The 57,671-nt window shown below is 47.9% G+C and carries 55 protein-coding genes (2 of these 55 cut by a window edge); 28 read left to right on the forward strand and 27 right to left on the reverse strand.

The features are described from left to right. From LZD49_RS05915 to hisS, 9 genes are all read right to left on the reverse strand, one after another. Positions 1 to 1,192, reverse strand: the start of a protein-coding gene (locus tag LZD49_RS05915; RefSeq protein ID WP_234666393.1) for a response regulator. The gene continues 2,240 nt to the left of window position 1, outside the view; 1,192 of the gene's 3,432 nt are visible here — the first part of the coding sequence; it begins with the start codon at positions 1,190 to 1,192; the stop codon falls past the left edge of the window. Between the two features lie 135 nt (positions 1,193 to 1,327). Beyond that, positions 1,328 to 4,648, reverse strand: a complete 3,321-nt coding sequence (locus tag LZD49_RS35780; protein ID WP_234666394.1) for a UvrD-helicase domain-containing protein — start codon at positions 4,646 to 4,648, stop codon at positions 1,328 to 1,330. 102 nt (positions 4,649 to 4,750) lie between these two features. Further along, the gene (locus LZD49_RS05925) at positions 4,751 to 5,272 is read right to left on the reverse strand and encodes a hypothetical protein (protein WP_234666395.1); all 522 of its coding nucleotides are present in this window, start codon (positions 5,270 to 5,272) and stop codon (positions 4,751 to 4,753) included. 46 nt (positions 5,273 to 5,318) lie between these two features. After that, the gene (hisC, locus tag LZD49_RS05930; RefSeq protein ID WP_234666396.1) at positions 5,319 to 6,392 is read right to left on the reverse strand and encodes a histidinol-phosphate transaminase; all 1,074 of its coding nucleotides are present in this window, start codon (positions 6,390 to 6,392) and stop codon (positions 5,319 to 5,321) included. Positions 6,393 to 6,428: 36 nt separating this feature from the next. Continuing rightward, positions 6,429 to 6,881 carry an RES family NAD+ phosphorylase gene (locus LZD49_RS05935; RefSeq protein ID WP_234666397.1) on the reverse strand — a complete coding sequence of 151 codons (453 nt, stop codon included), beginning with the start codon at positions 6,879 to 6,881 and terminating at the stop codon, positions 6,429 to 6,431. Then, entirely contained in the window at positions 6,881 to 7,309 is a 429-nt protein-coding gene (locus LZD49_RS05940) for an antitoxin Xre/MbcA/ParS toxin-binding domain-containing protein (protein WP_015810643.1), read from the reverse strand. The genes LZD49_RS05935 and LZD49_RS05940 overlap by 1 nt, the downstream gene beginning before the upstream one ends. Before the next feature lie 69 nt (positions 7,310 to 7,378). After that, complete coding sequence (gene hisD, locus LZD49_RS05945) at positions 7,379 to 8,647, reverse strand: histidinol dehydrogenase (protein ID WP_234666398.1); 1,269 nt, start codon at positions 8,645 to 8,647, stop codon at positions 7,379 to 7,381. 36 nt (positions 8,648 to 8,683) lie between these two features. Next, a complete protein-coding gene (gene hisG / locus LZD49_RS05950; protein WP_234666399.1) occupies positions 8,684 to 9,547 on the reverse strand; it encodes an ATP phosphoribosyltransferase in 864 nt (287 codons plus the stop codon). A gap of 45 nt (positions 9,548 to 9,592) precedes the next feature. Continuing rightward, entirely contained in the window at positions 9,593 to 10,963 is a 1,371-nt protein-coding gene (gene hisS / locus LZD49_RS05955; protein WP_234666400.1) for a histidine--tRNA ligase, read from the reverse strand. 143 nt (positions 10,964 to 11,106) lie between these two features. Here hisS and LZD49_RS05960 point away from each other — a divergent pair, with 143 nt between their 5' ends. After that, entirely contained in the window at positions 11,107 to 11,259 is a 153-nt protein-coding gene (locus tag LZD49_RS05960; protein WP_015810647.1) for a hypothetical protein, read from the forward strand. Between the two features lie 34 nt (positions 11,260 to 11,293). On the opposite strand, the gene LZD49_RS05965 is transcribed toward LZD49_RS05960, so the two are convergent. Further along, positions 11,294 to 11,671 carry a hypothetical protein gene (locus LZD49_RS05965; protein WP_234666401.1) on the reverse strand — a complete coding sequence of 126 codons (378 nt, stop codon included), beginning with the start codon at positions 11,669 to 11,671 and terminating at the stop codon, positions 11,294 to 11,296. Between the two features lie 59 nt (positions 11,672 to 11,730). On the opposite strand from LZD49_RS05965, the gene LZD49_RS05970 reads away from it, so the two are divergent. Next, on the forward strand, positions 11,731 to 12,501 hold the full coding sequence (locus LZD49_RS05970; protein WP_234666402.1) for a class I SAM-dependent methyltransferase: 771 nt from the start codon (positions 11,731 to 11,733) through the stop codon (positions 12,499 to 12,501). Between the two features lie 211 nt (positions 12,502 to 12,712). Here the strand turns inward: LZD49_RS05970 and LZD49_RS05975 are convergent, their stop codons facing one another. From LZD49_RS05975 to LZD49_RS05995, 5 genes are all read right to left on the reverse strand, one after another. Continuing rightward, the gene (locus LZD49_RS05975) at positions 12,713 to 13,723 is read right to left on the reverse strand and encodes a glycosyltransferase family 2 protein (protein ID WP_234666681.1); all 1,011 of its coding nucleotides are present in this window, start codon (positions 13,721 to 13,723) and stop codon (positions 12,713 to 12,715) included. 204 nt (positions 13,724 to 13,927) lie between these two features. Then, positions 13,928 to 15,220 (reverse strand): glutamate-1-semialdehyde 2,1-aminomutase, encoded by a 1,293-nt coding sequence (hemL, locus tag LZD49_RS05980; protein WP_234666403.1) that lies wholly within the window; start codon positions 15,218 to 15,220, stop codon positions 13,928 to 13,930. A gap of 19 nt (positions 15,221 to 15,239) precedes the next feature. Next, complete coding sequence (locus LZD49_RS05985; protein WP_234666404.1) at positions 15,240 to 16,946, reverse strand: ABC transporter substrate-binding protein; 1,707 nt, start codon at positions 16,944 to 16,946, stop codon at positions 15,240 to 15,242. Between the two features lie 120 nt (positions 16,947 to 17,066). Next, positions 17,067 to 18,878 (reverse strand): membrane protein insertase YidC, encoded by a 1,812-nt coding sequence (gene yidC / locus LZD49_RS05990; protein ID WP_234666405.1) that lies wholly within the window; start codon positions 18,876 to 18,878, stop codon positions 17,067 to 17,069. An 85-nt stretch (positions 18,879 to 18,963) separates the two neighbouring features. After that, on the reverse strand, positions 18,964 to 20,628 hold the full coding sequence (locus tag LZD49_RS05995) for a CTP synthase (protein ID WP_234666406.1): 1,665 nt from the start codon (positions 20,626 to 20,628) through the stop codon (positions 18,964 to 18,966). Positions 20,629 to 21,012: 384 nt separating this feature from the next. Between LZD49_RS05995 and LZD49_RS06000 the strand changes: the two genes are divergently transcribed. Next, complete coding sequence (locus LZD49_RS06000) at positions 21,013 to 21,912, forward strand: PIG-L deacetylase family protein (protein WP_234666407.1); 900 nt, start codon at positions 21,013 to 21,015, stop codon at positions 21,910 to 21,912. Positions 21,913 to 22,051: 139 nt separating this feature from the next. On the opposite strand, the gene nspC is transcribed toward LZD49_RS06000, so the two are convergent. After that, complete coding sequence (gene nspC / locus LZD49_RS06005; RefSeq protein ID WP_234666408.1) at positions 22,052 to 23,209, reverse strand: carboxynorspermidine decarboxylase; 1,158 nt, start codon at positions 23,207 to 23,209, stop codon at positions 22,052 to 22,054. A gap of 123 nt (positions 23,210 to 23,332) precedes the next feature. Between nspC and LZD49_RS06010 the strand changes: the two genes are divergently transcribed. From LZD49_RS06010 to LZD49_RS06045, 8 genes are all read left to right on the forward strand, one after another. After that, entirely contained in the window at positions 23,333 to 23,920 is a 588-nt protein-coding gene (locus LZD49_RS06010; protein WP_234666409.1) for a 3'-5' exonuclease, read from the forward strand. Further along, on the forward strand, positions 23,917 to 24,798 hold the full coding sequence (locus tag LZD49_RS06015; protein ID WP_234666410.1) for a bestrophin family protein: 882 nt from the start codon (positions 23,917 to 23,919) through the stop codon (positions 24,796 to 24,798). The genes LZD49_RS06010 and LZD49_RS06015 overlap by 4 nt, the downstream gene beginning before the upstream one ends. Positions 24,799 to 25,116: 318 nt before the next feature. After that, complete coding sequence (locus tag LZD49_RS06020; protein WP_234666411.1) at positions 25,117 to 25,530, forward strand: hypothetical protein; 414 nt, start codon at positions 25,117 to 25,119, stop codon at positions 25,528 to 25,530. A 441-nt stretch (positions 25,531 to 25,971) separates the two neighbouring features. After that, entirely contained in the window at positions 25,972 to 26,373 is a 402-nt protein-coding gene (locus tag LZD49_RS06025) for a hypothetical protein (RefSeq protein WP_234666412.1), read from the forward strand. A 174-nt stretch (positions 26,374 to 26,547) separates the two neighbouring features. Next, positions 26,548 to 27,459 (forward strand): AraC family transcriptional regulator, encoded by a 912-nt coding sequence (locus LZD49_RS06030; protein WP_234666413.1) that lies wholly within the window; start codon positions 26,548 to 26,550, stop codon positions 27,457 to 27,459. A gap of 169 nt (positions 27,460 to 27,628) precedes the next feature. Then, entirely contained in the window at positions 27,629 to 29,020 is a 1,392-nt protein-coding gene (locus LZD49_RS06035; RefSeq protein WP_234666414.1) for a TolC family protein, read from the forward strand. A 45-nt stretch (positions 29,021 to 29,065) separates the two neighbouring features. Then, positions 29,066 to 32,326, forward strand: coding sequence for an efflux RND transporter permease subunit (locus LZD49_RS06040; RefSeq protein ID WP_234666415.1), 3,261 nt, complete (start codon positions 29,066 to 29,068; stop codon positions 32,324 to 32,326). A 24-nt stretch (positions 32,327 to 32,350) separates the two neighbouring features. Next, positions 32,351 to 33,487: an efflux RND transporter periplasmic adaptor subunit gene (locus tag LZD49_RS06045; protein WP_234666416.1), complete on the forward strand. Its 1,137-nt coding sequence runs from the start codon at positions 32,351 to 32,353 to the stop codon at positions 33,485 to 33,487. A 5-nt stretch (positions 33,488 to 33,492) separates the two neighbouring features. Here the strand turns inward: LZD49_RS06045 and LZD49_RS06050 are convergent, their stop codons facing one another. The 3 genes from LZD49_RS06050 to LZD49_RS06060 form a co-directional block, all read right to left on the reverse strand. Beyond that, complete coding sequence (locus LZD49_RS06050; protein WP_234666417.1) at positions 33,493 to 34,116, reverse strand: DUF6134 family protein; 624 nt, start codon at positions 34,114 to 34,116, stop codon at positions 33,493 to 33,495. Between the two features lie 191 nt (positions 34,117 to 34,307). Next, a complete protein-coding gene (locus LZD49_RS06055) occupies positions 34,308 to 34,952 on the reverse strand; it encodes a hypothetical protein (protein ID WP_234666418.1) in 645 nt (214 codons plus the stop codon). Positions 34,953 to 35,024: 72 nt separating this feature from the next. Continuing rightward, on the reverse strand, positions 35,025 to 36,488 hold the full coding sequence (locus LZD49_RS06060) for a serine hydrolase (protein ID WP_234666419.1): 1,464 nt from the start codon (positions 36,486 to 36,488) through the stop codon (positions 35,025 to 35,027). Between the two features lie 372 nt (positions 36,489 to 36,860). On the opposite strand from LZD49_RS06060, the gene LZD49_RS06065 reads away from it, so the two are divergent. Together LZD49_RS06065 and LZD49_RS06070 are read left to right on the forward strand one after the other, a co-directional pair. Then, positions 36,861 to 38,024: an MFS transporter gene (locus LZD49_RS06065; RefSeq protein WP_234666420.1), complete on the forward strand. Its 1,164-nt coding sequence runs from the start codon at positions 36,861 to 36,863 to the stop codon at positions 38,022 to 38,024. Between the two features lie 79 nt (positions 38,025 to 38,103). Beyond that, on the forward strand, positions 38,104 to 39,105 hold the full coding sequence (locus LZD49_RS06070; protein ID WP_234666421.1) for an alpha/beta fold hydrolase: 1,002 nt from the start codon (positions 38,104 to 38,106) through the stop codon (positions 39,103 to 39,105). 71 nt (positions 39,106 to 39,176) lie between these two features. On the opposite strand, the gene LZD49_RS06075 is transcribed toward LZD49_RS06070, so the two are convergent. Next, positions 39,177 to 40,097, reverse strand: a complete 921-nt coding sequence (locus tag LZD49_RS06075; RefSeq protein ID WP_234666422.1) for a sugar phosphate isomerase/epimerase — start codon at positions 40,095 to 40,097, stop codon at positions 39,177 to 39,179. A 191-nt stretch (positions 40,098 to 40,288) separates the two neighbouring features. Between LZD49_RS06075 and LZD49_RS06080 the strand changes: the two genes are divergently transcribed. The 14 genes from LZD49_RS06080 (at position 40,289) to LZD49_RS06145 (ending at position 50,688) form a co-directional block, all read left to right on the forward strand. Then, the gene (locus tag LZD49_RS06080) at positions 40,289 to 40,969 is read left to right on the forward strand and encodes a hypothetical protein (RefSeq protein ID WP_234666423.1); all 681 of its coding nucleotides are present in this window, start codon (positions 40,289 to 40,291) and stop codon (positions 40,967 to 40,969) included. Positions 40,970 to 40,989: 20 nt separating this feature from the next. Continuing rightward, the gene (locus LZD49_RS06085; protein ID WP_234666424.1) at positions 40,990 to 42,003 is read left to right on the forward strand and encodes a hypothetical protein; all 1,014 of its coding nucleotides are present in this window, start codon (positions 40,990 to 40,992) and stop codon (positions 42,001 to 42,003) included. Positions 42,004 to 42,054: 51 nt separating this feature from the next. Further along, positions 42,055 to 43,077 (forward strand): hypothetical protein, encoded by a 1,023-nt coding sequence (locus LZD49_RS06090; protein ID WP_234666425.1) that lies wholly within the window; start codon positions 42,055 to 42,057, stop codon positions 43,075 to 43,077. Positions 43,078 to 43,209: 132 nt separating this feature from the next. After that, positions 43,210 to 43,710, forward strand: a complete 501-nt coding sequence (locus tag LZD49_RS06095) for a hypothetical protein (RefSeq protein ID WP_234666426.1) — start codon at positions 43,210 to 43,212, stop codon at positions 43,708 to 43,710. After that, the gene (locus tag LZD49_RS06100; RefSeq protein ID WP_234666427.1) at positions 43,692 to 44,354 is read left to right on the forward strand and encodes a hypothetical protein; all 663 of its coding nucleotides are present in this window, start codon (positions 43,692 to 43,694) and stop codon (positions 44,352 to 44,354) included. Before LZD49_RS06095 ends, LZD49_RS06100 begins: the two co-directional genes overlap by 19 nt. Before the next feature lie 37 nt (positions 44,355 to 44,391). Beyond that, a complete protein-coding gene (locus LZD49_RS06105; RefSeq protein WP_234666428.1) occupies positions 44,392 to 44,691 on the forward strand; it encodes a hypothetical protein in 300 nt (99 codons plus the stop codon). After that, on the forward strand, positions 44,687 to 45,106 hold the full coding sequence (locus LZD49_RS06110) for a type II toxin-antitoxin system VapC family toxin (RefSeq protein ID WP_409021301.1): 420 nt from the start codon (positions 44,687 to 44,689) through the stop codon (positions 45,104 to 45,106). Before LZD49_RS06105 ends, LZD49_RS06110 begins: the two co-directional genes overlap by 5 nt. A gap of 4 nt (positions 45,107 to 45,110) precedes the next feature. Beyond that, positions 45,111 to 46,592, forward strand: a complete 1,482-nt coding sequence (locus LZD49_RS06115; protein WP_234666430.1) for a class I SAM-dependent DNA methyltransferase — start codon at positions 45,111 to 45,113, stop codon at positions 46,590 to 46,592. 2 nt (positions 46,593 to 46,594) lie between these two features. Next, a complete protein-coding gene (locus LZD49_RS06120; RefSeq protein WP_234666431.1) occupies positions 46,595 to 47,041 on the forward strand; it encodes a DinB family protein in 447 nt (148 codons plus the stop codon). Between the two features lie 88 nt (positions 47,042 to 47,129). Further along, positions 47,130 to 47,717, forward strand: a complete 588-nt coding sequence (locus LZD49_RS06125) for a TetR/AcrR family transcriptional regulator (RefSeq protein WP_234666432.1) — start codon at positions 47,130 to 47,132, stop codon at positions 47,715 to 47,717. A 39-nt stretch (positions 47,718 to 47,756) separates the two neighbouring features. Then, positions 47,757 to 47,996 carry a hypothetical protein gene (locus LZD49_RS06130; protein ID WP_234666433.1) on the forward strand — a complete coding sequence of 80 codons (240 nt, stop codon included), beginning with the start codon at positions 47,757 to 47,759 and terminating at the stop codon, positions 47,994 to 47,996. 19 nt (positions 47,997 to 48,015) lie between these two features. Then, positions 48,016 to 49,275 carry an MFS transporter gene (locus LZD49_RS06135; protein WP_234666434.1) on the forward strand — a complete coding sequence of 420 codons (1,260 nt, stop codon included), beginning with the start codon at positions 48,016 to 48,018 and terminating at the stop codon, positions 49,273 to 49,275. Between the two features lie 334 nt (positions 49,276 to 49,609). Beyond that, positions 49,610 to 50,374, forward strand: coding sequence for a ParA family protein (locus LZD49_RS06140; RefSeq protein ID WP_234666435.1), 765 nt, complete (start codon positions 49,610 to 49,612; stop codon positions 50,372 to 50,374). 5 nt (positions 50,375 to 50,379) lie between these two features. Further along, positions 50,380 to 50,688, forward strand: coding sequence for a hypothetical protein (locus LZD49_RS06145; RefSeq protein ID WP_234666436.1), 309 nt, complete (start codon positions 50,380 to 50,382; stop codon positions 50,686 to 50,688). 163 nt (positions 50,689 to 50,851) lie between these two features. On the opposite strand, the gene LZD49_RS06150 is transcribed toward LZD49_RS06145, so the two are convergent. The 7 genes from LZD49_RS06150 to LZD49_RS06180 are packed head-to-tail and all read right to left on the reverse strand — an operon-like array spanning position 50,852 to position 56,713. Beyond that, the gene (locus LZD49_RS06150) at positions 50,852 to 51,127 is read right to left on the reverse strand and encodes a M64 family metallopeptidase (RefSeq protein ID WP_234666437.1); all 276 of its coding nucleotides are present in this window, start codon (positions 51,125 to 51,127) and stop codon (positions 50,852 to 50,854) included. A 57-nt stretch (positions 51,128 to 51,184) separates the two neighbouring features. Beyond that, complete coding sequence (locus LZD49_RS06155; protein ID WP_234666438.1) at positions 51,185 to 52,996, reverse strand: M64 family metallopeptidase; 1,812 nt, start codon at positions 52,994 to 52,996, stop codon at positions 51,185 to 51,187. A 2-nt stretch (positions 52,997 to 52,998) separates the two neighbouring features. After that, a complete protein-coding gene (locus tag LZD49_RS06160) occupies positions 52,999 to 53,493 on the reverse strand; it encodes a hypothetical protein (protein WP_234666439.1) in 495 nt (164 codons plus the stop codon). 55 nt (positions 53,494 to 53,548) lie between these two features. Further along, positions 53,549 to 54,943: an aminotransferase class I/II-fold pyridoxal phosphate-dependent enzyme gene (locus tag LZD49_RS06165; protein ID WP_234666440.1), complete on the reverse strand. Its 1,395-nt coding sequence runs from the start codon at positions 54,941 to 54,943 to the stop codon at positions 53,549 to 53,551. A gap of 2 nt (positions 54,944 to 54,945) precedes the next feature. Next, a complete protein-coding gene (locus tag LZD49_RS06170) occupies positions 54,946 to 55,308 on the reverse strand; it encodes a nuclear transport factor 2 family protein (RefSeq protein ID WP_234666441.1) in 363 nt (120 codons plus the stop codon). 12 nt (positions 55,309 to 55,320) lie between these two features. After that, positions 55,321 to 55,791: a DUF1572 family protein gene (locus LZD49_RS06175; RefSeq protein WP_234666442.1), complete on the reverse strand. Its 471-nt coding sequence runs from the start codon at positions 55,789 to 55,791 to the stop codon at positions 55,321 to 55,323. Beyond that, the gene (locus LZD49_RS06180; RefSeq protein ID WP_234666443.1) at positions 55,781 to 56,713 is read right to left on the reverse strand and encodes a DMT family transporter; all 933 of its coding nucleotides are present in this window, start codon (positions 56,711 to 56,713) and stop codon (positions 55,781 to 55,783) included. Before LZD49_RS06180 ends, LZD49_RS06175 begins: the two co-directional genes overlap by 11 nt. A 100-nt stretch (positions 56,714 to 56,813) precedes the next feature. On the opposite strand from LZD49_RS06180, the gene LZD49_RS06185 reads away from it, so the two are divergent. Continuing rightward, positions 56,814 to 57,671 carry the 5' portion of a PLP-dependent aminotransferase family protein gene (locus LZD49_RS06185; RefSeq protein WP_234666444.1) on the forward strand. It continues 585 nt past the right edge of the window, so the window shows 858 of its 1,443 coding nt (coding positions 1-858); its start codon is at positions 56,814 to 56,816; its stop codon lies beyond the right edge, outside the window.

Raw genomic sequence — 57,671 nt, forward strand, 5'->3', positions numbered from 1 at the left:
TGGACATTTCGCGCGCTTGGGCAGCCATAATGGACACTGCAACGTTGTCTGAAACAGTTTCCAGGAGTTTGATAACCTTGGAGCCGGGATCCTGCAAATAACCGATCTCGATCACGCCGATAACCGAATCGTCGAATTTGATATTTTTCAATATCACAATACCCGGTGCAGCGTGGCCGGTGGCCGTTCTGATCTGCAAATATCCGGATGCAACATCCAGGCGCAGGACGTCCGATTTGTCGGCTACGAACTGTCCCAGCAAACCCTCTCCCATGGGCATATGTGCAGGTGCATTGTTATCACTTGAACCAGCGTAAACCGCTGCCCGCTCGAGCACATTGCCGGACCGTGCCATCAGGTACATGACGGCAACCTGCGACTTTGTTATCGCTACAAATTTATTTACAAACCGTTCCGACAGTTGCTCCACCGTAGGCTCTCCACGAACCGCACTAGACAGTTCAATGGCGGCGTTCAAAATCCAGTTCTTTTCCTGATCTTCTTTTGCGAGAGCCTCCAACTGACTGTTGCTCAGTTGAATGGCCTGCTCACTGGCTAGTTGGGCAAGATAAGTTTTGCGGATAAAGTAATAAAGTAAAAGGATCACCAGGAAAAACACTGATGAGCCCAGCATAATATATTGCTTGGCCCGGGAAGAGCTGATCGACGCAAGTTGTTCCCGCTCGGTTAAAAGCGCTTCTTCCACATTCTCAATGCGGCGGAAGCTAAATTCAATTTTGGAAGCGACCTCTTTGCCTTGCAGAACGATGGTCTGAATGGAATCGATGCTGTATTTGCCGGCTTTCAGGACTTCATATTGACGGCTCATGAGAGCCACACGCGCTTCCAGCAGCCCCGAAAGAGAATCGACGCGGGCAGTTTGCGCTTTATTGTCCCTCACCAGCTTCCGCATCGCTTCAACGTCGTTCCAGATATCGTTGGAAGCTTGCAGGTAGGTCGTTTCAAACGTACGATTACCCGTGATAGCGAAGCCGCGCACATTGGCTTCGGCCGTCAGCAAACGGTTTTTAACGGCAGTCGATACCCGCATTACCTCTCGTGTATGGTCTACCCAGCCCGCGTTTTCTTGCTGAATATCGATCGCATGATAAGACACATAGCCTACTACGAGCACCAAAAGAATTGAAAATGAGATGCCCAGCAAGACCTGGCGCTGAAATGTAAGTTTCATAACGTTGAATAGCCCGTAGAAGTAGTACTAATGTGTTTTAAGAGGATTATTCGGAAAAATAATGCTTTTTGACCGCATTGCGGCATTTTTGCGTTGATATTTAACCGTACTATAATCCTTGGACTACAAATATTTCTACGAGTCAACCCATTCAGTCAGTTCGTCTTCCAGGGTGATCAGCACTCCGCGAGACTTTTTCCCGCTCTGTGTGAACGTCTTAATGAGCTTCTTCAAATGTCGCCGCGGCTCGTCGGCATTGTTGCCACCTACGAACGACATAAAAATGTATTCGCCATCCGGCCGTTGAACGACCCTGTCTATATGGAGCATTTTCCCTCCGGGAACCAGCAGTTCTTTGTTGATTTGAATATGATTGTCATTTTGATACAATACTTCCAGTGACGGATCCTGCAAAAGGGAGATTGTCAGGTTTTCAATTTCCCGGGTTTCTTTTTTCGTAAAAATCCCTTCACCGACCAGCTTTTCCAATGCTTCCGGTAAACCCGCAGCCGTTTTAAGGCGCGTCAGCAAATAGCGCATCTTTTGCAGCCTGTCGTGCCGTGGCTCGAAGGTTTGCACATCGAAGATACGATCGGCCATCCGGCGCAGTCGCAGTGATTCGGTGCGATCGTTGCTTAATATGTCTTTCAACACAAATGGGGCCGCGCCTGAGCTCATATGCGCATGCCTGGGTGCACCCGATGCCCCTGAAATCACATAGCTGGAAATCGTTTCATCCCAGGCGGGTACAAAACCTTCCTGCCCCAGATAATCGCGCAGCCAATGGTTCACCTGCTGCCCCGATTCCCAGCGGCGTTCCCGTTTAGCGAGTATGTACAACCTTTGTACCGGTCTTGTGAATGCGACATAGAGCAAGTTGAGGTTTTCAAGCAGCGTCCGCATGCGTTCGTCGCGGTACTGCCCTCCTACCACCGTGTTTTCAAGCTCCTTCACGACTGAAACCATAGAGCTCCGCAGTTTCGTGTCCGCATAATTGGGCCTCTCCCTTAATTTTATTTCCTCAAAATCAACCTCATCGAGATCGACCCAGAGACGGTCGAGTCGTGCATTGGGCGTGACTTTCCAATGGGTATACGGGATGATCACCACCGGGTATTCCAATCCTTTCGATCTGTGGATGGTGGTAATGCGAATGGCGTCCGTCCCTGCGGGTACGGTAATGGAAAACTTATATTTGGCTGATTCCCAGTAGCTCAGAAAGTCGCCGAGGTGATTGCTCTTGCGATTACCAAATTCCAGCACCACATCCAGGAACCGGAAAAGATATTCGATTTCAAGCTGTTTTTCAAAAAGACCGAATTGCTGCATCAGGAGTTCGGTCAATTCAAAAACTGAAACCTGCCGCATTTTGAACGAGGTAATGGTAATATCCCATTTCCTGAAATATCCAAGAAAGCTGTCAAGCCCGCGTTCCTCACAAAGCAACCTGATCTCCTCGTATTCATGCGGAGCGGGGTTTTGTCGGCGGATCACCTGATGGAACAAATATGCCGCCTCGTAACGCGCCAGGCGGTGGTCGGAGCTGTGTAGCACCTTCATGAACGAAATAATAAAATGCACCGAACGCGAATAGGCCAACGACAATGCGTCATCGGAAATGAGCGGGTAACCAGCTTCTTTCATGGCGTTGGCCAGTGCCGTTGCCTCCTTTTTTTTTCTGCATAAAACCGCAATATCACGCCAGTGATAGCCGTCGGTGCGGAGTTCGTTTACCAGTTCGAGCGAACGGCGGGTGATCGGGTCGGCAGAAGACTCTAATTCCTCGCCGTTTTCTTCGTTCATTTCCAGAAACTCGATCTCCACATGACCACCCTCGCTTACGCCTTCCGGTATTTCCTGACTGAAATGCTCGTCATACACCTCGCGGATCATCGGATAGTCATCTCCTAGTGATTCAGCGATAAAGCCGAAGAACTTGTTATTGAATTCCGTCACCTCCCGATAACTGCGCCGGTTGGTTTTCAGGTGGTTGATATGCAAATAGTTATCCAATGCAAACAGCCGCTCTTCGTTGAACGGACTGCTCCCCAGAATGCTACCCAGCCGCATGACCTGGTTCTGGGCCAGATGCAGGATCAAATCCATATCCCCGCCCCGAAACCGGTAAATCGACTGTTTAGCGTCGCCTACAATGAGATTGAAAAACCCGCTCGAAAGCGCATTCTCGATTAGCGGCAACAGGTTGGCAAATTGCAGTTTGGAAGTGTCCTGGAACTCGTCAACAAGGATGTGGTTATATTTTTCGCCTAATCTTTCAAAAATAAACGGCACCGGTTCCCGCGCTACGATATCGACGATCTTCCGGTTAAAATCCGAAATATGGACCTGGTTGTTCTGTTTAAGCAATGCATCGAACTCTTTCCGGATCTCACCCAACAGCGACAGATTGTAGATATGCCTGTCGAGCTGATTGTAAAGCATAACCTTCCCGGTTTCAGCCGAACGGATATTTTCAATCTGGTGAAAATAGTTTTCCAGATCCGTGCGGAGGCGTTCTATTTCATCGCGGATCGGGGCAGGTGTTTTTGCACCATACCAAACCCCCTCGCCAATGGTTTTGTAAACGTAGGAATTGGGCTCCATCCAAAGCTTCTTACCCTCAGCACGATCACGGTAATAACCGTAAATGCCCCTGCCGCTCTGGTGGAAGTCTTTTTCACTTAAATAGGTAGATTGAACCAATTCAAATGCATTCTTCGCGTCCCTGGTCATCATTTCCTCGCGCCCGCGTACAAAGTCGCGCATCTGCTTGCGCACGGCGATCCAGTCCTCCATTTTGAGGTCTTCGACCCGCTTCATCTGCATGTAGCTCTGCTCGCTGAGCAAAGTGCCCGCCGTGTCGCGGATCTGCATCGGCAATGCCCCCCAGTTTTTGCCTTCTTCGGCGTTCTCCCGGTAATATTTTTCGACAATGTCTGTTAATACCTCTTCGCCCTCCTGCCCGATCCGCGCCAGAAGACGGTCCACGGCGTCGTCGAGCAAATCGGCGTCCAGTTGTGTTTCAAATACAAATGGAATCCCCAGCTCGTCGGTGAAGCTGCTGATGAGCCGCTGCGTGAACTTGTCGATCGTCATCACCGAAAAATCGGAATAACGGTGCAGGATCTGTCCGAAAACCATTTGCGCTCGGGCCGCGATCAGTTGGCATGCCCCTGCGAAAAGCTCGGCATTATGCTCTGTATCGGGGTACATCTCAATCACCACATCGCGCATCATCGGGTGCGGCTTCGCTTCGGTTTCGGTGTAAGCCGCGAATGTCCGCAGCATCAGCAGAATGCGGTCCTTCATTTCGTTGGCAGCCGCATTGGTAAATGTCACAGCCAGAATATGCCTGAAATACAGCTCCGTATTGGAATGCAAGGCTAGTTTAAGATATTCTTTGGTAAGGGTATAAGTCTTCCCTGAACCTGCCGATGAACTGTAAACTTTGAACACTTTGCGCTGATAAAAAGGTGAAGCGAGCCGAAACCGCGGGTCAAAATAAATAAAAAAAGCAGGCGTAAACCTGCTTTCTTATGCTTTCGATGGAAGTATTTCTCAGAGATTAAAACGGATGCCCGCTGAAATATTGGGGCTCAGGTAAAACGGCCTTCTCAATAACTCAACGTACGTGCCGGCTTCCAGGAACACGGAAATACGGTTGTCGGGAATGTAGTATTCAAACCCGCCCAGTACCGAGCCGCCGAGGGTGAGGTTCTTTTCATACTGGCCATTCAGGCGCTTCGGATAAGAGCGACGGTTGTTGATCTGCCCGCCTAAGCCGTAATACACATGCACAGCCTCAGAATTAAACAACGGCGTGTGCCACAGGTAATGCGCTTGCAGGGAAATACCCGTGTTTTTGTAAATGCCATCGTCACCCCGGTACTTGCGGTCATTGGACAATATTCCACCATAAGTACCGATGGTCACGTCAATGGCGTGGATATTGTTGAAGTATTTCCGGATGTTGACACCGGTGGGTTCGCCGAGTTTGAAACCTACTGCCCAGTTGTCATATTGGGCATGTGCCATTCCGAAACAGAGTGCGCAAATAATAGTTAAGGCTAATTTCTTCATAATTAAGTAAATCGGGGAAAATGTTCCTGGAACGCTGAAGTGACAGCTACACAATAACGCTCTGAGGCTGGAATTTCTTTAATGATTCGATCAAAACTTCATTTTCTTCTTTTGTTCCTACCGTAATCCGCAGGCATCCTTCACACAGATGTACGCGCGAGCGGTCGCGCACGATGATCGTTTCGCGGATCAGATAATCCATCACGCCCTTCGCATCTTCAAACTGCACGAGCAGGAAGTTGGCGTCCGTCGGATGGATTTTGACCACGATCGGCAGGCTTTGCAGCATTTCGGTCAACGCATCACGCTGTTCGAGAATGTCGGCCACCATTTGGTCTTTCTTTTCAATGCCGTTCAAACCTTCCAGCAACGCCTGTTGCGCGGGCAAGCTGATATTGTAAGGTGGTTTGATCTTATTCAGAATGCGGATCAGTTCAGGTGAAGCAAAACACATGCCTACACGAATTCCGGCAAGGCCCCATGCTTTGGAGAATGTTTGCAAAACGACCAGATTAGGGTATTTATCCAGATGCTGGATCCACGAAGGTTCGTTGGTAAAATCAATGTAAGCTTCATCCACCACTACCAATCCGCTGAAATTTTCGAGAATGGTTTGGATCGCGTTGTACTGCATGACATTGCCTGTCGGATTGTTCGGCGAACAGATCCAGATGATCTTGGTTAAAGGCGTCACGGCATCCAGGACGGCTTGGGTATCGATATGATAATCAGTCGTCAACGACACTTTATCGAGTTTCACGTCGTGGATCGACGCGCTTACTTCATACATACCGTAAGTTGGCGGCATGATTATGACATGGTCCTGACCCGGTGTGCAGGTAGCACGCGTGAGCAGGTCGATCGGCTCGTCACTCCCATTACCGAGGAAAATACGGTCGGCGTTTACATACTTGATCGGACTTAGTTTCTGCTTGATCTCTGCCTGGTAAGGATCAGGGTAACGGTTGTAGTTCTCGCCCGTCACCGAACCGTACGGGTTTTCGTTCGCATCCAGGAACACGCCCACATGGCCGGTATATTCGTCTCTTGCGGATGAATACGGCGCCAGCGTAAGGATGTGCGGGCGAAGGATTTTGTTTAAATCGAAGGTATTACTCATACTCTGAAAAGTTACGGCGGCTGCCGTGTGTGGATTCTAGATCTTTTTGAAGAGCCTGCTGTCAAAGTTCAGCGGCGCTATGTCGGTGATTTTGATAGCAAGCATGCCGGGATGCATCGGATTGACGAGGTAGTTCTGCTCGGCCTGCACAACCACCGAAGGCACCCGTAGCAGAAGGCTGTTGCCCTCTTTCAGCCACGCATCTCCTATTTCCTTGCTCCATTGCTGGTCTTCGTACCATGCGGGCACCAGATTGGGGGCTGTTATGCTTGCGGCATCATCGGGAAGTTCCAGGGAAACGATCACGTAATTGGGAGGTGTCACTGTTTTATGCCAGTGAACGAGTACTTCCAGCATGGCCAACGAGCGATGCGAAGATGTATAAAGCATGGCATTTCTCGGAGTATTCCATCTTCCTCCGTTGTAGAAAGCCCCTATTCCACTCAAATCCTCCTGATATTCCGATCGTGTTATCCTGAATAGCTCCATTAAGCGAAAATACCGTGTTCCATGCGCCCTAATTCGGTTTTCACCAGCTCTATACCCGCATGGGTCCGTAAAAAGCTGATGGGTTTCTCACTTCCCAGCGCAGGCACCTCGTTGTTCAGCCAATCGAGGAAATATTCTTTTCCCAAAGCCCTGTTCCCTACGGAAAACAGATCGGCCAGGGCGATCAGATGATCAGAAACTACATTGCTGAGCAGATCAATATCATTGTACCGCTGCAAATTCCTTGAAGTCACCGGCAACAGTGCGATCACATCTTTAATGTCCATCCCAATAGAATCAGCGAGATGCTGAATAGAAGCTTTCGGAACACCATTTTCGGCCAGGTAAGCCAGGTCGAAGTCATCTTTTACAGCATGTTTGAGGATTCCGTAACCTCCCAAACGTTCGTTAACCATGTATGCTGTCATATCCATTAATTTTAAGGCCGTTGAAATTTGTCCTCTAATTTAGGACAAATTTCCCGGATCTAAAATTTTTTACAAAAGACTTTGCAATCGGATGGTCACGGCTTTCTTATGGGCGTCAAGTGATTCGGCTGCGGCCATGGCTTCCACCACGGGACCAATGTTGCGAATGCCGTCCTGTGTAATATGCTGAACGGTGATTTTCTTGACAAAACTATCCACAGAAACGCCGCTGTAAGCCCTGGCATAGCCATTGGTCGGCAAGGTATGGTTGGTTCCCGAAGCATAATCGCCGCAGGATTCCGGCGTGTAGTTACCCAGGAAAATAGATCCCGCATTATAAATTTTCTCCGTCACTTCTTCCGCATTGGCTACACTGAGGATAAGGTGCTCCGCCGCGTATTGGTTGAGCATTTCAATGGCTTCCTCTTCGGTTTCGACCAGGATCGCTTTGCTGTTAGACATAGCCTGGGCCGCCAGCTCTTTGCGCGGCAGCTCTTCCAGTTGCTCCGACAATGCGATATTGACAGCGCTAAGTAGCTTTTTACTGGTTGAAACGAGTAAAACCTGACTGTCGGCACCATGTTCGGCCTGGGAAAGCAGGTCGGCGGCTACAAAACATGGAAAGGCAGTATCATCGGCATAAACAGCCACTTCCGAAGGGCCCGCGGGCATATCAATCGCCACGCCTTCCTTGCTAATCAGCATTTTAGCAGTAGTAACATATTGGTTTCCAGGGCCAAATATCTTGTAAACCTTTGGCACACTTTCTGTTCCATAAGCCATTGCGGCAATAGCCTGCGCACCGCCAATGCGGAATGCTTTGGTAACCCCCACGAGTTTGGCCGCATATAAAATCGCCGGATGATCGGAAGGCGTGCAAAGCACAATCTCCTTACAACCCGCAATCCGCGCCGGGATGCCCAGCATTAATACGGTACTAAACAAAGGAGCAGAACCACCGGGAATGTAGATTCCCACCTTCTCGATCCCCACACTTTTGCGCCAACAGGTAACACCAGGCATAGTTTCCACCTTCTCGGGCGCTTGAAGTTGGCCTTTGTGGAATTTGTAAATATTCTCATACGCCTGCCCGATCGCCGCTTTCAGCGTATCATCCAGCAACTCACCTGCTTTGGCAAAATCAGCCTCGGCAAATGCCAGCTCGGTCAGTTCTGTTTTATCAAATTTCAATGCTAATGCCTTTATGCCGGCATCACCTTCACTTTTAACCTGTTCCAGAATGGGCACCACCCTGGCTTCTATATCCTTGGCTTCCAAAACGGGACGTGCCAGTAATGCAGGCCATTGCCCCCTTTCCGGAAATGGAATGATATTCATAATGTCAGAATCAAAACCCGGTTTAAGGGGAGCATTTTAAACAATCATTTTCTCGATTGGGATAACCAGAATCCCTTCCGCACCAGCCTGGCGAATTTTCTCTATATTCTCCCAGAACTCATTTTCATTGATCACCGAATGCAGCGAGCACCAGCCCTCTGTCGCCAAAGGCAGGATCGTCGGGGAACGCATACCAGGCAGGAACCTGGTGATATTCTCCACCGCGCTTACAGGGCAATTGAGCAAAATGTATTTATTGTTCTTCGCCATCTGTACCGATTTGATACGGAACAAAAGTTGGTCCAGCAGGTCTTTCTGTACATCCGAAAGGTTTTTGCTCGCGATCATGACCGCCTCCGAACGGAAAATCGTTTCCACTTCCTTCAAACCGTTGCTCAGCAAAGTGCTGCCCGAGCTCACGATATCGCACACCGCATCGGCCAATCCAATGCTAGGTGCTATTTCCACCGACCCGCTGATCTCGTGGATATCGGCGGTAACCTGATGAGATTTAAGATATTGTTCCAGCAAACGCGGATAAGTAGTCGCAATGCTTTTGCCTTGCAGGTCCTGCACACCGTTGTACTCCTGCTCGCGCAAAACGCCGATCGACAGGCGGCATTTAGAAAAGCCCAGCTTGTGAACCGTGTCCACATTCTTGCAGGATTCTTCCGAAACGTTTTCGCCTACAATTCCCAGATGTGCCACGCCGTCTTCCACATAACCGGGAATATCGTCGTCTCGAAGGAAAAGGATTTCGGCAGGAAAGTTGGTCGCGTCGGTTTTCAGTTTACCCGCGCCGTTGTCGAAACGGATGCCGCATTCCTTGATCAGTTTTAAAGAGTCTTCACTGAGCCTGCCCGATTTCTGGATGGCAATTCTTAAAATATTGTTATTCATAAAGTTATAGGTTGCTCGTGCAGCCGTTTGTCGGTATTTAAAAGGTTATTGGTCTTCCCGGGTCAGCAAAGTTAGGATATCTTCCGTTTTCAGTTTCTGCTGCTCGCCGGTTTTCATGTTTTTCAATGTCAGCAAGCCCGACTGGATCTCCTCCGAACCGATCAAAACCACGAACGGGATACTCTTGCGGTCGGCATAATCGAGCTGTTTTTTCAGCTTCACCGAATCGGGGTAAATTTCTGAGTTAATGCCTGCATTTCTGAATTTGGGAAGGATCGACAAGCCATAGGCAAATGCATCTTTGTCAAAATTGGAGATCATCACTTTCGTGCTCGTCTTCTGGCTTTCTGGAAAGAGGTTCAGTTCTTCCAAAACATCATAAATACGGTCGACACCCAGCGAAATGCCCACACCCGAAATCCCGGGAACGCCGAATGTGCCGGTAAGGTTGTCGTAGCGCCCACCGCCTGAAATGCTGCCGATCTGTACATTATTGGCCTTTACTTCGAAAATTGCGCCTGTATAATAGGAAAGCCCGCGTGCAAGCGTGACGTCAAACTCAATCTTCGCATTCTCCAATCCCAGGATCTTCACCATCGTCCACACTTCTTCGAGTTCCTGGATTCCCTTCAATGCAACCTCAGACTCCGCCAGCCAGCTTTTCAGTTTCATAAACGGATCGTTATCGCTCGAAAGGCTGAAAATCGGTTCCAGTTTATTGATACTATCAGAAGCAAAACCGCGTTCGAGGAGTTCCTCCACCACTTTATCTTTCCCTATTTTATCCAATTTATCAATCGCCACACAAAGCGGCCCCTCCATACCATGCGCCCCGATCATGTCCGCGATCCCGGTCAGGATTTTACGGTTGTTGATCTTAACAGTAAAATCGGTAATGCCCAATGCAGGCAGAATATCATGCAAAAGTGTCACAATCTCAGCTTCGCAAAGAAGCGAATCGGTGCCTACCACATCGGCGTCGCATTGATAAAACTCACGGTACCGCCCTTTCTGCGGACGATCGGCACGCCAAACCGGCTGGATCTGGTAACGTTTGAAAGGCATTGCCAATGTGCCGCGGTTCATCACCACATAACGCGCGAAAGGCACGGTAAGGTCGTAACGCAGGCCTTTTTCGGAAATTTTGGTGGTCAATGGCTTCGAGCCCGCATGCCAGTCGGCGTCGGTGAGGTTCCCGCTGAAATCGCCTGAGTTTAGAATTTTAAATAAAAGCTGATCACCTTCCTCTCCATATTTACCCATCAAAACAGAAAGGTTTTCAAAAGCGGGGGTTTCAAGGGGCAGGAAGCCGTATCGTTGGAAAGAGCGACGAATGGTGTCAAAAATGAAAGTACGCTTTGCCATTTGCTCCGGACCAAAGTCGCGGGTTCCGCGGGCAAGAGATGGTTTACTCATTATTATAATGCTGTCAAATGGGCCGTAAATGGCCTATGAAATCGTAAAGTTAGGGCAGGTTATGCAATATTTATGACTATTGCATGCATTATTTACGTTTAAATGCTTAATTTTGCGGCTCTTTCACAAAACAAACTTTTACAATGGGAGTTACGGAATTAAAACGTAAAGGTCGCAGAAACAAAGCAGTAGCAAACAACCGCACTGCGAAAATCAAAAACCTTCTACGCAAACCAGAAGTGCGCAATGTTGACGTTGAGGCTATCAAGGCTCAATTCGAAGCAAATAAAAAATAATAAGCCTCTTCGGAATGCTATTCAACTAGTCCTGTCAATCTGTTTTGGTAGGGCTTTTTGCTTTTTTACCCGATTTGTTTTTCGCGTGAGAAGCTTTCAAATTGACCTTCCGCAGCAACTGGCGCATGCTACGGCGTGTTTCGCGACGGACATCCAGTAAAATACGGAAACGCAGGGCTTCACCGAACATGATCAGGCCACCGTTAATGAGTGCCAGGCTGTAAAGGCCCAGCACGACCCAAACCTGCGTAGGTTCCCCGATTCGACGCTGATGCGCCGCTTCGCTGAGCACGGTAAGGCCGAAACTGAACAGCAACAGGCCTAATGGAGCTAAAATCATCCATTTAGTCCGTGTCGACATTTGCTTTATCAGTCGCTTGCCGGGTGGTTTCGGGTCAATCGAGGGGATCATTTATACAAGTTATTCGGTGTTGTGATCCTAAAATTATTAATTTTTAGTCAATTGGTTTAATGAAATCCATCATTAGTTTAGTTCTGCGCTACATCCCGCGACCGTATCTCCAACTCGTCGGACACTGGGCAGCGCGGTTACTCAGCATTTTCTATATCGGCAGCAACGTTGAATGCCCGGTGTGCAACAGCAGATACCGCAAGTTCCTCCCCTACGGACGCAACACATCAAGCCGCGAGAATGCGCTGTGCCCCAGCTGCCTATCCCTCGAACGCCACCGGCTGATGGCACTGTATATGAAGCGCAAAACCAATTTCTACACCGCCAACCTGAAAGTCCTGCACGTAGCGCCCGAATATTGCTTCATCGACCGTTTCGAGCAGATGAAAAACCTGGATTACATTACCGGAGACATCGAATCACCGCTCGCGAAGGTAAAAATGGACATACACCAGATCCCTTTCCCCGAGAATACATTCGACGTAGCCATCTGCAACCACGTAATGGAGCACGTAGACGACTATATTCTCGCCATGAGCGAGCTTCACCGCGTCCTGAAACCAGGAGGCTGGGCTTTGATCCAATCGCCTCAGGACATGAAATACGAAGTAACCTACGAAGACCCGACGATCACCGATCCAAAGGAACGTGAAATACATTTCCTTCAGAACGACCACTTACGCCTATTCGGCCGGAACTATGGCCGGGAGCTCGAAAAAGGGGGATTTAAAGTAACTGAGGATCGTTTTGTGATGGATGAATTGAGTAAAGCTGAGGTTCTACGCTATTCGTTGCCCGGCGAGGAGATTGTCTATTTTTGTCAGAAATAGTTAGAGTTTAAAAGTTTGGAGTTTAGAGTTTAGAGTTTAGAGTTTAAAAGTTTAGAGTTTAGAGTCTAAGGTTTAAAAGTCTAGAGTTTAAGGTTTAAACTCTAGACCACTTTAAACTCTGAACTCTTAACTTTAAACTTTAAACTCTGAACTTTAAACTCTGAACTTTAAACTCTTAACTTTAAACTCTAAACTCTGAACTCTTAACTCCTCACGAAGGATACTCAATCGCTGCGCCGGTTTCGCGGTGTGATTTGTTTTCCCAAAGCCTTTTCCACCCTTCCTGCACAAAGCCAATTCCATAGCCAAATAGCTGCACAAATGCAGCCCCAACGCTCAGAAAAGCTACTTCTGCGCTTTTCGTCTTTTTTAACGCATCAATGAAAAGTAGAGCCACGTAGGTAGCCAGAAACCATAATCCAAGGAAAAAAAATGGTTTAAAAATAAAAAACCACAACGGAATGCTACAAACGCCGAACGTAAATAGCAACGGAAACGTGTGCACGAGTTTCAGCTCCTCAGGATAATAGCGGGCGATATTGATACGGGCACGACCGAAAAACTTCAATTGCCGGAAAAACGCCCCGAATTGCGTCCTGCGTTTGTGGTAAATAAATGCCTCCGGAATCAATGCCGATTTAAAACCCAGCCGCAATGCCCCAATGCTAAACAGGATATCCTCCCCCATCCGGCTCGTCAGAAATCCGCCGGTCTGCTCCCAAACCTTCCGCGAAAGGCCCATATTGAAACTACGCGGATGAAATGTCCCGCCCATATTGTTCTTCCTTCCGCGAATACCGCCCGTGGTGAATACTGAAGTCATGGAATAGCTAATGGCTTTCTGAATGGGTGAAAATGAAGGGTGGTCCGTATCCGGCCCCCCATAGAGATCGACATAATCAGTATTCAGCCGGTTTTCAACAATCGAAAGATAGTTGGGCTCAATGAGCGCGTCCGAATCCAGCAGGATAAAATACTCGCCCGAAGCATGTTCAAAACCGTGATTACGCGCAAAACCCTGACCGCCGTTTTCCTTGTAGTAGTAATGAATGTCGAGTTTGTCCGCAAAGGATTTCACCACATCATCAGCTTTTATTTTCGATCCATCCTCTACAATCACAACTTCAAAATTTTGGTAAGTCTGTCGCGTCAAGCACACAAGCAATTCCTCCAACTCGTCGGGACGGTTGTAGACTGGGATGATGATCGAGTAGCGACGCATTTTTAATTTTGAATGACTGAATGACTGAATGAGTGAATGACTGAATGGGTGAATGGGTGGTTGGGTGAGCGACCGATTTGTCACCCTGAGCGCAGTCGAAGGGTAATGCAAGATGCTCATTGATTTGTCCGTTGAGCAACATCGTACAAGCCCTTCGACTCCGCTCAGGGTAACATTCAGCAAGACATGTTGACGACCTCCAAATTAACGAGTTATCTCAGCAAGCGCCTCTTCATTTGCTGCAATGATTCTATCCAGATGCACATCCGTGAGCGCGGTTGACAGGAACATTGCTTCGAATTGGCTTGGCCCCATATAAATGCCGCGGTTGAGCATCGCGTGGAAATACTTACCAAACAAAGGCAGATCCGAAGATTTGGCCGAAGGAAAGTCAGACACGGCATTCGGCGTAAAGAACAGCGTATACATGGAACCGATCTGGTTTAATGTGTATTTCAAACCTAACTTCTCCATGGAAGCCCTGAAACCCGCTGCCAGCTTGCCACCTGAATTTTCCAGCTGGGTATAAACTTCGGGGTGTTCGTTCAGATATGTTAGCATGGTGTAGCCGGCGGCCATCGCAATAGGATTCCCCGAAAGCGTTCCTGCCTGGTATACCGGGCCTGCTGGCGAGACATAATTCATGATCCCAGCCTTGCCTCCATAAGCGCCTACCGGCATTCCTCCGCCTATTATTTTTCCTAACGTTGTTAAATCCGGTGTAATTCCGAATCTTTCCTGCGCGCCGCCTTTCGAAAGTCGGAAACCGGTCATTACCTCGTCGAGAATCAGGACAATGCCTTCTTCATCGCAAATGCGGCGTAATCCTTCTAAAAATCCGTCTTTCGGCAACACACACCCCATATTACCTACAACCGGTTCAAGGATCAATGCGGCAATCTGGTGTTTGTTGGCGTCCACGAGTTGCTGAACCGCTTCAAGGTCGTTATAAGGCGCAGTAAGTGTATCATTTGCCACCCCTTTTGTAACGCCGGGGCTGTCAGGTGTGCCAAATGTGATGGCCCCACTGCCCGCGGCGATCAGGAAGCTGTCGCCATGACCATGGTAGCAACCTTCAAACTTAATGATCTTGTCCCTCCCCGTGTACCCGCGCGCAACGCGTATTGCCGACATCGTGGCTTCGGTACCGGAGTTTACCATTCTTACTTTTTCAATTGACGGCACCATCGAAACGATCAGCTCCGCCATTTCCACCTCCCTGCGCGTGGGAGCGCCGAAGGAGAATGAATGCTGAATGGCGTCGGAAACGGCCTTTTGAATCAGTTCATGCGCGTGCCCCAGGATCATTGGGCCCCAGGAGTTGATGAGCTCGATGTACTCGTTGCCGTCCTCGTCGTAAATGTATGGCCCCTTTGCCGACTTGATAAAAAGCGGAGAGCCACCCACCGCACGAAATGCGCGTACCGGCGAGTTAACGCCACCCGGAATATAATTTTGTGCTTTTTCGAAAAGTTGCTGACTCGTTGAAATATTCATTTTTGTTAATCGGTTGGTATTATCTGTCCACCGGCACCCATTTGGAGCCGCTGTATTTCAGGACAGGGGTAATCTGGTTTTCATTCGCCTTGGTAAAGTCAAAACCGGAGAGCAAGTACTCTTCGCTGCCGAATTTCCGCGATTGCAAGCCCGAAGGCAGCTTGTCCTTATACTTGGAAAGCATCCGGCCAAAGAAGAGCAACTGATCATAGCCCTGATAGGAATATACCGAAGGAAATGTGCTGGTTTTATTATAGTAATTTTTCTGGAATTGACGGATCGTTTCTTTCTCGCGATCCACGTAGTCGGCATCTACAAGCGACAAACGCGTGCCGTAGCGCGAGAGACGAGCCTGCTGGCTATTGAAGCTTGTAGAAGTCGCTATTACCGGCAGCGTGTTTAATTTCCGGCTATTCAGCACTTCGATCAGGTTTCCCCCCGATTCGCCGTCCGTCGAGAATAATGCCACATGCGCAGGTTTATTGATTTCAAAAGATGGAACATTGCTCTCCAACCATTCCTTGTCGGGCTGGATTTTCGCCATAACGGCCACCTTCCCTCCTTTGGCTTTCCATTCGCTTGCATAGGAAGCCGCCATAGCGGAATCCTTCGGCGTATTTCCGTAGTATATCACGGTACTCAGCCCTGGCGAAAGCGTCCGCATCCATTGTGCCGCTTTCTGGGTCTGGAAAGCAATAGATGGGTGACCGAGGTAAATGTTGGAACTTGATTTAAGCAAGTTAGCGTCTGTCGAAAGCGGGTTTAGCATAATCGCATTGCTACCTGCAACGAAATCCGCGGCCAGCTCGAAAGTACCCGAATATAATGGGCCAATCACCATGTCGGATAGCTGGAAGTTCTTATTACCGGCGATTGTTTGCATGCTTTTCGCGTCATTGCTAACGTCGTAAGCCCACAGGTTAACAGTGATTCCTTCCGTTTGGAGCTGCTCTTTTGCGATTGTCAGGCCGAGGTAATAATCATAGGCAAACTGGTTCGAACGGCGTTTCGAGCTCGCGAATTCATCCAGACGGAACGGCAGCAGCACGGCCACATCCAGGTAACCTTTCGTCCATTGCATATCGGACTTCGGTGTGCTGCGCTTAGGCGCTTCTTCTACCTTTTCACTCTTTTTGAATTTGAACTGCTTGTCGAGCTGCTCGGCATATGCAAGATCGCCCTGCGCAGGTGTACGCGATGACTGTATAGATTGATACACCATCAGCGCAATGTCGCGATCGGAAGAATATTGCTTTTGAAGTTCTTTGAGCTTCAGGAAATCATTGATCGCCCCTAAATGATGCTGCTTCAAAGCCTGAATGTCCTTGTTAAAGGAAGAGTCTTTGATCTTCGCCAACTGATCGAGGCCATCGTTGATCTGCCCGTTCGCCAGACTAATGGAGCCCAGCAGGTAGTAAACGTCATTGATCTTATTCCAGCCAGGATAGCGGCTTTGCAGTTGGAGCAGCATCGGCCGGGCATCCTTATAGCGCTTCAGCTGGTACGCACTCAATGCATAATAATAATGCGCATAAGGCGAATAGGCCGTCTTCGCATTCACGCTCGTCATAGGATAGAACTTATCCATCGCAACGGCGTATTTACCTGTTTTATAATCTGCCAGAGCCGACCGGTACCGGCTTTCCATCTGCACATCACCCTGCGCGAAGGAAGTTTGGTACAAACCGATCTGGACTGTCAAAATCAAAAAAAAGATAACTTTCATCAGGATTCCGGGGTCAAGATTTGGCTGATCTTTGGACTACAAAAATCAGCCCAAAATGGAAAAAAACGGGCAATATCCCAACTGGAACATTGCCCTTTATATTACGATCTAAAAACGCTTTTATTTCTTTTTAGACTTTTTCTCTAATTCAGCCTGTTTCTTTTTCGCCTCGTCCGCAGCCTGTAACGACTTTTCTAGATACTTCTGGAATTTGTTCTGCTTCTTCTCGCCGGTGGCGTTTTTCTTGCGGTTTTCTTCAAGGATATTTTTGATTTTATCCTCATTGACAAATCGTTTGATCAGAAGCTGCTGCGCGATGGTTACGATGTTCGAAACAAAGTAGTAGAACGTCAGACCTGCTGGGAACGAGTTCAGGATAAACATGAACATCAGCGGCATTACGTAACCCAGCGCCTTCATATTCACCGGTCCTGGCTGCGTTGGCGTGTTCTGATTGTTGTAATAAGCATAACCAATGCTGGACACCGTCATCAGGATCGTGAACAAGCTAATGTGGTTACCAATGCCGAAAGGCACAACGAAAGGCAGCTTAAAGAACGAGTCGTAAGTCGAAAGATCGCTTGCCCAAAGGAATGATTGCTGGCGCAGCTCAATCAGGTTCGGGAAGAGGAAAAAGAGTGAAAACAGGATAGGCATTGTAGCAAGTACAGGCACACATCCGCTCAACGGGCTCACGCCTACCTGCTGATAAAGCTTCATTTGCTCCTGCTGCTGCTTCGCTACATCGTCCTTGTTCTGTTCGCGGATCTGTTCCAGTTCCGGTCCAAGGATCCGCATTTTCGCCATGCTGATGTACGATTTGTAGGTCAGCGGCGTCAGCAATGTTTTTACAAATAATACCAATAGAATAATCAGCAAGCCATAATTGCTTACAAATCCTTCCAACAGGTTGAAAAGCGGAACAAGGACAAACTTGTTGATCGGTTTCAGGAATGCGTAACCCAGGTAAACGTTCTGGTCAAAATTCTCTGCTTTTACCTTATCTACAATGTGATATTCGTTCGGGCCGAGGTAGTACTGGAAATTCGCCTCGCCTTTCTGAACAGCGGCTACCGGGATACCGGCCGAAACATTCATATTCTTAACGATCACTGAATCATCCGGATTCACATTCGCACGTAATACGACGTTGCTGAACGGGTGTTTTTCGGAGATCAGACCCGCTAAAAAGTATTTGTGCTTAATAGTGAACCATTTAACCGGATCAGCAGTCTTTTCCTCCTCATTGGCTGTGGGGCTGGTAGCAAGGCTTTTCAGCTCGTCCGTGTAGTAGTTAACAGTAACCACCTCACGGTTTTTCTTCATATCGTTTTCAAGTTGCAGCAGGTCGTTGTCCCAGTGGAAGTTCAGCGATTTGTTCGCAGGTAACACGCCATTTGCTTTGATACCGTAATCAATCACATAACCCGTACCGCGCACCACGTAAGTTTGTTCAACTACCTGGTTGTTTTTCAGTGTCGTACGATAGGTAATTACAGCTGAATCCTTCTCCGCGAGCTTTTTGTCCTGTGCATCGGTGGTGAAAAACTGGTCTGTAAGCCTTACATCGCCGGTTTGCGTAGGCAGGTCGATCTGGAAACTGTTGTGATTTTCAGCAATCAGGTAAAGCGGCTTCTGATCGTAGGTTTTATATTTTTTCAACATTACCTCCTTCATCACCCCACCCTTGTTGGTGAATACCACGCGGGTATCCTGGGTTTCGATCACCAGGTCCTTTTGCGGAATGATGGAAGTTGAATCAACTGATTGTGAGGATTTTGGGGTTGAGTCGGAAGCAACCGAAGCGGCTTTGGGGGCTGCCTTCTTTACTTCTGCTACCGGTGTTGGTTCCACAGGTTTCGGGACCAGTATCTGGTAGCCTATGAGCATCAGCATGATCAATACCAGGCCGATTACAAAATTTTTATCCATTATTTACTTTAATTGTTGGAAATAGTATACCGCAAAGGGTCGGCAAAGGTAACAAGAAATTTTTCTTGTCACCTTTAAATTGTGATTAGTGGGAAACCGGGTTCAATGTTTCAACCGACCTTTTTTGCAATGAGTAAGTCAGCGCAGCAGCTACAAAATGAACGAAGATCGGGTGCGGGTTCATTACTGTGCTTTTCAGCTCCGGGTGGAACTGTACACCTATGTAGAACGGATGCGAAGGCAGCTCGACCATTTCAACCAGGTTGTTGTCCGGATTGATACCCGTCGCAATAAGACCTTTTTCATCGAATTCTTTCAGGTATTTATTATTGAACTCGTAGCGGTGACGGTGACGCTCGCTAATATTGGTTTTACCATAAATTTTGTGAGCCAATGAATCCTTTTTGATCCGGCAAGGGTAAGCGCCTAGACGCATCGTTCCGCCTTTATTGGAAACATCTTTTTGGTCTTTCATCAAGTGGATCACCGGATGGTCGGTAGCGGTATCCATTTCAACTGAATGCGCATTTTCCCAGCCTACGACGTTACGTGCGTATTCGATTACGGCCATTTGCATACCCAGACAAATCCCAAAGAAAGGAATGTTGTTCTCACGCACATATTGGATCGCCGCGATCTTGCCCTCGATACCACGCTCGCCGAAACCCGGTGCTACGAGCACACCATCGAGGTTTTCCAGTTTTTCTACCGTATTCTCGGCAGTAAGGCTTTCCGAATGGATCCATTCGATATTCACCTTGCATTCGTTGGCAGCGCCGGCGTGAATAAACGACTCGACGATTGATTTATAAGCATCGTGCAGCTCTACGTATTTACCTACCAGACCAATGCGGACGGAGTCGACCGGGTTTTTCAGTCTCGAAAGGAATGTCTTCCACGAATCGAGGTCCACATCCTTGTCATTGTAAATGTCGAGCATGTATAATGCACGCTGATCAAGTCTTTCTTTCAGCATGAGCAGAGGCACTGCGTAAATCGTATCGGCGTCCATGGCTTCAATCACCGAGTTGACCTGTACGTTACAGAACAACGCAATTTTCTTGCGGATGTCATAAGGCAATGGATGCTCCGTGCGGCACACGAGGATGTCGGGCTGGATGCCCGATTCCTGCAACATTCTCACCGAGTGCTGCGTTGGCTTCGTTTTCAGCTCTCCTGCCGAGTTCAGGTAAGGGATCAATGTCAAATGGATAACCAGTGTATCCTGATGGTCCATTTCGAATTTCACCTGACGAACCGCTTCCAGGAACGGCAGTGACTCGATATCCCCTACGCAACCTCCAATTTCCGTAATCACAATGTCGTAATCGCCGGATTGACCCAGCAACAGCATGTTTCTTTTCAGTTCGTCCGTAATATGTGGAACAACCTGTACAGTCTTTCCAAGAAAGTCGCCGCGACGCTCGGCCGTGATAACGTTGTGGTAGATACGCCCGGTGGTAACATTATTGGCCTGCGAGGTCCGAACGTTCAAAAAACGCTCGTAATGCCCCAAATCCAGGTCAGTTTCAGCCCCGTCATCCGTTACGTAGCATTCCCCATGCTCGTAAGGATTCATGGTACCCGGATCGATGTTCAGGTACGGATCGAATTTCTGGATAGTTACTGAGAGCCCTCTGGCTTGTAGTAGTTTAGCTAGTGATGAGGCAATGATTCCCTTGCCAAGTGAAGATGTAACACCGCCCGTAACGAAAATGTACTTAGCGGTCTTTCGTGCTTTGGAAGCCATAAGACTTTGCTTTTTTTCTATGATTACGGGATACAAAGATACAGGATTATTAGAAGAATCTAAGCAGGCCCTGTTTAAATATTTGACTGGGAAACAGTAAGCGCCTGGAAGTCTGGGAAGTAATAAAATATAATTTTTTCCTGCCCGACGTGCTGCAAATGCACTTTTATGTAGTAAAGTATAGGGTTAACCGGCTTGATAAAATGGGGATTTTTTTCTGTAAAAAAATATGGCCGGGTAATTTATATTTTCAAACAAAACTTCACCTTCGGCTGCATATCGTCAAATGCATTGAACAACATATAAAATAAGGTAACCAAAGACTTTTGCAGAACTTAAATTTCTATTTTGCAAAAATTCCAAACCTACATAACCTCTTAAAAAATGATCAGAAAATTTCTGCTCCTGCCTGCATTGCTTTGGTGCGGCGTTGCCTCATTTGCCCAGAACACGGGCGACGCAAAGAAACCGCTCAATATTATCGTCTTTGGCGCCCACCCCGATGACTGTGATCTCGGTGCCGGCGGCATCGCTTCTATTTATTCCTCCATGGGCCACAAAGTAAAGTTCGTTTCGCTTACCAACGGCGACAAAGGACACCAGGACATTGGCGGCGGAGAATTGGCTAATCGCCGCTATAAAGAAGCACAGGAAGCTGCACGCCGCTGGGGTATCCAATACGACATTCTCGACAACCACGACGGCGAGCTCTTTCCTACGCTCGAAAACCGCCTGGCCGTGATCCGCAAAATCCGCGAATGGAATGCGGACGTGGTCATTGCACCCCGCACAAACGACTACCACCCCGATCACCGCAATACAGGCATTGTCGTTCAGGATGCTGCATATATGGTAATCGTCCCCAACATGCTCAGCAGTGTCCCGCCATTGACAAAGAATCCCGTGTTTCTCTATTTCCGCGACCGTTTCCAACGACCAAACCCATTTCGTCCTGATATCGCAATTGACATCACCGAAAATCTTGCTAAAAAAGTGGAAGGACTGGATGCACACGTTTCCCAATTTTATGAGTGGCTCCCCTGGACAAGCGGAGATCTTGCTAACGTTCCCAAAGACGTCACCGAGCGTAGAAAATGGCTGCTGACATCCATGGAAAAACGCTCGTCTGTGAACCCGGAAATCAAGCAATCGCTTGACAAATGGTACGGCACAGAGAAGGCCGCACAGGTGAAATATGTCGAAGTTTTTGAGATTACAGAGTATGGAAAACAACCGAATGCAGAGGAAGTAAGGAGGTTGTTTCCAATGCTCCCGAAACTTTAATTTTGAATGACCGAATGACCGAATGATTGGATGAAATTACTCAGTCATTCAATCATTCGGTCATTCAAAATTATTAGGACATTTCCACGAATCACTTCAAGCAAAAAAGTAACCGTTATTGCAAATTCGTTTACTCTTACTACGATAACCGATCTTTGAAGCTTTCATATCCGTACGATCGGATGAGTTGAAAATCCTGCTCACTTTTCCACATCCCAATGGAAGGTAAATTAACGCCGTTAAATGTTGTGGTCTTTACCATGGTGTAGTGGATCATATCCTCAAATATGATTTTATCACCAATTTCCAGCGGCTTGTCAAAGGAGTAATCTCCCATGTAGTCGCCTGCCAGACAGGTCATTCCTCCCATTCTGTAAGTCGGTTTGCCGGGCTCCGGTTCCTGGTAAGCGCCGCGAATGACGGGCTTGTAGGGCATCTCCAGCGTGTCTGGCATGTGGGCTGCAAAAGAGGTGTCCAGAATGGCTACATCTATGCCTTGGCTGTCGAGCACGTCGAGTACTGTGGCGTACAATACTCCGGTGCGCCAGGCGATAGCCGAACCGGGTTCCAGGATCACTTCCAGATTGTACTTCTCCTTGATAGTACTAACTAATTTAATTAGCTTGCTAATGTCGTATCCTTCCCTTGTCATCAGGTGGCCGCCGCCCATGTTGAGCCACTTGGCCTGATGCAGCAGATCGCTGAACCTGGCTTCCAATGCTTCGAGTGTGCGCTCCAGCGTGTCGGAGCCATTTTCGCAGAGCGTATGAAAGTGAATGCCGTCGATCCCTGAGGGAAGCTCGTCGGGTAGTTTGTCGCGTGTTACGCCAAGGCGTGATCCTGGTACGCATGGGTTATACATGTCGGTCTCCACCTCGGAGTACTGCGGATTTACCCGAATGCCGCACGACAAGGTCTTGTCAGGATTGGCTGCCTTGTATGCCTCTACCCTACTTTGAAATCGCTCCCACTGGCTCAGCGAATTGAATGTAATGTGGCTGCTGCGTTGCATAATCTCTTCAAACTCGCTATCGAGGTATGCAGGCATGTATGTATGCGACTGGTAGCCCATGAAATCATTGATGAGTTTTACTTCATTCAGTGAACTGGCCGTCGCCCCCGAGAGGTATTCCTTCACGATCGGGAATGCGCTGTACATGGAAAACCCTTTAAGCGCGAGGATGATCTTACATCCCGCCGCCTTCTGCACCGAGTCGATGAGTTCGAGGTTTTTTCGGAGCAATTCCTCTTCCAGAATGAAACACGGGGACGGTATTTCTTTAAAATCGATGGGCATTTGTTATAAATCAGTGTTTGTGGGATCTTCTTGCATGCAATGATTGCATAATTTTGTACACAAAACTATAAGTTTGAGTTTCCAAATCATGACCATTTTTCTAACATCCCCGCCAACCTGCCTATGTCCTTCCTTGTTTTAGATATCGAAATGACCGGACCAGAGCCGGGCTGGAACGAGATTATCCAGATCGGTGCGGAGTTTTTCGACGACAACTGGCGGTCTCTGGGGACATATCTGCAAAACGTCTATCCCGAAAACGAGGAGGCATTTTCCGTGAAATCTGAGGAAGTACACGGTCTGTCGCTCGGCGACCTGGAAGACGCGCCGATGATCTACGATGTGCTTCCGGAGTTCGAAAAGTGGATCAAAAAGCTCAATATGGGCAAACCTAGCCTCGCAAATGTTATTATTTGCGGGCAGAGCGTAATCAACGATATCAACTTCCTCCGTTTCGCCTATCGGAACGAGAAAATGAAATGGGGCTTCTCCAACAAGCAGCTCGACCTGCATACCGTCTCCTATTTATTCTTCCAAATCCTCGAAAAAAACGGCAAACAGGTCCCACGTTCATTGAGCCTCGGGTCGGTGGCGAGCTACTTCGGTTTCGAGCGTGAGGAGGAAACGCACAATGCATTGGAAGACGCGCGCCTTACTGCCAAATGTTTTAAAGAATTCTTCAAGCTCATCGACCAGGTCAAACTAGCATGATCGACTATAATCCCAAAGATTGGTTCCGTTACATATTCTATTTCCAAAAGGCAGACACGGTACGCAAACTGGCGCCGATGATCTTTACGATGGCCGTCTATTCAACCGTTGTCGCCTACTTTATTATTGTACATTTCAAAATCAGCGAAAACAACGACCTCAAAAACATCTCGCTGATGCACTCGCTGCTGGGCTTTGTGATATCGATGTTGCTTGTATTCCGGACAAACACCGCTTACGATCGCTGGTGGGAAGGCCGGAAGCAATGGGGCTCGCTCATGAATGGCAGCCGCAACCTGGCCCTGAAGATAGCTGGGTTACTTGGCCCGGAGCACGTCGCTGAGCGTGAGTTTTTCATGAAAATGATCCCCAATTACGCACTCTCCCTCAAAAACCATTTACGCAATCGCTACGTCGCCGAGGATTTTGAGGATACGACATTATATAAGAAGTCATCACTCATCACCGCCGACCATATCCCTAACCAGATTGCCGCGGCGCTGTTTGCCAAAGTGATCGAATTACAGCGGAAAGGTGTGTTGCTACCCGAGCATACGATATTGCTGAACCATGAGCTGGAAGGGTTTACGAATATCTGCGGTGCTTGCGAACGGATTAAGAATACACCCATACCACTGTCTTACAGTTCTTTTATCAAGAAGTTCATCTTTATTTATTGCCTCACGCTGCCGATCGGATACGTGTTCAGCCTGCATTTCCTCGTCGTGCCGTTCGTGATGTTCGTGTTTTATATTCTTGCGAGCCTGGAAGTGATCGCGGAGGAAATCGAGGATCCTTTCGGCGAGGACAGCAACGATTTGCCGGTCGACCGAATTTGCAAGGGCATCCACACATCTGCTTACGCACTGCTTAAATAGGGACAAACACCGCAAAAAATTAGAAAGTGGTTAGAAACTTATTAAAATCAAAATTTTTTACGGGATTTTCATAAGTGCATTTTTTACAGTGTTCTGAGCAATTTTTAAAACTTTTTACAAAAAGGCCTTGCTAACAAACCTAATTTGGTAAAAGATCCCATTTTTCCTTAAAATTTACGCTTAAACCAAACCTAATTTGGCTAAATGGGCTGAAAGCGCTAAAATTAGAGCATTTGATTATGGTTTTTTCTGTTATTAATTTTCATACAACCCCTCCCCAAGGTGGGGTGGCAAAGTGAAGATTAAACGATTACCAACATGAAAAAAGCCACTTTTTTAACTACCATATTAGTCGCCGGACTCTTTACAGTTGCCGCCAGCGCGCAATCGATCGTAGATCCCGGTATTTCAGTTTATAATTACAAACATCCCAACAAAGCTGCACAGGCAAAGGCAGCCGGTAAGGATCAAAATACGATCCGCGTTGCCAACATTCGCACGGTCGAGCGTTTTGGCAAATACCAAAAAGGCTATGTAAGCACTACTCCTAAGTACGCGCCAAGGCCCGCAACATTGGTCGTGATCCGCGAATACAAGCCGGAAGGTGTTGAAATCAGCCCACTGACTTCACCGCGCAATTATAAGACTCCGACGTTGAGCCCGACCAAGGACACAGCGCAAATGGCCGATTACTATACCACGCCAGACAAAGTTTATCCTACACGGGATTAACCGTAGGCAACCGATAATAAACGCCGGTCTTTCGAGGTCGGCGTTTTTATTTTGTACCTGCGGCATTGTACAACCCCAATAGTTATTTGAATTCTATATTTATTTGAGAAATCACAAAACCGGTCTGGAATGGATAAACAAAAGCTACAAACAGATCTTTTCGTGTATAGATGCCATCAAAAATATATCCTACTATTTACCAAAAAGTTAAAATTAAGCCAATTAGGAGTTTTTTAGGCTTTTTTTGTCTGTTTTAAACTACAAATTTTCGACCCTTCAAAAAACTAAATTCTTTCCATTCAGAGTGCTAATGCGTTGAAAATTAATTTGATGAATGATTGAATTTTATAGTTCAATGTTTGAAAAGGATATGAATGGTACGAAAACCGGCAGGTAATTTTGAACACAATCCTGATAACCTGTTTCTTTTAATAACCAGACATGAATCCTAAACCACTCATTTTCGCAGCATTTCTCGCATTCACCGCTACGGTCGGCCATGCAACGCAGGCGCAAGCCATTCGCATCTCCGATCCGGGCATATCTGCCCACAATTATAAACATCCAAACAAAGCGGCAGCGGGGCCGAAGGCCGGGCTGGTTGTCGAATCCTCAAATCCGGTGCTCGCTGCCCGCTTTGCTACATTGAACCTCGGGCGGCCAAATCTAGACCCCACGCCCAAATATGCCCCGCGCGAAGTAAGGTTCGTCGTATTCACACGCCAGCACAAGCAACGGAATGTCATTAACCCACTCATCTCAGTCCGCAATTATAAAACGGGTAATGGTGTACACGCGATCAAGGCCGTTCAGGAGGTCGAATGGATTTGTGGTACGATGTAATTATAACAAATGCTACCATTACCAGCCGGTGTTACCCACACCGGCTTTTCCTGTTGTAAGTCCCCAAATGATTTAACCGGGAAAAACTTGGACGATAGAAAGGCTTACTCCTATTTAATTAATTTTTAACCCCCTGGCTTTGTAGCCATTATTTGAATTTCATAATTTCAGCTCATGATACCGAATGAGACCGTAGCGCATTTTTACCAGACGCACCCAGCTGCGAAAGGGCTAAAAGGTCCGGACAAAACGACCGGGGATGAAGGGCACTTTAATGTCTTCTCCCGCGTATTCTGCAGCAAATACACTTCTTACGCCCGGCGCGACTTTTATAAGATCTCGCTGATCCTCGGAAAAGGAAAGATTACCTACGGCAACCAGGAAATAGAGATCAACCGCAATGCCCTCGTTTTCTTCAATAGAAACGTCCCTTATTCGTGGCAGGCACTCTCGGATGAGCAGTCGGGTTACTTCTGCCTCTTTACCGACCAGTTCCTGAGCACGATCAATCGCTCGGCGACGGTAAGCGACTGCCCTATCCTGCGCAGCGACGCTATTCCGGTGTATTTTATTAATGAGGAACAACAAGAATACCTGCTCAGTATTTTCGGTAAAATGCAGGCAGATATCGAATCGAGCTACGTGCACAAGTACGATCTCATGCGCAATTACGTAAACGTGCTCTCACACGAGGCCATGAAAATGCAGCCTTCGGGTACCAGTGATGTACATGTCAACGGTTCGGCAAAACTTTCGTCCCTCTTTTATGAGTTGCTCGAAAGGCAGTTTCCGATCGAATCCCCTGAGCATAAGCTCAAACTGAAAACCGCCAAAGATTACGCGATACGCCTTGGCGTGCACGTAAATCATCTGAACCGGGCTTTGAAAGAAATCACCGGAAAGACTACCACCGAACACATCATCGACCGCGTGCTCGCCCAGTCGAAAGTAATGCTCCGGCACTCCAACTGGAGTGTGGCCGAGATCGCATTCTGCCTGGGATTCGAGTACCCCGCCTATTTTAATAACCTCTTTAAAAAGCAAATTGGCATCACCCCCAAGTCGTATCGCGTTCACGAACGCTAGGCATGTTTGAATTTTATAAGATATTGTTTGAAAGTAATAAACACGCTCACTAAGCCCGGAATTACCTTTGCGAAGCAATTCGAAGGGCCTGGCTGCCCACCGCTGTGGTAGCCAATCATGATGTCCACACACTCGCCCCGGTTCAGTTGCCATATAATTCTGAATGCAAATGACATCAAAGAAGTACTTCCCCTCCCTGCTGCTGACCCTCTCGCTGGTCGGTGCCGGTGAACAACTGAGTGCCCAAACGCTCACATTACAACAGGCCGTTGAAACGGCGGTCGCCAACTACGGAAGCATCAAAGCCAAGAACAACTACCTCAGCGCTTCCAAAGCCACTGTTCTTCAGAGCAAAAAAGAGTATTTGCCCAATCTCAACCTCTCTGCCCAGCAGGACTATGGTACGGTGAACGGACAGAACGGTCCGCTTTACGGTCTCGGCCTCTCGGTGGCGTCTTCGGGGCTTCCCTTGCCGCAGCAGAATTGGAATTCCGCATTCGGGGCATTGTACCTGACGAATATCAACTGGGATTTCTTCGCTTTCGGCCGGGCACGCGAACGTATCAACGTTGCCCAGTCCGTCGTAAACCGCGACCAGACTGATCTGGAACAGGAGCGATTCCAGCATAGCGTTCGCGTGGCAGCCGCTTACCTGAACCTGCTGGCCGCTCAGCGCCTGATGCGTTCGTGGCAAAACAACCTGGAACGTGCCAATGCATTGAAAACTGTGGTGGTTACCCGCGCCAAAAACGGGCTCATACCGGGTGTCGATTCGTCCCTGGCTAATGCGGAAGTTTCAAATGCCAAGATCAGCATTACGCAAGCGCGCGACTTTGAACAGGAACAGGCCAATACCCTGGCCAGATTAATGGGCATAACCGATCAGCATTTCCAGCTCGACAGCCTGTTGCTCGCCCGCGTTCCCAACATCGCCGCCGATTCGACTACCCGCATTGAAAACCATCCATTGCTGAGGTTCTATTCCAACCGCATTGCCGTCAGCGAGCAGCAAGCCAAGTACTTTCATACGCTCGGAATGCCGACATTCTCATTGTTTGGGGTATTTCAAGGTCGCGGTGCCGGATTTTCTTCGAACTACGCAAGTGATCAGACAGCCTACACACATAACTATTTTGAAGGTATCAAACCGGTGCGGGCCAATTATCTGCTCGGTATTGGCGCCACCTGGAATATGACGAGCATTCTGCGAACGCGTCAGCAAGTGATGTCGCAAAAGTTTGTTTCCAATGCACTGAAAGAAGAATACGACCTGGCCGATCAGCAACTGAAAAACCAGCTCATTCTTTCCGAAAACAAGATTAGTAACGCCATTACCAATTACCGTGAGGCGCCTGTTCAGGTACAATCTGCTTCCGATGCCTACTTGCAGAAGAGTGTTTTGTATAAAAACGGCCTCAGCAATATCGTGGACATGACGCAGGCACTCTACGTCCTGAACCGCGCCGAAACCAGTCGCGACATTGCCGCCACCAATATCTGGCAGGCGGTATTGCTCAAAGCCGCGGCGGCGGGGGACATTGGCATGTTCCTGAACCAATAGCGCTCGCCCGCTAACCGAATTTAATATTACAATTCCTCTTGTACCATGGATTTAATACGTTTTGCATTACGTAAACCCATAACCATCATGGTGATGGTGGCCGGTTTATTCTTTTTCGGTATCAATGCCGTGCGGAACATTAAGGTCGATATTTTCCCCAAACTGGATTTGCCGGTGATGTACATTGCCCACCCGTTTGGGGGATACACGCCCGACCAGATGGAGACTTTCTTTGCGAAGCAGTACATCAATATCCTCCTCTACGTCAACGGTATCAAAAGTATCGAAACGAAGAACATCCAGGGCCTTACCCTGATGAAGGTGAACTTCTACCCCGGTACCAATATGGCCCAGGCGTCGGCGGAACTCAGCGCATTCACCAACCGGGCGCAGGCTATTTTCCCGCCGGGCTCCAACCCACCATTCATTATCCGGTTCGACGCCTCGACTCTGCCCGTTGGACAACTGGTTCTGAGCAGCGAAAAACGCAGCAATAACGAGCTTCTGGATCTCGCGAACGTGTACGTGCGCTCTACATTTACCTCTATTCCCGGTCTGGTTTCGGCCCCTCCGTTTGGTGGAAACATCCGTACAGTTGTGATCAAGGCCGATCCGGAACTGCTTCGGGCACATAACCTCACGCCCGACCAGCTTGTGGAAGCTCTGCGTGTGAATAACCAGACGGCTCCGTCCGGCAACGTGCGTATCGGTGATAAAAATTACATTACGCCTACTAACACGACTATTCACACGGTAAAGGAGTTTGAAAATATTCCGCTTTTTAAAGGCGGTGTGCAAAACCTTTACCTGCGCGATGTCGCAACCGTGGAAGACGGTGCCGATGTGGCTTCCGGCTACGGTCTTGTGAATGGCAAGCGTTCGGTATATCTGAGTATTGCCAAAAGTGCCGATGCTTCGACATGGGAAGTGGTACAGAACCTCAAAAAAGCCATTCCGCGCATTCAGAGTACATTGCCGGAAGATGTGAAAATCAGCTACGAGTTCGACCAATCCACTTATGTGATGAACTCGGTGATGAGCTTGCTCACGGAAGGTGCTATCGGTGCAATCCTGACCGGCTTAATGGTACTTCTCTTCCTCGGCGACGCCCGTGGTGCATTGATCGTGATCCTGACCATCCCCACGTCGATCATTTCAGGCGTCTTGTTCCTGAACCTTTTTGGTCAGACTATTAATATCATGACATTGAGCGGATTAGCATTAGCAATCGGTATCCTTGTCGATGAAAGCACGGTGACGATCGAGAACATTCACCAGCATTTTGATATGGGTAAACCAAAGGCGCTGGCTATCTGGGACGCTTGTAAGGAAATAGCATTTCCAAAACTACTGATCCTTTTCTGTATCCTCGCCGTGTTCGCCCCTGCCTTCACCATGGGTGGAATTCCGGGTTCATTGTTCCTGCCGCTGGCGTTGGCGATTGGTTTTAGTATGATCGTTTCTTACTTCCTGGCCCAGACATTCGTGCCGGTTATGGCCAACTGGATCATGAAAGTGAAACATCACCACAAACCTGACGGCTCGACCATGACTGATGCCGAAGAATTTGCCGCATCCGGCCTCAGCAAGGATCCCGACGCGCAGAAAGAAGCATTTATCCACCGCGCCGATGCCGACCGCAATGGAAAGGTGAGCACCTTTGAGCGGATCAGAGCACGTTTCATGCGCTTCATTAACCGGGTAATGCCTTTCCGTAAACCCATTGTAGCCACCTACCTGATCGTGACAACCGCATTAGCCGCTCTCTTGTTGGCCAATATTGGCAAGGATGTTTTACCAAAAGTAAATGGTAGCCAGTTCCAGGTGCGCCTGCGTGCTCCCGAGGGCACACGCATGGAACGTACGGAGGAGAAAACGCTGAAAACGATCGATATTATTGAAAAGATTGTGGGACCTGAAAACGTGTCGGTAACCTCCGCCTATGTCGGCCAGCACCCTTCACTGTTTTCTGTAAACCCGATCTACCTGTTCATGGCAGGCCCTCAGGAAGCAGTTTTGCAGGTGGGCTTGCATGAAGGTTTTCATATCAATCTGGATGAACTGAAAGAAAAAATCCGGAAGGATGTGAAGCAGGCGATCCCTGATCTGGCCATGTCGTTCGAGCCGATCGAATTGACTGATAAGATCTTAAGCCAGGGCTCACCTACCCCGATCGAGGTAAGGATGTCGGGCCGCGACAAGAAGCTCAATGAGCTATATGCGCAGAAGGTAATCGCGAAATTGAAGGAAATCAGCTACCTGCGTGATATTCAGTTGGGCCAATCGAATAAATACCCGGCAATCAAAATCGAGGTTGACCGTATGCGAGCTGCGCAGCTGGGCGTGGATATGAATGATGTTTCCAAATCGCTCATCGCGTCGACGTCCTCATCACGCTATACCGACAAAAATATCTGGGTTGATGAAAAAGGCGGTTATAGCTACGCCGTGCAGGTGCAGGTTCCCGAAAGCAAAATGAACAGCGTCCAGGAAATTGGCGAGATACCATTGCTGAGGAATGCCAACCGCCCGGTGCTAGGTGACATCGCGACCATTACACCCGACACAACTTACGGTGAGAATGACAACCTCGGTGCAATGCCCGTCCTTTCGGTAACAGCCAACTTGAACAACAAAGACCTCGGCGTTGCACAAGCCGATGTAAGGGACGCACTTGCCTCGCTTGGCGAACTGCCCCGCGGACTGACCGTCGAGCTGGTAGGTTTGAGCCAAACATTGACCGATACCCTCGACAGCCTTCAAAATGGTCTGGTAGTTGCCATAATAGTGATCTTCCTGATGTTGGCGGCCAACTTCCAGTCATTTAAAGTGTCTGCCGTGGTACTTGCAACCGTACCAGCGGTAATCCTAGGATCACTCGCCTTGTTAATGGTAACGGGCTCCACATTGAACCTTCAATCGTACATGGGCATTATTATGTCGGTGGGGGTATCGATCTCCAATGCAGTGCTTTTGATTACCAATGCCGAACAGCTCCGCAAACACAGTGGCAATGCCATCGAAGCTGCAAAGGAATCGGCGGCACTTCGCCTCCGCCCTATCGTAATGACCGCCGTAGCGATGGTGGTGGGTATGATCCCGATGGCGAGCGGGCTTGGTGAAGCGGGTGACCAGTCGTCGCCACTGGGCCGGGCGGTAATCGGCGGGCTTATCGCCTCGACGTTCGCGGCACTGTTCATTCTCCCGCTTGTTTTCGCTTGGGGGCAGGAAAAAACATCGACGCAAAGCGTTTCGCTAGATCCGGAGGATGAAGAAAGCAAGTACTATGTTCCTATGACCCGTTAATTTAAACATCGAACCTATCCGACCATGAGACATATTCATCAAATCGCCATGACCGTTCTCGTTGCAGGTGCAGCGACGGTCCTTCAAAGCTGCGGTTCATCGAGAGCCGAAGAAGAAGAGCACAAAAAAGCCGCAGCCGAGGCAAGCGCAGGAGCTGCGGTGGTGGACGCTTTCCCGCTTAAAAAAGAACAGCTCGCATCGAATATTCAGATCCCGGGCGAACTGATTGCATTCCAGCAAGTGGATATTTATGCCAAAGTGAGCAGCTTTGTCAAAAAACTGCATGTGGACGTGGGCAGCGAAGTCCGTGAAGGTCAACTCCTGGCGACTATGGAAGCTCCTGAGCTCACTTCGCAGTTGGTGACCAGCGAATCCCGCCTGAAATCATTCGAAGCCATTTACCAGGCCAGCAAAGCGAATTACGATCGTTTGCTGGAAACCAGCAAAACACCGGGGACGGTTTCCCAGAATGACCTGGATGTGGCATTGGCCAAACAACGTTCCGATCTCGCCCAGCTCGACGCCGCACGCTCGGCCAGCCGCGAGATTACCGATACGCGCAACTACCTCGAAATTCGGGCACCATTCAGCGGCATTATTTCCGCACGTAATGTAAGCACGGGCGCCTACGTGGGACCATCGGGCAAAGGCTCTGAATTCCCGCTTTTTACGCTCGTAGAGCAGCGCAAACTTCGTCTGGTAGTGAGTGTACCGGAACAATACACCAGCTATCTCAAAAATCAGAGCCAGGTAACGTTCAAAGTGAAGTCGCTGCCCAATCAGAGTTTTCCAGCCAAGGTTACCCGTCTTGCAGGTGCATTGGACGCGCGTTTACGCTCCCAACGGACGGAAATGGATGTAGCTAACGGTGATAGAAAACTTTTGCCCGGTATGATCGCCGAGGTTTCGATACCATTATCCGGTGATGCCGGTACATTTGCGGTTCCAAAAACGGCGGTACTGAATTCCACAACAGGAACTTTTGTCATCAAAGTCGCAGATAACAAGGCGGTATGGGTGCCGGTCAAAACGGGAAGCAGCAGTGCAGACAAGACCGAGATTTTCGGTGATGTAAAAGAAGGTGATGTGCTTGTGAGAGTCGCTAATGAAGAGATCCGCGACAATTCAGACCTAAAAAACGTAAAGCAAACGGAAATCTAGTTACATCACCTTAGGGCTGTTTTTCCATCGTTCTTCAATACGATTCTTAGTTTAAAACCTGCAAGATCGGTCTTTACCTCACGGCAAAGGCCGTTTTTGTAGAAATACACCCCTTCCTTTCCGTCCGGCAATGTAACGCCGTACTTCCCTTCGGAGAGCTTGCGAACGTTGCACATCTTTCCATAACGTTCGGAATAAACTTCTGTAATATTGACTGGTTCCTTATAATAGAGGCTTGTAATCGTCGTGCTGATCGGCTTGTTGACGACCACGCTGGGTTTGTCTTCCCCATCTTCACCGGAGAACAGTACCTCGTACAATGTTCTCGTGCTGCTTTTGGTAAGTGTCTTCTCTTTGAGGTCGCCGTTCACATGGTGTGCACAGGTAGCAGACACGAGTTTACCTTGAATATAATTGGTCTGGGTCGAGTATGTTCCTTTGTAAAACATCACCTTGAAATTCGACTCAATGCGGTGCGTCTCTGCATTACTGTCTACCCCTTTCTCATCGAATACTCTCAACGACCCGATGGTCCGACCCGCGATCATCACATCATAGACATTCTGGCCTCTGGCAACCGAAAAAACAAGCATTATCAACCCGATAGCGACAAATCTTGATACACGCATTTTCATGTTGTTTTAAGTTCTTAAGCAGTGTGCGACTATTTTATAACTACATTATTTTCATTCCTATTGCCTTTGAAGGAAGATTATCAAGCTGTTAACTTAAAACAATGCGCGGGGAAAGTGGCGACCGTTCAGGAAAAAGGGGGATTAATTGCCACATCATTTCTGAATGGTGATTAATCCCCTGTTTATTAAAAACGTCCGAATTTAAATGTCACATTGTATGAAATATTACTCAGATCGCTATCTGTAAGTCCATTACCTTTTGCGTTAAAAGCCTTACGGTAAGAAACACCCGGGCTGAACCGCATCCATTTCAGCAAATTGAACTCGACTTGCACGCCAGGCTCCATCACGAAGAAACATTTGGCGTCGTCATCGTCGTGGCGGTCATCCCAATCGTCCCAATCCCAATCATCGACTTCGCGGCGGTCATATTGCAGCGTGAAACCGGCACCAGTCAGCAGATTGGCGGTGAAATGCACTTTGCGCGTAGATGCGATTACGTACTCGGTCATTAAGCCGAACTGGCCGTACATATAAGTCATTTTCCGTGCGGGAAAATTCTGCTCCAGTTCCGGCACCCGAATGAAATTGGTAGTCGCTGCGCCGGAGACACCGATCAGGAAGCGTTGATTGATAAACCAGCCACCGTACAATTCCGGCATATTGGCAAAACGCCCGTCGATCTTCGTAAACTTATTGGAAAGCGCGGCATAGCCCCCCGACCGGTAAATGCCTTTGTTCTTGAAAATGGTCTGGTTATCCTGTGCAAAAACGCTGGTCCAGCCACACAGAGCGAAAATAATAGTAAATGATAGAATCGTCTTTTTCATAGTCGTCTTGTTTTTCTACCGAGACAACTGGCCTCCTGAATCCCCCTATTCCATCCTTATATTTCTGAAAAACTATTTCGCCACCGAAAAATCGAGTTGTTGTATCAATGCGGGGTTCTCAGGTGACAGCGTAAAAAATACCCTAATGTTTCCCGATGTACATTTCAATGTAAATGCCCCTCTAAGTTGATTTTCAGCAATCATTTCCGTTGACCCCGTAATCGTGCCGACCTTGGCAAGTATGACATCCAGCTCCTTTTTCCGGTGCGATACAGAACGGTCGGGGTAAAAGTTTTCAGCGAAAATGCCGCTCTGTTCCGCATTTTGCCAGGTGGGCAAGAGTTTTACGAGCTGCTCTTTGCGCTGTTTTAAAACGTTCGAAACCGCAACCGGCAATGGCTTCAATCCCGCTAATGCGATTACCGTATCGAGCACGGCCGTATTGATCGTCGCCATGCCCGCATACGTGCGGTTCGCGTGGGAAATGATTCCGATGCCGTATTCGGGCAAAATCTGCCATTGGCTACCAAAACCCGGTAAGCCGCCGGTATGTCCGATACCCGTTCGGCCTTCGCAGTCTTTGCTCCACCGCAATCCGTATCCATACGCCGAAACCATAGCGCAGGGACGTCCGCTCGGGTATTTATTGGAAGCATTGAGATTACTGAAATTCCAGGGCATTTGCATTTCTCGGACATCGCTGCGCATTACCGGGCCTGTTTCCGCACCTGAAGAAGGCGGCCAGGCAGACAAATGAAACGCCACATACTTGCTAAAATCATCAATAGAAGTAATCAGCCCACCCATAGCGCCATACGTCCCGTCGTGCTCCAAGGCTTCTTCCTTCCAAATATCGTCCTCGTAGCGGTAACCATGAGCTAGCAGACTTTTAGGCGCTTCGGTGTATTCCCAAATGGTGCTGTTCATGCCCAGTGGTTTGAAAATAACGTCATTAATGTACTGCTGATAGGGCTTACCCGACACATTGGTAATGATCTTGCCGAGCATCGCGAAACCCAGGTTGCTGTATTCATAAGTCACACCGGGCACATTCGAGAAGGAAATGCCCTTGGAAATCAATGCGATCAGCTCTTCGTCTTTGGTATCGAGCTGGCGGTCGCCCCACGGATTATCTTCCGGGAAACCGGCCATATGCGTCATCAAATGCCGGATCGTGATCGAAGGTGCGTCTTTGGTAAGCGACGGCATATTTTTAAGCTCCGGGATATACAGGTAAGCCGGATCGTCGAGTTTCAGTTTGCCTTCTTTCCGGAGTGCCAAAATGCCCATTGCAGTTACGCTCTTGGACATTGAAGCAATTCGGAAAAGAGATTTCGGGGTTGCTTTCGTCGAAGTAGCGATCTCCGAAAAGCCCTGCCCGCCTGATAGCAGCAACTTTCCATCTACCACCAGCCCGAATGCGAGTCCGGGGAAATGGTTTTTCTCTGCATAATCGCGATAGAGCTTTTCAATGACAGGTAATGCTGCCTGAATCTTGTCAAGCCGTTCCGGCGAGGCCGTTTGTGACCGAGCCATAACTGTCAGTAAACTTAGGAGTGAGGTAAGAATGATGCGCATCGTATCGTGAAAAGGTTGGTTTGATGATCGGTGAAGTTAAAAAAGAGTAACCGTTTTGCCTACTTTTTCGCCTCCCACGACCCTAACCCGAGCCGTTAAATCAATAATATCCAGCGTTTCTTAGTTTAGTACAATACATACTTTTTAATATTATTTAAAAAGTACAATTTAATTGAATCAAATACTGCCTTTGTTCGTTAATTTTGCATCAGTAAGTGTTTACGACTGCTCATAATGCAATTTTAACAACACTTAGCCAGACTAGAAAAAATTATATAAAGAAATACGAATCACACACCGGGCACGCTGGCCGGCTAAATTTTCGCTCCTATGAATTATTCAATTTTCGCCCCTTCCGATTCCAGACGATATTTAAGATGGGCCGTTGCTGCCTTCTTCTTCGTACAGGGTCTCAGCTTTGCTGCCTGGGCGAGTCGCATTCCGGATATTAAAAACATGCTGCATCTGACAGAAGGCGGTTTGGGTACGGTACTTCTGGCCCTCCCACTCGGACTGATGGCCAGTTTGCCAATCTCGGGCTGGATGGTAACGCACTATGGCAGCAAGAAAATGGTGCTGATAGGCGCCGTCTTATATGCCATTACACTAACGTTCATCGGTTTCGTAACCCGCACCGAGCAGCTGGTTATTGCATTGTTCGCATTCGGCTTATGGGGTAATCTTACTAACATAGCGGTCAACACCCAGGCCGTGGCGGTGGAGCAGGTTTATGGCAAATCCATCATGGCGTCGTTTCACGGCTTGTGGAGTCTTGCGGGTTTCGTAAGCGCGATGATCGGTTCGCTCTTCATTTCGGTTCACGTCCCTCCTCATGTCCATTTCCTTGTCATCGCATTGTTCGCCTTCGCAATCATTTTCACAGCATACAAACACACAATGCCCGACACTGAAAAAGAAGCGGGTGAAGAACAGCCAATGTTCGTTAAACCCGACCGTGATCTTTTGATTCTTGGTCTGATCGGCTTCTGTGCGATGGTGTGTGAAGGAGCGATGTTCGATTGGAGCGGTGTTTACTTCCAGGAGGCAGTTCACGTTCCTGCTTCGATGACCACACTTGGTTATGTTGCATTTATGGGTACGATGACCGGCGGACGTTTCGCTGGTGACTGGCTTGCTAACCGTCTTGGACGTCGTAAAATGCTGCAAATGAGCGGTGTACTAATGGGAACTGGCCTGGCGATCGCTGTTACATTCCCGCATTTGGTTACTGCGACGGTCGGTTTTCTGCTGGTTGGTTTCGGTGTGTCATCGGTTGTTCCGCTGGTTTACAGCGCAACCGGACGTTCGAAAACCATGTCAGCCGGTATGGCATTGGCAGCGGTATCTTCCATCAGCTTCATTGGCTTCCTGATCGGTCCACCACTAATCGGTATCGTAGCGCAGTTTGCTAACCTGCGGTGGTCGTTCGCGATCGTGGGTGTTCTGGCAACGCTGACAGCCTACTTATCAACCAAGGCCCGTCTGATCGACTAAATCATTCTGGTACATATTTTTCAAGTCGAAAGAGGATAGCGAACGCGTTATCCTCTTTTCTTTTTTTAGCTCAAAAACTATGAAAAAACTCACACTCAGTCTGGGTCTCCTCTTCCTCTCTTTCACCGCTGCCAACGCGCAAAATGACTCTTTACGGCCGTTGGACATGAACCTGGAAGCTTACACTTATCCTTTCCCTGTCGATTACCTCGAATTTGAATCCCAGGGCGAAAAGCTTCGCATGGCTTTTATGGACGTCCAGCCGGCGCGTGCGAGCGGGAAGACGGTGATGTTACTGCACGGGAAAAACTTCAATGGTGCCTACTGGGAAGAGACGGCGAAAATGCTCGCGGATAAAGGTTTCCGGGTGGTTATTCCCGATCAGATCGGTTTCGGAAAATCGACCAAACCTTTGCATTTTCAATATTCATTTCATGAATTGGCGGCTAATACCAAGAAGATCCTGGACAAGCTGGGTATTACTAAAGTGGCCGTACTGGGGCATTCCATGGGCGGCATGGTGGCCGCCCGCTTTGCGCTGATGTACCCGGAAACAGTGGATAAATTAATCCTTGAAAACCCGATCGGCCTGGAAGACTACAAAGTGAAAGTACCATTCCAGTCGGTGGACAAATGGTATATGAGCGAGTTAAAAAGCGATTTCACCTCCATTAAGAACTACCAGCTAAACAGCTATTATGATGGCAAGTGGAAGGATTCTTATACTAAATGGGTGAACCTGCTGGCGGGCTGGACGCTTGGCAAAGACTATCCGCGCGTTGCCTGGAATAGTGCATTAACCTACGATATGATCTACACACAGCCGGTGTGCTACGAATTCGGGCAAATTAAAGCCGCCACGCTCCTTATCATCGGCCAGCGCGACCGGAGTGCCGTCGGAAAGAATCTTGCGCCTGAGAATGCGAGAAAAACACTTGGAAATTACCCCGAACTCGGCAGACAAACCAAAGCTAAAATCGCAGGTAGCGAGCTTGTAGAGCTGGACAATATCGGGCATTTACCGCATCTCGAAGATTTCAGCAAATTCATTCAGCCGTTAATGCGGTTCCTTGAAAAATAACAGATCGCAATTTACAATAATATCATCTAATTTATAATTATAAATAACAATAAAAGACTACCCCCATTTCCTTACCCAAAAAACTGGCTCACATAGTTCCTGCTTGTTAGAATCGCGCTTTTCACATCGGTGATATTACCCTCGTAGGCTTTGTCTTCCACCTCAATTACAACAGGTCCGCGGTAACGCACGTCCGTTAGTGCAGCGAAAAATCCCCGCCAATTTACGTCACCGAGGCCGGGAAGCTTAGGAGAATGGTATTCCAAGGGGTTAGCCAGAATGCCTACGCTATTCAATTTACTTTTATAAATTTTCGCATCCTTTAAATGTATATGATGTAATCTTGATTTATAATTATAAATCGGTAGTATCTCGTCCATCATCTGCCATATCATATGCGAAGGGTCATAGTTCAAACCGAACAGCGGGTCAGGGATGATCTCGAACATCCTGTCCCACACCGCCGGGCTGATCGCCAGGTTTTTACCTCCCGGCCATTCGTCGTCGGTAAAAAACATCGGGCAATTTTCGATGCCTATTTTCACATTGTTTTCCTCGGCGACTTTCACAATAGAGGGCCACACGTCGGCAAAACGGGCCAAATTATCTTTAATGCTTTTGGACGGATCGCGACCGATAAATGTGGTAACAACCGGAATGTCGAGCTTCGCTGCGCCACGGATCACTTGTTTGATGTGTTCTATATAATATTCCGAACGATTCGGATCGGGGTCGAGTGGGTTGGGGTAATAGCCCAGCGCCGATATGAAAATTCCGGACTCTTTGAGATGATGCTTGATGAAGGAAACCTTTTGGTCGGTGAGATCATTGACGTCGATGTGACTCACACCAGCATACCGGCGACTATCGGTGTTATCGGATGGCCAGCACATCATTTCAACGCATGAAAAACCGTTATTCCCAGCAAACTGAACAACATGTTCAAAGCCAAAATCGGCCAGAATAGCACTATTAATACCTAATTTGAGCATAAGGACTTAGTTTTTTGGCAAACATCCATAAAAAACGAGCGGCTTTCAAGGATAAGCGGAAATTCCATCCAAATTTTCGGCGGCTTCATCCGCGCAGGGCACCATTGGTAAATATCGTCCCCTATGAAATCATTCGAATTTTAGTAATATTGATCCGACAAAAACAATGAACCTTAACGCCTTATATACTTATGGCAGACTCTGAACCGGGTATCGGTAAAAAGATACTCAGCTTCTTCATCAAGGACGCCGACGAAATGGCCGCTAGGCCTGTCGTCGCGAGCTCCGCTCCCGAACTCTCTAAGCCAGCTTCTCCGCCAGCGACCGTGACTAATGCGGCAGGAACAGGCCAGGTTGACCGGAAATTTGTAGAGCATTTTGTCACGCTACTGGAAAAAGCCAATTTGCCTGGCCCCGATTATTTCGAATACAAACAGGCACTCCAAAGTATGGAAGGCCTTGGATTGGGCGAAGAAAAGCAGTTCCAGGCTGCCTGGGCGAGCTTTAAGGCAATGGGTGGCGCAAAGGATACTACTGTTCTGAAAACTTCCGCCGATCAGTATCTTGGAATCCTGAGCAAGGACCGGGATGCGTTTTTGAAAGACGTCGAAAAGGCGATCAAAGATCGTGTGGGCACATTGCAGGACGAGCATAAAAAGCTGGAAGAAACGAATGCGGCTTATGCCCAGCAAATCATTGATCTGCAAAAGAAAATCGATGACAATAAGAACCGGCTGGGGCAGATTTCCGGGGAAGTTTCAGAGCAGACGGCGAAAATCAATACGAATAAAGACAGTTTTGAGGTTACTTACCTTAGTTTCGTAGACCAACTTAAAGCCGATCTTGCAAAAATTAATCAATATCTTCAATAAACCTGACAACTAAATCACAAATGGCAACACCAGATTTCACCCAGATCGGCGGTTCGCAGGAGGACAACTCCAAAAGGTCCTATTGGAGCCGACCGGAAGGCATTACCTCTCTCCTATTTATGGGGGCTGCGGGGGCCGTGGTCCTTTATTTCTGGAATAAAATAGCGGCCTTTCTCATCGAAGTGACGCAGAATACATTATATCTCGGATTTCTGATGGCCGTACTTGCGTTGGTGGTCTTCCTGCTAACAAGCAAAGATGTCCGCACAGCAGCCTTCTTTTTATTCAAAACCCTGATGCGCAACATTACCGGCCTCATTATCAAGCTCGACCCCATTGCGATCATGAAGATCTACGTCGATGATCTCAAAGAGAAGCGTGAGAAGATGCAGGGCCAGATTAATACGCTTGCCGGGCAATTGGTGAAGCTTAACAAAAATATTAACGAGAACAACGAGCGTATTAAGCAGAAGTTCGCCGAAGCCAACAAGGCCAGCACGATGCTGGACCGTCCGGGAATGAAAGAAACCGCATCGCTTGCAACCATTGAAGGGGCCGGTTTACAGGAAATGAACGAAAAGCTCCTTCCCTTGCAGCGGAATATGAAGACGGTTCTGGAATTTATGGAAAAAGTAAACAAGAGCGCGGATTACATTATTAAAGAGACTGAGATAAAAGTTAAACTTAAAGAGGCGGAATACAGAATTGTAAAGGAAAGCTCAACCGCATTGCGCACAGCGATCAGCATTTTCAAGGGTAATCCCGACAAAAAGTTCTATTTCGACGAATCGATGGAATATATACAGGACGATATGAGCCAGAAATTGGGTGAAATGAAACGAGCCATGGATTTGTCGCTGGACTTTATCAATGGTGTCGATGTGCAGAATGGACTGCTGTCGGACAAGGGACAAGCCATGTTGGAAGCCTACAATTCGGGACAATTCAAACTGATCCAACTCGATTCGCCTCAGCCCTCCACCCGTTCGATAGATACGCCGAAAGATTCGAGCTATAAAGGCTTACTGGATTGATAATTCTTCATTTATTCGCTTCATATTTCTCATTTTACACAATATAACTACATGAAAAGACTAACAGTTGCGGGGCGGTTGATCATCACCGTTCTGATTTTGGGAGCCATATTCGTAGGGTACAAATACCTGGGCGGGCAGAAAGCCCTAAACCAGATGGCAGAAGACCAGGCGCAAAGTCCTCAGACCGAGGCTACAACGGGCGAATCTGAAAGCACGGCATCCGATCCGGCGCCGTCGTCCAACAGCGAAGCCACCACCTCGGATGCCAGTTCATTTACCTACACACCGCCAACGCCTGTGGACGGTAAATTGAAAGGCGTAGTGGAGCTTGGCGCGAGCGGTTTCAACTCGTTCATCATTACAGTTGATAAAGAAAAGCGGTGGAAACTTGAAAAATCCGAGTTCGGAAACAGCCTGGTAACAGAAAATATGGCTACCGACGAAGACGTGCGCATTGGTCTGAAAAAGTATATCGGCACCATGCTTGACTATGGCGTGGGTAGCAAAGACATCCATTTTGTGGTGAGCTCAGGCGCGGCAAAAGCGGAGGTTACGACCAAAATTACCCGTGTTTTGAAGTCGCTTGGCTACGTTGTAAACCAGGTAACTGCCGAGCAGGAAGGCCAACTGGCATTGAAATCAGTGTTGCCAGCTGATTACTCCGATAAAGCTTTCGTAGTCGATATTGGCTCAGGTAACACTAAAATTTCCTGGATCAGCGGCGGAAAAGTATCTGCCATCGAATCATACGGAGCCAAATACTTCCAGGACGGAACCGACGATTCGAAAGTGTATCAGGAAGTTAGTTCCAAATCCAAGCAAGTGCCGGCCGAACTGCGCAACACCTGCTTCATCATCGGCGGCGTTCCTTTCGAAATGGCCAAAGAAGTGCGAAAAGGCAAAGAACGCTACACGACATTGAGTGCTCCCCTGGCCTATTCGAAACTCACAAATGCCAAATCCAAAGCCGGAGTTAACATTTATAAAGCCGTAACAGACGCCACCGGCTGCCAGCAATTCGTATTCGACTGGGACGCTAATTTTACGATTGGTTTTTTGTTGGGGCTTTAAAAAAGGGAGAATGGAGGATGGAGGAAAGGGAGGAAATAAAACTATTCCTATTCTTTCCTCCTTTTTCCTTTCTTAATCCTTCGTTCTTCCTTCCTCCCTTTCCCAATCTTCCCTTTCCTCCCTTTTTTAAACATGACGCTATCACAATTCTTTGCCTCCGTTTCCGCAAATCCATGGCCTGCGGTAGTTTACTTTTTGATATTGCCATTTGCTGCCTGGGTTGTCGGGATGGCCGCCCAGGGGAGTCGGGATGTTAAGTTCTGGAGTATCATTTATGCAATTCTAGTTTATGCGGTTTGCATTCCGGGCATCTTTGCCGTAACCCTTAATATTTATCTTTTCCTGTTCGAACGCCAGAGCATCTGGCAAGCCAACCTCTTTTTGCAATATTTGCCCGTCATTTCGATGGTCATTACGCTCATGTTGATCAAGAGCAAGATTCCATTCTCGCTTATACCCGGTTTTGGGAAAATCTCCGGATTTCTTACCTTAATTGCCGCACTCATCGGCACAATGTGGTTCTTTGACAGAATACACTTAGTAGCATTCACTTACGTTCCTTTTTCGATCATTTTAATCGGTTTTGTACTCACCCTGCTAGCCATCAGGTTTGCATGGAGCAAATTGTTCTGAACAACGGCACGTATATTCAAATCTCTGTCAGCGACGAGCAGAAGCTTTCTGCGCGTCGATTGGTCGATCACTCTATTTGCCATCATCAGATTTCTAATATTTGGGACAAAAACGAAGATCGACTTGCGCAGACACGCATGATGCGCTTCACAGGAACGCTTGGCGAGATTGTCTTCGCTGATTGCTACCACCTGCCGCGACCAACCCGTTCTTTCGGTGCCACCGAAGGCCAGGACTGGGGTCAGGATTTTCTCGTCAAATCAGAAACAGAGGATTTCGCCGTGGACATTAAATCCATGAAACGGAAATCGGGCATTCTTCATCGCGGGTACGTTTTAAATATCCCCTCTTCTCAGTTGCACAAGCCCGGCTCCAAAACCTCACTTTACTTCTGCATATCCTTTCACCAATCCGAAACAGACGGTACTATTGCCTCACTGCTCGGTTTTATTGATAGGCAGGCATTGCAGAACGGCGTACTGGGTACGCTGTTCCCTGCGGGAACGAGTCGCAAACGGGCTGACGGCAGTACATTTAGATTCAACGAGTCCACGTATGAAGTGTTATTTTCAGATATTATTCCGCCTGTGATAACCAAATCCCTCCGTAGGATAAAAGGATTCCGAGTATGCAAATTGAAATGAATAGTTTGGTTTATTAAACCAATTACGCTCGTCAACAATGAAAAAACGCAAAAATTTTACCCAAGCAACCGTCGCCTCTGTTAGCAAAGGTGATGTACACCTAGCAAAACAATATCCTGAATCAGAAGAGAGGCAACCCATTGGCTTTGAGGACTTCAAGGCAACCTATTATAAGACTGAGCTTACCGAAAAGGAAGAATTTCGGAATTCCCTCCCATTTCTCCTTATGGGATGCGCCTCAGGGCCGATGAGTAATCTAACTGATCACGAAATCAAACAAATGATGGCCGCCGACATGTCTGGCTCACGAGGATTTTTCTTGATACCAATGGATTAATCGATCACGCCCTGGAACGTCACACCGGTCAACCGGTCGAAGTCGCTACATTCTCTATAAAGCTCGAAAAGATCAGATTCCGGTTTTCATTTCACCCGGTTCATTATATACTTTTGTATATATTATGAATAAAAATGGAATTCGGGGAAAAGCACTTTGTGCCAAATTGGAGGCCTATCTTTCGTTTTTAAATGTTTCCATGTCGGACAAAGTGGTGTTTACAAAGGGCTTAGCTGCCGGCTTTAGGGATATGGAGGATGCTTTTCAATATGCAAGCGCAGTTGAGGAGCATTGTGATTATCTTATCACTTCCAACGTGGCAGATTTTGCACCGTTTTCCAAAGACATCCGGATTTTAACGCCGGCACAATTCGTGATTAAAACACTACACAAAAAACCCGGCATCGATTTCTGACCTAATGGCTTCACAAACACGCACGTATGCGCGCAAAAAATTACTGGGCCAGGTTTATACTCCCGTTCATATTGTTGATAAAATACTGACTCATTGCGGGTTTTATGAGGCCGATCTGCTAGGCAAAAAGATCCTCGACCCTGCCTGCGGCGATGGCCGTTTTCTGATTCCAATGGCTGAATTTATGATCCGGAATACGCCTGCGGACCAACTGGTCGACAAACTGCAGCAATTGCAAGGCTGGGATATTGATCAGGCAGCACTGCTCCAATGCCGCGAAAACCTGGATGCGCTCGTAACTCCTTTAGGCATTTCAGTAAACTGGAATTTACGAAGATGTGATGCGCTGAAACAATGGCGTTCAAGGGAAAAATTCGACATGATCGTCGGAAACCCGCCTTACATCCGCATTCAGCACTTGCCGGAAGCGCAACGAAAATATGTGCAGAATCACTACTCTTTTTGCAGCACGGGATCTACCGATGCATTTATCGCATTTTTCCAGTTAGCAACTAAGCTATTAGCAAGTGATGGAATATGTGGAATGATAACACCCAACTCCTATCTGGTGTCCGAATCGGCTGCGCCTTTGCGAAAGTATTTTAGTAAAAACCGATATTTGAAACAGATCACCAATTACCGTAACATCCCGGTTTTTGGAGCTACCTCGACCTATCCGGCTATTACAATTTTCGGTGGCAAACCGCGCGATAGCTTCCGCTTCGAGCATTGTATCAACAACCGTTTTGAGTATGAGGGACGCGACATTCCACAATTTGAATTAAAAGATGATGTGCCATGGCAGCTTTCCGTCCAGGCTCAGGTAGCGCAGAATGGCCGACGGCTGGGTGACATTTGCAAAATATCAGTCGGACTTACTACGCTGGCTGACGGCTGTTACCTGTTTAACATTATCAGCGAAAAGAATGGCGTAGTTTATGCGAAAAGCAAGAACGGTTTTTTTGCCCACCTCGAAAAATCCCTTTTAAAGCCCATCATCAAAGGCTCAAAACTTAAAAGCGCCAACGATGCAGTAACGGAGTATATATTGTTTCCTTACCAAAAGGATGAGTCTGACAAACAGAGGATTATCCCGGAGGAAACGTTGAAAACCGAATTTCCGCAAACATATTCCTATTTTCTTAAAGTAAAATCAGAGCTGGATCGTCGTGATAATGGGAAACCCAACGCCGTGGCATGGTATGCATTCGGGCGGGCGCAGGGGCTGGACAATGCATTTGGTAAAAAGATTATCTTTTCCCCAATGAACCGTAAGCCCAATTTCATTTTGTACGAAAACCTGGATGTGACGGTTTATTCAGGTTATTTTATTAAATATGATGGTGATTATCAAACGCTTCTGGAACAGCTCAATTCGCAGCGTATGGCCGACTTTGTGGCTATTGCGGGCAGGGACTTCCAGGGCGGGTACAAAGGCTACAACAAAAAGGTAATCGAGAATTTTATTGTCACCAATCACTCCTGAATATGAATATCACTGCCGCCGCCGACCGCCTGACCTGGCTTTGCCAGCACATGCCCGCCCTCATAGAAGCAATTCCTGAACAAGAACTCGAAGGCAAGCCAGCACCCGAAAAATGGAGCAAGAAAGAAATTCTAGGGCATTTAATCGACAGTGCGGCGAATAACCATCAGCGGTTTATCAGGATCCAGGCCGAACATGAGCCTGTGATTTTTTATAACCAGAACGATTGGGTCGCAATGAGCCGGCATAATGATATGGAAGCCGCACAAATGATCGCGACGTGGAAGCACTATAACCTGCATCTGGTAGCCGTTGCCAGGGCAATCCCGGCAGAAAACCTGTACCGCAATGGCCTCGGAAGAGATGGCCAACCGCATACGTTGAAATGGTATTTTGACGACTACATCGACCATATGGAGCATCATCTTCAGCAAATAGTCGCATATTAATGAGCCTGATTGCAAATATTTATATTAGCAAGCGCATAAATAAACGAACGTTCATTTATATTCGCGCTATGAAAACAGGCGTGATACATTGAGAACCAGGGACGCCAACAAGGAGGCGCTAATACGCGAAAAGGCTATTGAACTGATCGTAAACCACGGTTTCGATGGATTGAGCATGCACAAACTGGCAAAGGCAGCCGGTGTTTCGGTGGCAACGATTTACATTTATTTCAAGGATCGCGAAGACCTGATCCAACAAGTTTACACCGACGAATCGCGCAAAATGACAGAAGCTACATTATTAAATTTCGACCCGGATGCGCATTTTGACGACGGTTTGAAACAGCAATGGATCAATCGAATGACGTATTGCCTCGAAAACCCGTACAGCATGACGTTTATGGAGCAGGTAAAGCACTCGCCACTCGTCGAGCGCGCGACCGTGGATACGCGGTTTTTACAGGCAATGCAACGATTTGTTCACAATGCGATCGATCGGAAGGAAATCGTTCCTCTACCCGTCGAAATCTATTGGTCAATCGCCTTTGCGCCGCTTTATCAGCTCGTCAAATTCCATATCGCGGGCAAAAGTATGCCGGGGCGCCCTCCATTCATTTTTGATGAAGAGAAAATCAATCTTACACTCGGATTGGTCCTCAAAGCATTAAAACCTTGACAAAAAGCTGAAACTGGTCCACATCCTAATTTGTTTGCAATGAACGACGATAAAATCACCGACGCGTTTGTAATGGTTTTTAAGACTACTATAAACAGCCCAAGACATGTCAAATCGATCGCCGCAACGCTGGATGGTTGTCCTGAAATCCTCAAATGGAATGTCGACCTGGGTGATATCGATAAAGTGCTGCGGATCGAAGCCACACACGCGCAATGCGAACCTGTGATCGAGATGGTCACGCGCGCAGGTTACGCATGCGAAGAGTTAACCGACTAAACTTTCAAAATCAAACTCTATGTCCGAAACCAAACCCACATTTACCGGCTATGAAAAATTCATCATAGCACTTTTAGCCACTTTGCAGTTTACCGTAGTGCTCGATTTCATGGTCCTTTCACCATTGGGTTACATCCTGCTCGATAAACTTTCGATTACCACCAGCCAGTTCGGCCTGGTCGTATCAGCGTATGCATTCAGCGCAGGTGCCTCAGGGCTGCTCACTGCCGGCTTTGCCGACAAATTCGACCGTAAGAAGTTGCTGCTTTTCTTTTACGTCGGATTCCTTCTCGGCACCCTTTTCTGCGGTATCGCTCCTACTTATCACCTGCTACTTGCGGCCCGCGTGTTCACAGGCATTTTCGGCGGCGTGATCGGCTCCATCAGCTTTGCCATTATTACCGATCTGTTCGCGATCGATGTTCGTGGCCGTGTAATGGGTTTTGTACAAATGGCATTTGCCAGTAGCCAGGTATTAGGAATCCCTATCGGGTTATTTCTGGCAAACAAATTCAACTGGCATGCGCCGTTTCTGATGATCGTCGGGTTGGGACTGATCGTCGGAGTTTTGATTGCGACCAAGTTGAAACCGATCAATGCGCATTTGAAAATGCAGCAACAAGGCAATGCATTTCAGCACCTGGGCAAAACGCTTTCCCGGCCGGATTACCTGCAGGGCTTCGCGGCCACGGCGCTGCTTGCGACGGGTGGTTTTATGCTCATGCCATTCGGTACCGCTTTTGGTGTTCACAACCTTGGCATTGCCGAAGCGTCACTGCCGACCTTATACATGGTGACGGGCATTTCGATGCTCGTCTTTAGCCCGATGATCGGAAAACTCAGTGACAAAACCGGCAAGTACAAAGTGTTTTTGATGGGCTCCGCGATTACCTGCGTGATGACGCTCATTTATTGCAACCTCAGCGTGACGCCGCTTTGGATTATCATCTGCCTGAACGTCCTGCTGTTTGTTGGGATCACCGGCCGTATGATCTCCGCTTCGGCATTAATGACCGCCGTTCCCGACCCTCAGGACCGTGGCGCCTACATGGGCATTAATTCGTCTATCCAGCAGTTCGCCGGCGGACTTGCGTCACTTTTAGCAGGATTTATTGTGTCGGAAACGAGCACAGGATTCATTGAAAACTATCCCCTGCTTGGCGACGTGGTGGTGTTTGCGGTGATCATCACTGCGCTGCTGATGTACCGCATTCATAAATATGTTTCCATTAAATTGGCGGCGGTAGCGCCGGCCAATGCGCCAAATCCTGCGGTGTAGCGCTTTCTCCCATTCACTAATGTTACCCTGAGCGAAGCGAAGTGCATCGTGCGTGATGCACTTCGACCGCCGGGCGGCCCTGTGCGCTCAGGGCGACAAGCATTTGACAGCAGGTTAGCGACCTTTTCAGTATACTCATTATCAATTTATTACAAAATAATTGAAAAAAATTCTTTTAATACTTTCTATTCATTTAAAATGATCGATACATTTACATCGACAAAAACTTTTATCGCTTTTTATTTGGAAGGATTAGGGTTAAAAATATTTTACGTTTATTTACATGACTGACATGGAATAAACTATTAACTTTTTATACTTATAATACTTTTAAATGAAAATCATCAGTATTGTCAACAACAAAGGTGGTGTGGGAAAGACTACATCTGCCCAGAGTATTGCTGCCGGTCTCAGCAAATTTGCCAATGCACGTGTGTTGGTAATCGATCTGGATGCGCAGGCAAGTCTTACCAAAAGTTTCGGCATTCACCATGCCGGGCTTAAAAAAGACAGCGGCTCGTTCATCACCGGCGAATACGAATTTGATGAGATCGTCAAGCGTGTTGGAGACATTGATGTTTTGCCCGGATCGGCCGAAATGATTCACCGGGAAGACACGATTAAGTCGGCGCCCGTGTTTCCTTTCAACCTGAAAATTGCATTGGAAAAAGTAAGGGACCGTTACGATTTCGTGATCATCGACTGCCCTCCTGCCCTATATGGGAATACGAGGCTGGCGCTCGTTTCGTGCCATCAGTATTACGTTCCTTTGCAGGCAGAGTTTTTAAGCTACGAGGGTCTTCGAAACTTTCTGGTGTATTCGGCCGAGATCAAAAAGATCAGCCCTAGTACCAACCTCGGCGGGGTGTTCGCAACGCGTTATAACCCGAAGATCCGGAAGAAGATCAGCCACGAACTGATCATGGCAACACGGGAGCAGCTCGGTGAGGTTTTTATGGAATCTTACATTCGCGACAACATCGCATTGTCGGAAGCACAGGCCAACGGGACTACGATTTTTGATTATGCACCGAACAGTAATGGAGCAGAAGATTATTATAAGTTGACAAAAGAAATACTGGAACGAATAAATAACTGACACTTATGGCAAAGGAAAGGAAGTTTGATTTTGCACCCCTACCCCTTCCCGAGGTTCAACAGGAAGATGAGCCCGTAGTAGCCCAGACAACTGCCGAAGTCGTGGACGGTGCTCCCACCAAAGTCACCTTCGATTGTGATTTCGTGCTAATGGAGAACATGAAGGATTACGGCTACTGGGAAGGTCTGACACAGAAGGACATCATCATCGAATCCTTAAAGCTGTATTTCCAGGACAAAGAAATCCGTCCCCGCCCCGATAAGATTCGCAACCGCACGAAAGTGGGCCGAAAACCCAAATCGGCATTGGTTTAACGAAAAAAGGTCTCCGGGCAGGAGACCTTTTTTCGTTAAACACGTACATAAAGCTGGGAGTATTGTCGCCACACTATCAACGAACAACCACTTGCACCAAAAAAGGTATCCTTCGTTCCGACGGGCCGATCAGGCTAGGCATCAGGAGCGGTGCCGGGGTTTGTCAAGCCGCTTTCTTTCGAAGGACTGTGAATCGCGAAGAAATTGAAATAGTCCCGATAATGGTCGTAGGGCTCAAAGGATCGAAAAAATCCGTGAACTTCTTTGCCTCTTCCACAAATTTCGGCATCTCCTCTTTCGTAAATCCATCTCCCAGGATCACGACATTGATACGATTGTTCAATGAGCCGGTTTTGTAAAGTGTGTCAATCTGGCAATGCTGGGCGAATGCGTGGGTAAAACGGCCTAGCAGACAAAGTGTGAAGATGAGTTTCTTCATAATACATTTTGATATAGTGTGTAAAACTGATAACTGCTTTTTCGATCTGTCGCCCGATCATTGGACCGCGACCTTTCCCGTGCTCTCGCGCGAACCATTGCTGACCCGATAGAGATATATTCCCGACGGCAAGTTCAAGGGAAGCCTTGTCTTCTTCTCAAAAGAGTCCGAAATCAACTCCCGGCCAGCCTGATCGTATAGTTTAACGTTTGATTTACCTCCCAGCTTTGTCTCGATAGAAATATAGTCCCGTGCCGGATTTGGTGACACGCTAACCAGCACGTCCTGGTCGTTCGGCACGGAAAGGATCGGATCGACTTTTACTTCTGTTTGAGCGGTTTTAGAGCAGCCGTTTACATCTTTGACAACAACTTCGTAAAGCCCGGCCTGATTGAGCGTTGCGTTTGGAATGGAAACCTGTGGGGAAATTGATGCAAAAAATAACGGCCCTCTCCACATGTAAGTCTTACCACCGGCAGCAGCGAGCTTGATCGTGTCGCCTGCGAGATACGGTCCGCCATTTGTCGCGGTAGCATTGGGTAATGGCATGATGTGGATGGAAATTTCCGCGGTCTTGACCGATTGCCCCTGAACCTGGCAGGAACATGAATAGACTGTCGTTTGATCTGGTGTTACATGAATGGATTTGCTGGTTTCTCCTGTGGACCATTTCAACGCGCCCGCGCAGCCATGTGCCGTAAGCGCAACTTCATTGCGAAGGCATACCGAATCCGAACTTGCCACTATTTTGAACACCGCCGGAACAGACGATTTCAAAGACCATGACACTGCACGCGAACGGAACGCGCGGGAGTCATCGCGACGGCTCAGTGTTGTGGTGTCGAAGACGGTCGCTGTTAATGCGGACGAATCCGGTATTTCGCCGCCTTTCAGGGATATTTCATCGCCGGAGAAAGGAAGTAACATTCCATTTAAATGCCACTGCACCTGCAGGGTATTCCGGCTTGGTTTCAAAAGCCCGAGTTTAAATGCCTGCCCGGCAGTCACATCGATACTCGCTGCGGTATCCGGCTCGATCTTTTCGACGGGATTAATGTTCTCTAAAAGCCGCTCTACGGTCGCTTCACGGCAAACTGCGCAAAGTTGCTGGTCGAGATATTCCATCAGACAGGTACCATTGGTAGGCTTGTGCCATTTTGCCGCGTCACCCTCCAAACCATGTTTGTAAATACCAACAGGCGGGCTGTTAAGCCAATTCTTCCAACGGATCGAACCAGGATCGCTAATGGCTGTCATGTTTGCAGCTTCCGTACCATATATCGAACCGGCCCAATATTCATCACTCAAGCGCCCGAAAGCATGCCCGATCTCATGAACACCGATGGTATTGGCGGCATCGTTCAATGTATGAACGGCAATTTGCCCACCCGATCCGCCGTAGTATTCCGTATTAACAAGGACGACAATGAGATCGTAAGCAGGCAAATGCGTCGACATCAGATTAAAAAGCACATCAAACTTAGTGACCTCGACCAGCCGGTGTATCGAATGTCCGAACGAAGCGCCGAAAAATGTATCCTTGTTTCCGACAGGCTGGTCCTTATATGCATCGGGAGCGGTCCCGGGATTAGATACGCCGCTTTCTTTTGACGGTGTACGGATGGCAAAAAAGTTGAAATAGTCCCGATAGACCGTGTAAGGATCATAAGCCAGGAAAAAATCGGCAAACTTCCTGGCCTCGGCCGCGAATTTTGGCATTTGCTCCTGCGTGAAGCCATCGCCAAGTATTACAATATTGATCCGGTTTTCGAGCGGGCCTTTCTTGTACAGTGTGTCCACCTGATAATGTTGTGAAAACGCTGTTGATGCAATGCAAATGATGATTAAAGTGGTAAAAATGCTTTTCATGGTTAATTGAAGTCAAGCGTGTAAATTTTTACAGTTCCTTTTTCAGGACTGACACTGAATAGCTCCAATTGGTTGAGTCCAGAATGCTGCTGCAAGCGGATAAGCACATTACCCTCTGTAGCCTTGACCTCTACCTGACGCATATGTCCGGACGGGTCACTTACTTCCCTACCTTTGAATAAGGGATGCTCAAACACCATTTCGCGTTCGACGGCACTGGCTGAGTAGCGAGCGATAGCTTTGATTTGGTAAGGGAAGTGGACTGAACGTGCAATGTCCTTCATTTTGCCATCGCCTGCACTCGCGCTTAAAAGCTCCACTTTTTCTCTACCACCTACCCCACCGCTAATCCGGAAGTTCAGAAAGAGAATGTGGTCAGGGGAATTTGCATTGTAGTTAGAAATCTGGCCAACCGTTAAAGTGGATTGCGCCGGCTTGCAATGAATCATCAGCAAGCCGGCGAGCGTAATGGCGACCGTAGAGGACAAACGAAGCATGGGTAATTCCGAAAAAGCTGTTACAGAAGTCAATGTACAGCTTTATTGACGTATTTCACAGCGAGTGAAATACTTCCTCCATCTCGCGAACCGCTATCGCAATGTCCTCTTTTCCCGTTCGGTAATTAACAAACGCAGCACGCACAGCCGACTGCCCCGATAGTAAAGTGGGCGTCATAAAAACTTTTCCGCGGCGGTTGAGCTCTTTCAGAAAAGCCGGCATCTTTTCAATGTCTTTTTTCAAACGAAAACAGACGACATTAAGCCGAACAGGTGCCACCAGCGCAAAATTTTCGCTGGATTCGATATAACTTCCGAATTCCTGTGCGCGCTCGATGCTATTGCGAACGATCCATTCGAAACCGTTGCGTCCATAGGCCGTAAGACTGAACCATGCCGGCAATGCGCGAAAGCGGCGGGAGTTTTCGGGCAGAAAGTTGAGATAGGAAAAGTTGTCCGACGTATCCCCCAAGTAAGGCGCATTGGAATTTTGAAAAGTACTGATCTGCAATTTGTTATGCTCCTTCCGAACCAGCGAAACGGCGCTGTCGTACGGCACATTCATCCATTTGTGGCAGTCGATAGTTATGCTGTCGGCGTGTTCCCAGCCTTCGAGCAAATGCCGGTGCGACGGCAGACAGGCCACAAACCCTCCGAATGCCGCATCAATATGCAACCAAAAATGATATTTGTTCTTTAATGCAATGATTGCCTTAATGTCATCAAAATCGACGGTATTTACTGTTCCCGCACTGCAATTGACAATAACGGGCCGCCCCTTGTGTGCTTCGAGTTGCTGCTCAAAGTCTGCCAGGTCGATCGCCTCACGCCCTTCGGGCGTTTGAATTCGCACGATGTTGGCACTGCCCAGTCCAAGCATAGAAAGCGATTTGATTACCGACGAATGCGGCGTGGCAGCCATTATTACGATGTCGCCAGCAACGCCTTCACGCGATATGTCTCGACCGGCACGCGCACCAGCCCATTGCCTGGCGACGCCTAGACCAGTGAAATTCGACATCGTAGCACCCGTTACAAAACCACCATCAAAATCTTCCGGCAAATGCAGCAATTGGCAAAGCAGTCGGATTGCCTCCTTTTCAATGATCGCCGAAACGTCACCATCACCTTGTGTGCTTTGTGTATTCTGATCGTAAACGGCCGTCAGCCAATCCCCGGCGATCGCAGCTGGCGTGGCACCGCCTGTGACAAAACCCCAATACCGCGGTCCCGGACTGGCGACCATCAATTTCTCGTAATGTCTTTTAAACAGATCCAAACCGCCCAATGCGCCCGGCCCTTCATTAGCCAATTCCGTCGCTGGAATGCTAAGATCTGTGATTGAAGTTGGCCGGTCTGCAAGGTTTTCCAGAAAATCCAGGCTGTTAGCTTTTACCTGATCAAAAATTGTTTCCAGGTTATTTAACTCATTATCAAATATTTCAAACATGACTAATGATTATAATGCGCATTAACTAAAATGATTTTACCAGCTTCATCGAGTTCCATTAGTTCTGCCGCCATTCGATTGCTGACACTTTTATAATACAAGATCAAAGAATTGGCTCCAACCAAAACTTCTTGGAGATCGAAATACAAGTCAGTATAGATGTCGAGTGCCTTGGAAAAGTATTTTTCCAGTTCGGCTTTATCCGTAATCACACCTTCTCCATTCATACCCAGTTTGATAATGTAGGGCGAATAAAAGCGGATTTCCGAAGCGTAAAGCGACATAATTGCCGCCAGATCATGGCTGTTCCAGGCGTCGATCCATTGCCTGGCAAAGGATTGCGCCGATTGTTCTTTCAAATTCATGGCTATTTATATTTACTGTTGTGTTGATTGCATTTGCATAGCCCAGCGCCGATGGTAATTGATGTGCCCAAGGTGCCAGGAGAGATGCGACAGCAAGTGCGTAAGAATCAGATGAACAGATTGTTCCGGGAACATATCGAGCACTTTCCGCGGATATTCCTCATTCATGGTAGCATCTTCCAGCGTCTCCAATGTCCCGATCACGATTTCATGAAGCGTATCGAGCTCGACGAGCATTTGTTTTTGGGTAAATGTTTTTCGATTGAACTCCGCATCACGGTCGCGAACGTAGCCATACCCTCCAAGCGTGAGGCCAATATAGGTGCGCAAATTGCCGATCAGATGCTGGCAGAGATTACCGCCGGTGTTGATCGTACCCGGCAATTGCACCCATAGTGTGTCTTCATTCTGGTACTGACCAATTTCGTTCCGGAGCTTTTTAATGTCGCGGCTATACAATGTAATGAAGGTGCTATTGCTCATGGATTTTCAGGACGGTTAACTCATTCTTTCTTTTTTGCAGCTGATAACCCCGGTTTACAAGAAATACACCGCCGATCGTCACAGCGAACGCAAGGGTCGTTAGCCATGTAATTTTTTCATTCAATATAAAGAAACCTAATACCAGCGCCACCAGGGGATTGATGTAAGCATAAATAGACACCAACCCCGCCGGCAACCTGGACATGGCAAATAGATACGAAGCGTAGGCTAAAATAGAGCCGAAAAATATAAGGTATAAGAGCGCCAGCAGCGACTGTGTTTGCAATTCAGGGAGATTCCCCCAGTCGTCATTCAATGCACTCAGCACAAAAAGCCCCATCCCACCGGCCATCATCTGGATCGCAGCATTGAAAAACGGATCTGTTCGGCCTTGATAGCTTTTGGTATACAATCCACCCAGGCTCCACAACACACACGACGCCAGGGTCACACAAATACCCATAAATGACTTACTATCAGTCAAATATTCCAGGTTATCCCGAAACACGAGCATTATGCCGACAAGCCCCATCAACATCCCGACCGCAATATGCACATTGATACGCTCCTCTTTCCTCGCAAGCAGGTTAACCAAGATCGTAAAAAGAGGAACAGTAGCGTACAGTAATGCTGCGAGACCGCTCGGAATGAATTGAACACACCATCCCACGAGCCCGGTGCCAAACGTGATCATACACCAGCCAGGAACGAGTTGCAATCCGATATCGCGCAACGTCCATGAAAATGATCTGTTTCTCAAAACTAAAAAGCTTAACAGCAATGCACCCGCGACCACATTCCTGAACCCCATGAAGAACAGAGCCGGAAAACCTGATACGCCAATGCTTGCCGCCAGGTAGGTGGTGCCCCAAAAGAAACACACGAGGATCAATGCGATATATGCTGTCAGATTACCTTTCATAGCCCTTTTATATTTGACGCCACAAAATTCTCGCCCTAATCGTTAAGAAAACAGATTCACTTTTGTTATTTTTGAGCAGAACAGATTAGAATCTAAAAAAATGGTAACGGAAGACAATGTTCGCGAGGATTTCCTCTATTCCCAAATCGCCGACCGCTTGTCGGCGCAGATTGAAAAAGGCATTTTGAAAGCGGGCGACAAACTCATATCGCTTCGTGCATTGAGTAAGGAACAGGGCATCAGCCTCAGTACCGCATTCAAAGCGTATGTGGAGCTGGAAAACAAAGGCATTATTGAGGCCCGGCCGAAATCGGGGTACTTTGTCCGCTTTTCGCCTTTGAATGCGCCGGAAAGATTGAAAGCGGAACCACCGGGCCCGTTGATCGAAAAGGCTAATGTCGACGAAATGATCAGAACAGTTTATAAAACTATGACGCATGAACGGGTCATCCGGCTCTCGGTTGCGGCTCCTTCGGCCGAGCTGATCCCCGAAGCCAAATTAAACAAGGCGATGATCGAAGCGTTACGAAAGAGCCCGCACAGCTGCACGCAATATGAGGAAGTCCAGGGCAACCGCACGTTACGCAAACAGATTGCCAAATATGCATTCAACTGGAAGGGAAATGTCAGCGAAGACGATGTAATTACGACGCAGGGCTGCATGGAAGCGCTCATTTTCTGCCTTAAAGCCGTCACCGAGCCAGGCGATACCGTCGCCATCGAGAACCCGATTTACTTCGGAATATTTAATATCATGAAGAGTCTGGGCCTTACAATACTGGAAATTCCCTGCCATCCCGACGAGGGTGCCGATCTTGAATACCTTGAAAAAGCGCTTGAAACTGTTCCGGTGAAAGCCGTCCTGTTTGTCCCGAATTTCTCCAATCCCACCGGTGCGCTGATGCCCGATTACCGAAAAAAACAGCTTGTCAATATGCTCGCTGAAAGGGAGATCCCG

The sequence above is a fragment of the Dyadobacter sp. CY261 genome (assembly GCF_021440085.1).
In the GTDB taxonomy this organism is placed as follows: Bacteria; Bacteroidota; Bacteroidia; order Cytophagales; family Spirosomataceae; genus Dyadobacter.

Bases quoted from the DNA above. Each gene is read 5' to 3' on its own strand.
- LZD49_RS05925 (WP_234666395.1), bottom strand. From the start codon at position 5,272: ATGAAGAAATTAGCCTTAACTATTATTTGCGCACTCTGTTTCGGAATG.
- hisC (WP_234666396.1), bottom strand. From the start codon at position 6,392: ATGAGTAATACCTTCGATTTAAACAAAATCCTTCGCCCGCACATCCTT.
- LZD49_RS05935 (WP_234666397.1), bottom strand. From the start codon at position 6,881: ATGGAGCTATTCAGGATAACACGATCGGAATATCAGGAGGATTTGAGT.
- LZD49_RS05940 (WP_015810643.1), bottom strand. From the start codon at position 7,309: ATGACAGCATACATGGTTAACGAACGTTTGGGAGGTTACGGAATCCTC.
- hisD (WP_234666398.1), bottom strand. From the start codon at position 8,647: ATGAATATCATTCCATTTCCGGAAAGGGGGCAATGGCCTGCATTACTG.
- hisG (WP_234666399.1), bottom strand. From the start codon at position 9,547: ATGAATAACAATATTTTAAGAATTGCCATCCAGAAATCGGGCAGGCTC.
- hisS (WP_234666400.1), bottom strand. From the start codon at position 10,963: ATGAGTAAACCATCTCTTGCCCGCGGAACCCGCGACTTTGGTCCGGAG.
- LZD49_RS05960 (WP_015810647.1), top strand. From the start codon at position 11,107: ATGGGAGTTACGGAATTAAAACGTAAAGGTCGCAGAAACAAAGCAGTA.
- LZD49_RS05965 (WP_234666401.1), bottom strand. From the start codon at position 11,671: ATGATCCCCTCGATTGACCCGAAACCACCCGGCAAGCGACTGATAAAG.
- LZD49_RS05970 (WP_234666402.1), top strand. From the start codon at position 11,731: ATGAAATCCATCATTAGTTTAGTTCTGCGCTACATCCCGCGACCGTAT.
- LZD49_RS05975 (WP_234666681.1), bottom strand. From the start codon at position 13,723: ATGCGTCGCTACTCGATCATCATCCCAGTCTACAACCGTCCCGACGAG.
- hemL (WP_234666403.1), bottom strand. From the start codon at position 15,220: ATGAATATTTCAACGAGTCAGCAACTTTTCGAAAAAGCACAAAATTAT.
- LZD49_RS05985 (WP_234666404.1), bottom strand. From the start codon at position 16,946: ATGAAAGTTATCTTTTTTTTGATTTTGACAGTCCAGATCGGTTTGTAC.
- yidC (WP_234666405.1), bottom strand. From the start codon at position 18,878: ATGGATAAAAATTTTGTAATCGGCCTGGTATTGATCATGCTGATGCTC.
- LZD49_RS05995 (WP_234666406.1), bottom strand. From the start codon at position 20,628: ATGGCTTCCAAAGCACGAAAGACCGCTAAGTACATTTTCGTTACGGGC.
- LZD49_RS06000 (WP_234666407.1), top strand. From the start codon at position 21,013: ATGATCAGAAAATTTCTGCTCCTGCCTGCATTGCTTTGGTGCGGCGTT.
- nspC (WP_234666408.1), bottom strand. From the start codon at position 23,209: ATGCCCATCGATTTTAAAGAAATACCGTCCCCGTGTTTCATTCTGGAA.
- LZD49_RS06010 (WP_234666409.1), top strand. From the start codon at position 23,333: ATGTCCTTCCTTGTTTTAGATATCGAAATGACCGGACCAGAGCCGGGC.
- LZD49_RS06015 (WP_234666410.1), top strand. From the start codon at position 23,917: ATGATCGACTATAATCCCAAAGATTGGTTCCGTTACATATTCTATTTC.
- LZD49_RS06020 (WP_234666411.1), top strand. From the start codon at position 25,117: ATGAAAAAAGCCACTTTTTTAACTACCATATTAGTCGCCGGACTCTTT.
- LZD49_RS06025 (WP_234666412.1), top strand. From the start codon at position 25,972: ATGAATCCTAAACCACTCATTTTCGCAGCATTTCTCGCATTCACCGCT.
- LZD49_RS06030 (WP_234666413.1), top strand. From the start codon at position 26,548: ATGATACCGAATGAGACCGTAGCGCATTTTTACCAGACGCACCCAGCT.
- LZD49_RS06035 (WP_234666414.1), top strand. From the start codon at position 27,629: ATGACATCAAAGAAGTACTTCCCCTCCCTGCTGCTGACCCTCTCGCTG.
- LZD49_RS06040 (WP_234666415.1), top strand. From the start codon at position 29,066: ATGGATTTAATACGTTTTGCATTACGTAAACCCATAACCATCATGGTG.
- LZD49_RS06045 (WP_234666416.1), top strand. From the start codon at position 32,351: ATGAGACATATTCATCAAATCGCCATGACCGTTCTCGTTGCAGGTGCA.
- LZD49_RS06050 (WP_234666417.1), bottom strand. From the start codon at position 34,116: ATGCGTGTATCAAGATTTGTCGCTATCGGGTTGATAATGCTTGTTTTT.
- LZD49_RS06055 (WP_234666418.1), bottom strand. From the start codon at position 34,952: ATGAAAAAGACGATTCTATCATTTACTATTATTTTCGCTCTGTGTGGC.
- LZD49_RS06060 (WP_234666419.1), bottom strand. From the start codon at position 36,488: ATGGCTCGGTCACAAACGGCCTCGCCGGAACGGCTTGACAAGATTCAG.
- LZD49_RS06065 (WP_234666420.1), top strand. From the start codon at position 36,861: ATGAATTATTCAATTTTCGCCCCTTCCGATTCCAGACGATATTTAAGA.
- LZD49_RS06070 (WP_234666421.1), top strand. From the start codon at position 38,104: ATGAAAAAACTCACACTCAGTCTGGGTCTCCTCTTCCTCTCTTTCACC.
- LZD49_RS06075 (WP_234666422.1), bottom strand. From the start codon at position 40,097: ATGCTCAAATTAGGTATTAATAGTGCTATTCTGGCCGATTTTGGCTTT.
- LZD49_RS06080 (WP_234666423.1), top strand. From the start codon at position 40,289: ATGGCAGACTCTGAACCGGGTATCGGTAAAAAGATACTCAGCTTCTTC.
- LZD49_RS06085 (WP_234666424.1), top strand. From the start codon at position 40,990: ATGGCAACACCAGATTTCACCCAGATCGGCGGTTCGCAGGAGGACAAC.
- LZD49_RS06090 (WP_234666425.1), top strand. From the start codon at position 42,055: ATGAAAAGACTAACAGTTGCGGGGCGGTTGATCATCACCGTTCTGATT.
- LZD49_RS06095 (WP_234666426.1), top strand. From the start codon at position 43,210: ATGACGCTATCACAATTCTTTGCCTCCGTTTCCGCAAATCCATGGCCT.
- LZD49_RS06100 (WP_234666427.1), top strand. From the start codon at position 43,692: ATGGAGCAAATTGTTCTGAACAACGGCACGTATATTCAAATCTCTGTC.
- LZD49_RS06105 (WP_234666428.1), top strand. From the start codon at position 44,392: ATGAAAAAACGCAAAAATTTTACCCAAGCAACCGTCGCCTCTGTTAGC.
- LZD49_RS06115 (WP_234666430.1), top strand. From the start codon at position 45,111: ATGGCTTCACAAACACGCACGTATGCGCGCAAAAAATTACTGGGCCAG.
- LZD49_RS06120 (WP_234666431.1), top strand. From the start codon at position 46,595: ATGAATATCACTGCCGCCGCCGACCGCCTGACCTGGCTTTGCCAGCAC.
- LZD49_RS06130 (WP_234666433.1), top strand. From the start codon at position 47,757: ATGAACGACGATAAAATCACCGACGCGTTTGTAATGGTTTTTAAGACT.
- LZD49_RS06135 (WP_234666434.1), top strand. From the start codon at position 48,016: ATGTCCGAAACCAAACCCACATTTACCGGCTATGAAAAATTCATCATA.
- LZD49_RS06140 (WP_234666435.1), top strand. From the start codon at position 49,610: ATGAAAATCATCAGTATTGTCAACAACAAAGGTGGTGTGGGAAAGACT.
- LZD49_RS06145 (WP_234666436.1), top strand. From the start codon at position 50,380: ATGGCAAAGGAAAGGAAGTTTGATTTTGCACCCCTACCCCTTCCCGAG.
- LZD49_RS06150 (WP_234666437.1), bottom strand. From the start codon at position 51,127: ATGAAGAAACTCATCTTCACACTTTGTCTGCTAGGCCGTTTTACCCAC.
- LZD49_RS06155 (WP_234666438.1), bottom strand. From the start codon at position 52,996: ATGAAAAGCATTTTTACCACTTTAATCATCATTTGCATTGCATCAACA.
- LZD49_RS06160 (WP_234666439.1), bottom strand. From the start codon at position 53,493: ATGCTTCGTTTGTCCTCTACGGTCGCCATTACGCTCGCCGGCTTGCTG.
- LZD49_RS06165 (WP_234666440.1), bottom strand. From the start codon at position 54,943: ATGTTTGAAATATTTGATAATGAGTTAAATAACCTGGAAACAATTTTT.
- LZD49_RS06170 (WP_234666441.1), bottom strand. From the start codon at position 55,308: ATGAATTTGAAAGAACAATCGGCGCAATCCTTTGCCAGGCAATGGATC.
- LZD49_RS06175 (WP_234666442.1), bottom strand. From the start codon at position 55,791: ATGAGCAATAGCACCTTCATTACATTGTATAGCCGCGACATTAAAAAG.
- LZD49_RS06180 (WP_234666443.1), bottom strand. From the start codon at position 56,713: ATGAAAGGTAATCTGACAGCATATATCGCATTGATCCTCGTGTGTTTC.